This is a genomic window from Nocardia coubleae NBRC 108252 (genome assembly GCF_001612805.1).
GTDB lineage: Bacteria > Actinomycetota > Actinomycetes > Mycobacteriales > Mycobacteriaceae > Nocardia > Nocardia coubleae.
The window spans coordinates 57,315-113,305 of sequence record NZ_BDBD01000021.1 but is presented as its reverse complement, the minus strand read 5'-3'; the positions used below and the strand labels follow the sequence as shown (position 1 = coordinate 113,305).

Sequence of the window (55,991 nt, the reverse complement as noted above, 5' to 3'; positions counted from 1 at the left end):
GTCGGGTTACCCGGTTCCCGGGCTGCTTGTCTTCGAGGCGCGGTCGGACGGTGCCCTCGTCGGTGGCGCGACGGTGCATCCGGGTGCCACAGACCCGTCGTCGCGAACCCTCGGCTGGTGGATCGGACCACGACACCGGCGCGCGGGCTACGCGAGCGAAGCGGTCGCCGCGCTGGTCGAGGCGATCCACGACGCCGGTTTCGCAACCGTCGAGATCGGTACCTCCGAGTCGAATCTCGCGGTGCGTCGAATCTGCGACAAGATCGGCGCGACGGAAAAGGACCGGCGAGCACAACGGTTGCCGAACGGATCGCTCGTCCCGTCGATCTGGTACGAGCACCGACAGGTGGCAACGGACGAGCCGTCTGTGTCACCGGCCGGATGACACACCCTCGCCCGTGACGGGATCGACGCCGTCGATGGCCCGCGTCAGACGTTGCGCCGCCTCACCGGGATCGTGCACCGCCAACGCCTGGTTGACGATCAGCCAGTCCGCGATGTCCTCACCCGAGACGTACTTGCGGAAGCAGTTGTAGATGGCGTAGTAAGCGAACTCGACCGGATCGGGGAAGGCCAAATCGTCGGCTTGCAACGCGGCAATGGGCTCGAGGTAGCGACTGCCGATATTCGCGAGGTCCACACCGGCCCGAGCCGCCTTGAAGGCTTCGATCGGAAGTTCGACGTCTACGTGGTGGCGCATCCCGACCACCGAGTCGCGATAGCGAAGCGCGGCAGGGTTTCCCTGAACATAACCGGTCCACGTCGTGAGGACATCGGCACACAGCGACAGATGAACCTGTCGCCGGTGAGCAGCCCCTAGCCGGAGGAAGCGTTCATTCGGGGTCATGATTCAGCTCCGCGCCATCGCCAGCAGCTCTTGCCACCGTGTCATCAGCAGTTCGGTGTAATGATCCGCCGCGATCCGATAGGCCCCGAGGGCATAGCCGTCGTTGACTTCGACAAGTGCGGTGTCCCCGTTCGCGAGCACGCCGAAGTCGATGGCGTAGGCGCTGGGCGCAGTGCCGCTGCGGTGGTAGATGTCGACGGCCGCATGCACGACATTCATATCGAGCTGAGCGGAATCATCGCCTGCATAGTGGTCTGTCGCGACGACCTGGCCGCCGATGACATACACCCGGAATTCGCTGACCCAGGTGACGACCTCCGAGCACCGGACACGCTGATGCCTGCTCGCTCCACCCCACGCGCCGAAGTCGTGTTCCGAATAGCAGACCGTGCCCGTGAAGCTCTTGCGGCGGTCCGCAGGTTTGACGAAAACCGGTGCTGCGGAGGAGCTTTCCATCGTGCGTTCGACCTGACCCAATGTCGAAGTCCAGACCTTTCGACCGAGGAAACTCCCCAGCACCTCGGGATAGTCGTCGGGCAGCGGTATCGGGATGCCCAGCTGGCGCATCGCCCCGTGCATCGCGGGCATGTCACCGGCGACGAAGGTCTCGAGGCCGAGCGGCAGTTGTCTGCGGTGGATGCGTTTGATGCTGTAGTGGCGGATCGGGATTCCGAGTTTCCCCAGGCCTTCGGTGAGTAGTCGTTCTTCGTGGCGCATAGGTCCGGAACCGGCGTATGCGACGGTGAAATCCACCCTGCGCCTCCCGATCTCGAGGTCGAATGCTCATCCTACGTGCGCTCGCTGACCTCGTCCGCGGTTGACGGGTTTGGCCTAGGGTGTGGGGCATCGGGTGCGAGATGAGGGGCGTGCGATGGCTGCTGTGCTGGTGAAGGGGCAGAACCTGGGGCTGGCGGCGGGGGAGGTGGTGCTGTCGGTGCGCGGTGGTGTGGCGGCGGATCTTTCGGCGCTGCTGGTCACCGAGGTGGGCAAGGTTCGAACGGATGCCGATTTCGTGTTCTTCAATCAACCGGGGGCACAAGGGGTCCGTTTGGACGGGGCGGCGCTCCATGTCACGCCGGACCAGGTGCCGGGTGAGATCGCGCAGATCCGGGCGGTGATCACCGCCGACGGGCAGACCTTCGGGAGTGGACCGGCGCCGGTCGCGGTCGTGGCCGATGCCGCGGGAAACACCGTGTGCGAGTACCTGATCGAGGGCTTGGATCGAGAGACCGTGGTGATCGCGCTCGAACTGTATCGCCGGGGTGAGCAGTGGAAGGTGCGCGCGGTCGGGCAGGGGTATGCCGGCGGGTTCGCCGATCTGGTCACCGATCACGGGGTGAGTGTCGACGACGAACCGGAAGTCGTCGCGGCACCGAGGACGGTGCCCGGCGAGCACGCGCTGTCGTTCGAGAAGCGGCAGCAGCTGGATATGCGTAAGCAGGCAGTCGCCAAGATCCTCATCGACAAGAGCGCGTTCGGCACGCGGGCGCGGGTCGTGCTGGTGATCGACAAGACCGGCAGCATGCAGAAGATGTATCGCGCCGGTACCGTGCACCGGGTGGTGGAGCGCATGATCCCGGTCGCTACCCAGCTCGACGACGACGGCACCCTCGAGGCCTACCTCTACGCCCTGTCCTACGCGAAACTCCCGGACATCACCGTGGCCGACGCCGAGCGCTGGACGCAGACCTATCTGCACCTGAACGGCACCCACGACGGTATCGACTACGGCAGCCTCGGCGGACGCAACGACGAACTGCCGATCATGCGCGCGGTGATCGACACCCTGCACGGCAGCACCCGGCCCACGCTCGTCCTGTTCTTCACCGACGGCGGCTTCGCCAAGAAACGCGAAATCGCCGCGCTCATGCGCGAGGCCGCCCACCTGCCCGCGTTCTGGCAGTTCATCGGCCTCGGCCCCGCCAACTTCGGTGTGCTGCGCACCCTGGACGAACTCGACGGCCGGGTGGTCGACAACGCGGGCTTCTTCGCCGTCCCCGACATCGACCAGCTCGACGACGCCGAACTCTACCGACGCCTGCTCAGCGAGTTCCCCGACTGGCTGCGCGCCGCCCGGGCGGCCGGAATCGTCCGGTAGCGGGGCTATTCCGCGGCGACGGGAATGTCTTCCGAGGCTCGTGCGATGACGTCGTCGAGGACATCCCTGGAGCGGATCAGGTCGGCGATCGTGCGGTCGATCCTGGCTCGTTCGGTGCAGAGTTCATCGATGAGTTCGGGCGTGGCGTTCTCGTTGGCCCGGCCGTCGGCGTCGCGGATGCAGCACAGGATCTGGCCGATCTTCTTGCTGGACAGTCCGGCCGCGTACAGCTCCTGGATGTGGATCACCCGGTCCACGGCGAGATCGGGGTAGTCACGGTGGCCGCCGGGGGTACGGCCAGAGGCAAGCAAACCCTGCTCCTCGTAGTAGCGAAGTGACCGTTCGCTGACGCCGGTCCGCGCCGCGAGCTCCCCGATTCGCATGCGCCACCAGGCCTTTCACGCATCGACTTGAACTTCACACCAATGTCAAGTTTTACCGTATCCGCATGACGAAGAATGCGGTACCCAGCCTTTTCGATGCGGCCGTTGTCGGTGCTCTCCAACTCCCCAACCGGCTCGTGATGGCGCCGATGACGCGCAACCGGGCGGCCGAGGACGGTAGCCCGACCGAACTGATGGCGACCTACTACGCCCAGCGCGCCGACGCCGGTCTGATCATCGCCGAGGCGGCCAGCCCCAACCAGGTGGGCATCACATTCGCGGGCATCCCCGGCATCTACACCGATGCCCACATCGCCGGCTGGCGCGGGATCACCGAGGCGATCCACGCGGCGGGCGGGCGGACCTTCCTGCAGGTGCAGCACGGTGGTCGCGTCGGGCATCCGGACAACAGCGGTGCCGTCCCGGTCGCCCCTTCACCGGTTCGGCTCTCGACGCCGATCCGCACCGCGGCAGGCTCGAAGGACGCGGTGATTCCCCGGGAGCTGAGCGTCGACGACATCCACGGCACCGTTCAGGATTTCGCGCAGGCGGCCCGCAACGCGATCGCGGCCGGGTTCGACGGCGTGGAGGTGCACAGCGCCAACGGCATGCTGCTGCACCAGTTCCTGTCCGACAACACCAACCAGCGCACCGACGAATACGGCGGCACCGTCGATAACCGCATCCGGTTCACCGTGGAGGTGGTCGAGGCCGTGGCCGCGGCGATCGGACCGGAGCGGGTCGGGGTGCGCATCGCACCCGGCGTCGGCGCCAACGACATCGTCGAATCCGACACCGAGGAGCTGTACACCGCGCTGGTCGCCGCACTCGGCGGTCGCGGTCTTGCCTACCTGCACGTGGTGTTCGCCGACCCGGGAACCCCGGTGTTCGAGCGGATCCGGGCGGGCTGGGACGGCGTGCTGATCGCCAACCCGGTGCTCGGCTGGGGTTCGCCGTTGCCTGGCGACGGTGGCAGGTCCGCGGCCGAGGAACTACTCGCCGCGGGTGCCGACCTGGTCTCGCTCGGCCGGTCGTTCCTGGCCAATCCCGACCTCGTCGCCAGGTTGCGCGACGGCGCGCCGATCAACCAGTTCCGTGAGGACTACTTCTACGGTGGCGATGCGACCGGCTACACCGACTACCCGGTCCTCGAATCCGTGGCGTGACCGGCCGGATGCCCCGGCGGCCGGATCGCCGCCGGGGCATGGAGGCCGTGTGAGCTGGAGAAACTCGGTTGTCAGCGGGTGGGCAACTCGTTAGCGTGGCTACGTTTTGTGTTCGACTACCGAGAGGAATGCGATGGAACCCATCACCGAACGCGAGATCAGAGCGTCGTTCGTCAACTGTTCGAAAGGCGACGCCAAACGTCTCAATGTTCCCCGTGACCTGGCCGAACGTCCGTGGGAGAATCTCGACTTCCTCGGCTGGACCGACCCCTCCTACGCGGGGCGCTGCTACATCGCCGTGCCGCGTGACGGCAAGCTGGTGAGCATCGCGCTGCGCCACGAGACGGGTGGTTCGGGCAAGACGCAGATGTGTGCGCTGTGCCTCACCAGCCACACCGGCGGCGGGGTCTCGCTGATGACGGCGAACAAGGCCGGGGAATCGGGGCGGCGCGGAAACACGATCGGCAGCTACATGTGCACCGATCTCGCGTGCTCGCTGTACGCCCGTAACAAGAAGAAGCCCTCGATGGGCAGCCGATACCGCGAGGATCTGACCGTGGAGCAGAAGGCCGAGCGCGTGGTGGAGAACCTCTACGCGTTCATCGACAAGCTCTACACCTAGCGAACCCGCCCGGCTGACAGAAAGGAGGTTGCTGCCATGTGCCGACACAGTAGAGCCCAGCTGAAGCGACCCGGGTCCTGTTGAACCACAACAGAACCCGGGTCGGGAGTCCTTGCCGGTCGAGGCGGCCCGGTTCATCCGGACCGGCCCGAGCGGACAGGAATCAGATCATGGCGTTCATGATGGTGCCGCCGCTGGTGGCGACCACGCCGCCGATCATCGCGCCCGCGACCATCCGCGGCGACTGCATCGCACCGCCGGTCCACTTCTCCCAGGCGAACTTGCCACCCGCATAGGTGATGGCGATGATGCCCGACAGCAGCACGAACCACGTGAAGTAACGCACCATCTGCAAGAGCTTCTCCGACAGCGGCGGCGCTTCGGGTGTCGGATTGCCGATCTGGGCCAAGGTATCGGTGAAGACCAAGGTATCGGCGACAGCGGCCAGAATCATGTTTGCTCACTCGGTAACTCGGGGGAACGGCGATGAACTGCTGTGGCCGATGGTATCCCGTCCGGCGCGGCGTCGCAGCCACCCCCTCGACAGAACCGATCGGTTTTGTTGGTGCGCTGGGGGTTCGCGGCCGTATCCTGGAACTCGTCCGAATACGGCAGCGCTGGAACGTAGTTCGCTATACGCGGAAAAGGGGAGCAGGCTATGAGCATCATTCTGACGTCGATGGCCGACACCGTCACGACGTTTGCGCAGGTCGGCAACCCTACGCCGGAGGCGCCGCCGCTCTCGGACAAGATCATGCAGATGGTCCAGTACCTCACCTGGTTCATGATTCTGTCGGGCATTCTGGCCATCACCGTCGCGGGCGGAAAGTTTGCCTGGGAGAAGTGGAACGGCAGCTCCATGGAATCGCCCAAGATGATCGCGGGCGCCATGATCGGCGGTGTGGTCGCCACCAGCGGTGGCACCATCATGAACGCGGTTCTCGGCAGCTAGATCCGCGCGCCCTTGGCCCGGTTGCAGGCCCGGCACAGGATCTGCAGGTTCGACGCGCTCGTCGCGCCGCCCCGGCTGAGCGGGATGATGTGGTCGAACTCCAGGTAGTGCCGGTCGCCGCACTCCACGCACGCGCCACCGTCGCGCTGCCACACCAGGGCCTTCACGTCCTGGGGAATGCTGCGGCTGTCGCGCTGGCCGGGTGTGAGGACCAGGCGTTTGGCCACGCGCAGCGCGCCTTCGAGCGCCGCCGCCACATAGTCCGGGTCGGCCACACCGAAGGTCGCGCCGCCGCGTGCGGAGGTCGCGGCCACCACGACGGTGCCGTGTTCGGGATGCACCGAAACCACCCGGGACCAGGGCAGTTCCACACCGGTGCCGTCGCCGACGAAGCGCAGTTTCTTGGAGCTGCCGATCAGCCTGCCCTCGGAGTGGCGTGGACCGCGCGCCAGCATCCGGATGTGCACGGCGGGCAGGTCGAGGTGGACGCGTTCGTCCGGGTCCAGGTGCAGACCGCGGGTGTCGACGGCGGGCAGCTCGCCTGCGCGCAGCCGTGACAGGGTGCGGCCCCGGTGCATTCGCCTGCGCAGATCGTCGACGATGGGGCCGCCCAGGTCGAGTTCACCGACGACGTGCTCGAACGCGTCGAGTTCATCGGCGAACACCTCACCGTCGGCGAACGCGAACGCGACCATCCGCTCCACCTGGGTGAGGCCGTCCTCGCGCAGAAACGCTCTGCCCTGTTCCTCGTCGATGCGCTGGAACCGCAGTGACGCCCACACCTGCGTCCACTCCGGTGATCGGGTGCCGGGGCCGGTGAGGACCCGCACGGCTCGGTTGCGCCAATGGGTGAGGAACTCGTCGATCTCGGCCGCACACGCCTTGCACGGAGCGTGACCGCCGAACAGCTTGCGGCGCAAGGTATTACCGCAGCGTGCGCAGTGGCCTCGGGTCGGCGGGAGGAATGGGCGAACGCTCGATGTCCATTCGTCGCCGTCCCACCAGCGCAGGCGGTCGGGCGCGTCCGGGTCGGGATGCCAGTCGGCCAGGTCGGGGTCTGCCGGTGGTGGCGGCGGGGTATCGATGACACGGCGGGTCAGGGCGGGCGCGCCGGACGGCTCTGCACCGGTCCGGCCGGTGCGCGGTTCCTCGGCCCTGCCCACGGCGGCCGGTTCGTCGACCGTGACACCGAATTCGACGGCCAGCCCCCGCAGCCCGCCTGCCCAGCCCTGGCCGATCGCGCGGAAACGCCAGCCACCGTCGCGCCGGTAGAACTCGCCGAACATCATCGCCTGCACGTCCTCGATGCTGTCGACAGCGAAGCGGGCGATCGGACCGTCGGCGGCGTGGACGGTGAGGGTGAGGTCGTCGAGGCGGTCGAAGGTGGTGTCGTCCACTGATGCCGTGACGACGATGCGGGCGATATCGGCCTCGGTGCGGGGCAGGGAGATGCTCAGCCGAGCCGTACCCGGTTCGGGTTCCTGGTCGAGGGTGACCGCCTGCGAGGCGTGGCGAGGGGCGTTGAAGAAGACGAAATCGCGATCGGTGCGGACCAGCCCGGATTCGGTGACCAGGAGTGCGTGGGCGTCGACAGCCTGCGCCCCCCGCCATGAAACAACCACGGCGAGAAGCGATGTCGGTACCGGCGAATTCGCGCCCTTGCGTAGTTCCATGGTTCTCGCATGATGCCACGGAGGTCCGACACGGTTTGCCGGAGCGCCGCCCCGGCCATCCCGGTGGGTGTGAGCCATCTCGCAGGACCGGGCCTGGTTTTCGCCCTCCTCAGAGGTCTAGCGTTGGGGTCCGCTCGCTACCGAAATCCGTTGTGATATAGGGATATTCGGTGCAAAGCGGACATTTTTCGGGCCGCCGCGTTCGGTGCCGACGGCCGAGCTGACGAGGAGCTGGTCGGTATGTCGAATGGTCACCTACTCACCCGACGGGGAGCGCTGGCCGCGCTCGCTCTGCTCGCGGTCGCGGGGTGCGGTGGGTCGGGGCAGGCGGCGCACAGCGACGTGCACTGGGATTACGACGCGGAAGGGCCCGACCACTGGGCCGATCTGGACAGCCGGTTCGTGACCTGCCGCAGCGGGCACGCGCAGTCGCCGATCGATCTGCCCGCCCATACGGAACTGCATCCCGACGAGCACATCGAGATCGAGTACCGGCCGCTGTCCTCGGTGGAGGTGGTGAACAACGGGCACACGATCCAGGCGAACGTGGCGCCCGGCTCCGGTAACCGCATCGTCGTCGACGGGAGCGCGTTCGAGTTGACCCAGTTCCATTTCCATCTGCCGAGCGAGCACACCGTCGACGGGGCGGAAGCGGCGATGGAGCTGCACTTCGTGCACGCGGACCGGGCAGGCAGGCTCGCGGTACTGGCCGTGCTGTTGCGCGCGCAGCCGGACTCGGTGCCGCTGGGGGCGGTACTCGCGGCGGCACCGGATCGGGTGGGTGCCACCAGGACGGTGACGAGCATCGATCCGCGCGCGTATCTGCCGACCGGGTTCGCCCAGTTCCGATACGAGGGATCGCTCACCACGCCGCCCTGTACCGAAGGGGTGCGCTGGATCGTGCTGCGCGAACCCGCGCCGGTCGCGATCGCCGACGTGGAGCACTATCGCGCGCTGTTCCCGCACACCAACCGCCCGGTGCAGCCGCGATTCGGCCGACCGGTCGTGCTGGCCGGACAGAACTGACGGACACGGCGGCTCCTCCCTGCGCACGAGGCCGCCGTGGGGCACAGTGGAGGCATGACGAACCCGAAGAAGCGGGGGCGCACGCCGCAACCACCACCGGTGCCGCCGCAGGCGCGCAGGGTTCCGGGCGCCGAGCTGCTGTCGGCGGCGCAGGCGGCGGTCGGCGCGGCACAGTCGGCGGCGGGGCAGGCCATCGACGCGGCGCAGCAGACGGCGGGATACGCCTTCGACGCGGCGGTGCGGCTGCCACCGGCCTCTGCGCAACTCGCCGCGCAGCTGCCGGATCTGGTGGAGAACCTGTCGATCGCGGTCGACCGGCTCAACAGCACCATCGACCGCCTCGACCGCACGCTCGCCCTCGCCGACCCGGTGTTCGCCACCTACGACCGGTTGCTGCCCCGCCTCGAGGCGATGATCTCGCTGGGTGAGGACCTGTTCGGCGCCCTCGCGAAACTGCCGGGTGTGGGTCTGATCGGCCGGTTCACCGGGCGCGGCGGAGAGGAACCACCACCGGAACCGGAGAAGCGCCGACGTCGCTAGCGGGCACGGAAGGTCGCCGCGGCCTTGAGGACCATCTCGGCGTACTCGTCCTCGGCGTCGGAATCGAGCACGATCGCCCCGCCGGCGCCGATGGTCCACTCGTCGTCGTGGCGCACGGCGGTGCGGATGACGATATTGAGGTCGGCGGTCCCGCCGAGCCCGAGGAAGCCGATGGTGCCCGAATAGATCCCGCGCGCCCGGGTTTCCAGCTCGTCGAGGATTTCCATGGTGCGCAGTTTCGGCGCCCCGGTCATCGACCCACCCGGGAAACACGCGCGCACGCAGTCGACCACGCCCGCCCCCGGACGCAGGGTGCCGCGGACTGTCGACACCAATTGGTGCAGGGTGGAATAGGTTTCGGTGACCATGAGCGCGGGCACGTGCACCGAACCGACCTCGCACACGCGCCCGAGATCGTTGCGCAACAGGTCCACGATCATCAGGTTCTCGGCCCGCGTCTTCGGGTCGGCGGCCAGCGCGTCACGCAACCGCGCGTCCTCGGCGGGTGTCCGGCCACGCGGTGCGGTGCCCTTGATCGGCTTGCTCTCCACCACCCGGTCCCGGTCGACCTTGAGGAACCGTTCCGGCGACGAGCACGCCACCTCGAGCCCGTCGAACCGCAGGTAGGCGGCGTAGGGCGCGGGATTGCAGCGGCGCAGGCGGCGGTAGAAGGCCAGGCCGTCGTCCTCGCCCGCCGCGACGGCGACCGCATCGGTCAGGCAGATCTCGTAGGACTCACCCGCGTGTAAGCGCTCCTGGCATACCGCGATATCGGCCAGGTAGCGGTCGCGGCCACGCACGAGATGCGCCTGGACGGCGTCGGGATCGGCGCGCACGCGCAAGTCGACGGGGTTCTTCCAGGTCGGCAGGTCGGCGAGGGCGGATTCGGTGGCACCGAGCCAATCCGCACCCGCCGCGTCGCTACCCGGATCGGTGAGAGCGAGCAGATGGGTGCGACCCGCCACGTGGTCGACCACGACCAACCGATCGGCGAAAATCCACTGCGCGTCCGGGGTGGGGGAGCGATGCGCAGCCCGCGCCCCGCAGTCGGCCTTCACCTCGTAGCCGAGATAACCGACATAACCGCCCGCGAAATCGAAAGGCAGCGACGGTCTTTCGCAGTGCCTGGCACGCAGCTCGCGGTCCAGGTAGTCGAGTACGGTCCCCGCGACGGTCCGGGTGCCCGCGCCATCCGTCACCGTGACGGCGCCGTCGCCGACCCGGTACCCGACGATCTCGGCGTGCGGTCCCGCCGCGTCGCCGAGGAAGGAGAACCGGTCCAGACCCGGTTCGACGTGTTCGCTGTCGAGCCAGAACGCGGTCGCCGAGTCGCGGTAGCAGCGCAGGAAGATCGCCTCGGTATCGATCGCCCGTTCGATCACCTTGTGTCGCAGCACGAACCGTCTCGTCGGCGGATCCAACGGCACCTCGGGGCCACGCACGACGACCGGCGCGGCCACCGGGGTCCGAGCCTTGGTGAGATCGGCGAAATTGCGCAACAGCGCGGCCCCGAACTCGCTCGACACCGACTCCGGATGGAACTGCACACCCCATTGCGGGCGCTCGCGGTGCCGCACACCCATCACCACGCCGTCGCCCGTCGTCGCCGTCACCTCGAGCACGTCGGGCAGCGGCCGCAGCGCCGCCAGCGAGTGGTAGCGCACCACCGTGAAGTCCTGCGGCAACCCGGCGAACAGGTCCCGGTCGTCGTGGGCGACCCGATCGAGGTACCCGTGGCGTGCCTCGGGTGCGCGACCGACCTGTCCACCGGCCCCGATCACGATGCCCTGATGTCCGAGGCATACCCCGAGTAGCGGCAGCTCGGCCTGCTCGAGCACCGCCGTCGAAATCCCCATGTCCCTGGCCCGGTCGGGACGTCCCGGTCCCGGCGAGATCACGACATTGTCGAATCGGTCGAGGCCCAGTTCGCCCACGCTGCCCACCTCGTCGTTGCGCACGACGACGGGCTCGCTCCCGTTGACCTCACTGATGAGCTGGTAGAGGTTGTAGGTGAACGAGTCGTAGTTATCGATCAACAGCGTGCGCATCGTGGCCAAAACCCTACGCCGGGCGCGGTTCGGGGCAGAATGTGCGCCATGGCTGTTTCGCAACCGGATCTCGTGGCGCTCGGACGTTGGATGGACGAGCAGGGCTTACCCGGCGACACGATCGGGGAGGTCAGCCCGATCGGCGGCGGCACCCAGAACATCATGATCCGCTTCACCCGGGGCGGCCGCGAATACGTCCTGCGTCGTGGACCCGAACACCTGCGGGCCAAGAGCAACGAGGTGATTGCCCGCGAAGCCCGTCTGCTCACCGCGCTGGACGGCACCGAGATCCGCGCCCCGCGGGTGATCGCCGCGTGCATCGACCCCTCGGTCCTCGGCGCGGTCTTCTACCTGATGGAACCCATCCGCGGCTTCAATCCGCAGACCGAACTGCCCGACCTGCATGCGAACGACCCGGAGATCCGCAGGCGGATGGGGCTGTCGGCGATCGAGGCCATCGCACGCCTCGGCACGGTCGACTACCTGGCGCTCGGCCTGGCCGACTACGGCCGCCCCGAGGGCTTCCTCGAACGTCAGGTGCCGCGCTGGCTGCGCGAACTCGACACCTACGCCGCCAACGAGGGCTACCCGGGCCCGCAGATCCCCGACGTGGAGCGGATCGGTGACTGGCTCGACCGCAACCGTCCCGCCGACCCGTCGCCGGGCATCATGCACGGCGACTGCCACCTGGCCAACATGATGTTCGACTACGACGGCCCCGAGGTGGCGGCCATGGTCGACTGGGAGATGTCGACCATCGGCGACCCGCTGCTCGACCTCGGCTGGCAGCTGGCCACCCGCCCCGAACCTGGCACCGTCGGCGCCGGGCTGATGGGCACCTTGGGCACCGTCGGCGGCCTGCCGACACCCGAGGAGATGATCCGGCACTACGCCGAATTCTCCGACCGCGACCTGCGCGCCGTCACCTGGTACGAGGTGCTGGCCTGCTTCAAGCTCGGCATCGTGCTCGAAGGCACCCACGCCAGGGCCTTCGCAGGCAAAGCACCCAAGCAGGTGGGCGACTTCCTGCACGCGGTGACCCTGGAACTGTTCGAGAAGGCGCGCAAGCTCATCGATTGATGCCCGGATCTCGACGATCATTGGCTGAATATCAATGGACGTCAAGATTGCGACGCCATAGCCTTGGCGACATGATCGTGCCTGATACCAAGGACTGGACCTGGGTCCTCGAAAAGCCCTGCGCCGAATGCGGATACGACGCCGCATCGATCGCGTTCGAGCAGGTGCCCGACCGGGCGCGCGCGGCTGCCGCCCACATCGCCTCGGCGCTGGACCGCGACGACGCGCGCGTGCGGCCCGACGCGCAGACGTGGTCGGTCCTCGAATACGCCGCCCACGTGCGCGATGTCTGCCGGATCTTCGACACCCGGCTCGCGCTGATGCTCGACGGTGACGGCGCGACGGCGCCGCGATTCGCGAACTGGGATCAGGACGCCACCGCCGTCGCCGACCGCTACAACGAGCAGGACCCGGCGGCGGTCGCGCAAGAGCTGTCCGCCGCTGCCGAACAGGTGGCCGCCGCCTTCGCCGCCGCGCCCTCGGATCGGCTCGACTGGCGCGGTGCCCGCAGCGACGGATCGCTGTTCACCGTGGCCTCACTGGGCCGATACTTCCTGCACGACCTCGAGCACCACGTCCACGACGTGCGCGGATAGAGAAATCTTCACCAGATTTCTAGAACGTGTTCCAGAATCGGCCGAAAGTTCGTAGGGTGGGAGCAGTCACAACGAGGCACTGCTTGGCGAGAGGTCGATCGTAATGAAGACGAAGGGCGCGATCCTGTGGGGCGTCGACCAGGAATGGTCGGTCGAGGAGATCGAGGTCGGCGACCCCGTGTCGGGGGAGGTGCAGATCCGCATGGAAACGGCGGGCATGTGCCACTCCGATCACCACATCGTCACCGGTGCCACGCCGATGCCCGGCTACCCGGTGATGGGTGGCCACGAGGGCGCGGGTGTGATCACCAAGCTCGGGCCGAACTGCCCGAGCGATCTGGCCGTGGGCGACCACGTCATCCTTTCGTTCATCCCGGCCTGCGGACGTTGTCCGTCGTGTGTGGCCGGGAATATGGCGCTGTGTGACCTGGGTGCGGGATTGCTGATGGGACAGGCGATTTCGGATGGCACGTACCGCATCCAGGCGCGCGGCGAGAACGTCATCCCGATGTGCCTGCTCGGCACCTTCGCCCCCTACATGACGGTGCACCACACCTCGGTGGTCAAGATCGACCCGACCATCCCGTTCGAGGTGGCCTGCCTGGTCGGCTGCGGCGTGCCGACCGGCTTCGGCTCGTCGACCCATGTGGCGCAGGTGCAGCCGGGCGAGACCGTGGTGATCGCGGGCATCGGCGGCGTCGGGATGAGCGCGCTGCAGGGCGCGGTGCTCAGTGGTGCGTCGAAAGTCGTTGCCATCGATCCGAATCCGTGGAAGCGCGAGCAGGCGCAGAAGTTCGGCGCCACCCACACCTACGAGAGCATGGCCGCCGCGATCATGCCGCTGATGGATGCCACCGAGGGCCGGATGGCCGAGAAGGTCATCCTCACCATGGGTGAGATGCACGGCGACTACGTCGAGGAGGGTCTGATCCTCACCGGCAAGGCGGGCACGCTCGTCGTCACCGCCATGGGCCGCATGGACGCGGGCGAGGTGAAGATGAACAGCTTCCTGCTCTCGATGCTGCAGAAGACGGTGAAGGGCTGCATCTTCGGCGGCGGCAACGCCCGCCAGGACGCGCCGCGGCTGCTGTCGCTGTACAAGGCCGGTCAGCTCAATCTCGACGACATGGTCACCCGCAGCTACTCACTCGAGGAGATCAATCAGGGCTACCGGGACATGCTGGACGGCAAGAACATTCGCGGCATCATCCGCTACACCGAAGCCGACTGGTAACCGACGGTTCCCAGTACCTCGCCGGGTGAACCCCCGGCGAGGATCCTGCCGTCGCGCAACTGCAGGCAATGATCGGCACGTGCCGCCTCGGCCGGGTCGTGGGTTGCCTGCACCACGGTGACCCCACCGGCCGCGATCTCGGTGAGCGCACCCGAGATCTCGGCGCGCGCGGCGTCGTCCAGTCCGGTCGCCGGCTCGTCGAGCAGGACCAGATCGGACTCTTGCGCCAACGCCTGGGCCAGGAGTGTGCGCTGGCGCTGACCGCCCGAGAGCGTGTCCAGGCGCCGTGTCGCCAGGGCGGTGAGGTCCATCCGCTCCAGGCAGACCTGCGCGATCTCGCGGTCGGCCTTCGTGAGCCGCCGCCACAATCCCCGATGCGCCCAGCGCCCCATCGCCACCGCCTCGCGCACCGTCATCGGCAGCGCCGCGGGAATCGCGGTGTGCTGCACCACGAAGGCGGGTCGCCGGGTCGTCTCGCGGTGCACCGTGCCCGACCGGACGGGCACCGTGCCCGCCAGGACGCCGAGCAGCGTCGATTTCCCCGAACCGTTGGGTCCGACGATCGCGGTGACCTGTCCGCGCGGGATCGACGCCGTCACCTGTGACAGCACGGGCATGCGGCCGTAGCCGGCGCTGACGTCCTCGATGCGGATGGCCGGGTCTGCTGTGTGTTGCATCTCACCTCGTTTGAAACGATAATCGTTTTCAGTATATCGTCCGTTGCCATGGAGTGGCTGATCGCCCCGTTCGAGGTGGCATTCGTGCAGCGGGCGCTGTGGGGCGGGCTGCTGGTGTCCTGCGTGTGCGCCCTCGCCGGAACGTGGGTGGTGGTGCGCGGCATGGCTTTTCTCGGTGACGCGATGGCGCACGGCATGCTGCCCGGTGTCGCGGTGGCGGCGCTGCTCGGCGGCAATCTGATCGTGGGTGCCGCGATCAGTTGCACCGCAATGGCTTTCGGAGTGTCGGTGCTGTCGCGGAGCAAGCGGTTCGCGGCGGATACCGCGATCGGGTTGCTGTTCGTCGGGATGCTCGCGGCCGGTGTGATCATCGTGTCGCGTTCGCAGTCCTTCGCCGTCGACCTCACCGGATTCCTGTTCGGTGATGTGCTCGCGGTGCGCACTGTCGACCTGTGGTACCTCGTTGCCGCCGTCGGCCTCGCGCTGGTTGTCGCCGTGCTCGGGCACCGGGCTTTCGTCGCGCTGACCTTCGATTCGCGCAAGGCGCATACGCTCGGGTTGCACCCGAAGGCGGCGCACGTCGCGCTCGTCGGTCTGGTGACCCTGGCCATCGTCGCCTCCTTCCACGTGGTCGGCACGCTGCTGGTGTTCGGGCTGCTCATCGCGCCGCCCGCCGCCGCCGTGTACTGGTCGGACCGGATTCCGGTGGTGATGGCGCTCGCCGCCCTGATCGGTGGGTTCTCCACCGCTGCCGGGCTTGTCGTCTCGTGGCACGCGGGTACGGCGGCCGGGGCGACGATCGCCGCCGTCGCGGTCGGATCGTTCTTCGTGTCGGCGGTCGTCTCGGCGCTGCGGGAGCGGTTCGGGAAGGTCGGTGTGGCCGCGTTGGCCGCGGTGTCGGTGGCCGGGTGTGCTGCGACCGAACCGGTGATCGTCGAGGAGCCGCCGCACGGGTATGTCGCCGGAGCCGAGGAGATGAGCGAGGCGCAGACCCGGCTGGTCGTGAGCGATCCGGCCACCGGTGCCATCCGGGTGATCGATCTGCTGACCGAGAAGGTCACCACGCTCGAGGGACGCGAAAATACCGCTGCACCAGCGGCCTCGGCCCTGGTCGGCGACGGTCGGTTCGGATTCCTGAGCGCCGGTGGGTCGGTGCGGGTGGTCGACAGCGGAGGATGGACCGTCGACCACGCGGATCACCGCCACTACTACAGCGCCCCGGTGCGTGAAGTCGGCAGCATCGCGGCGCCGGGTGGAGTTGTCGCCGCATACGGTGATCCGGCGGTCTCGACGGTGGTGCTCGATTCCGGTGCCACGCTGGTGTTCGATCGGGTGGCGCTCGGTGACGGGCAAGTCCGTGAACCGCACCGGATCGACGGCATCGCGCTGCCGTACGGCGAGAAGCTGGTCGTCGCCGACGGCGCGGGACGAGTGGATGTGCGCGGGCGCGACGGTGCGGCTGGTGAGCCACTGGCCAGCTCGTGCCCGCAGCCGCGCGGTGAGGCCGTCACCCGGCGTGGAGTCGTATTCGGTTGCGCCGACGGAGCTTTGATCGTCGCCCAGCGTGACGGTGCGTTCGTCGCCGAGAAGGTCGCCTACCCCGAGCCGGGCACCGATCGAGCGACCGCGTTCACCCATCGACCCGGCAGCACGACGCTGACCGCGCTCGCCGGACGCACCGGTGTGTGGACCCTCGACGTCCGCAAGAAGACCTGGAAGCACACCCCGATCGCCGACGCGGTCGCGGTGAACACGGCCGGTGAGGGGTCCGCGGTGCTCGTCCTCACCCGTGACGGTGTGCTGCACGGTCTCGACCCCGAAACCGGTTCGGAGACCGCACGTGTCGCACTGATCGGCCCGGTCGAGGGCGAACCGGTGATCCAAGTCGATCCGAACCGTGCCTACATCAACGACCTCGGCGGCCGAGCTGTGCTCGAGGTCGCCTACAACGACAACCTCCGAATCGCGCGCACGTTCCCCTCGGATATCGCGCCCGGACTGATGGTGGAGACGGGCCTGTGAGTAAACAAGCACGAATCGGCAACCGCACCACCGGATTCCGGGGCGCTCCTCGCGTCGTGGGTCTGGCGCTCGTCGTGATCGCGCTGCTCGCGTCGATCACCGCGTGCGGCACCGGCGGCGACCGCAGCGGAATCATGGTGACCACCAACATCCTCGGTGATCTGACCAAGGCCGTCGTCGGCGACACCGCCGAGGTGACGGTGCTGATGCAAGCGGGGACCGACCCCCATTCGTTCGGCATCTCCGCACGTCAGGCCGCCGACATCGAACGATCCGCGCTGGTCGTGCACAACGGCCTCGGCCTCGAGGAAGGCGTGGCCCGGCATGTGCAGGCGGCCGCCTCGGCAGGTGTGCCGACGTTGGCGGTAGCCGAGCGGACCGACCCGATCACCTACACCTCCGACGAATCCGCCGGTCAGCCCGACCCGCATTTCTGGACCGATCCGGCGCGGGTGCGCAAAGCCGTCGAGGCGATCAGCGCCGAAGTCATCGCGCGGGTTGACGGCATCGACGCCGAGACCGTGCGCGCCAACACCGCCCGCTACGTGAGCGAACTCGACCAGCTGGACCGGTGGATGACCGACCGGTTCGCGGCGATCCCGCCCGAACGCAGGCAGTTGGTCACCGACCACCACGTCTTCGGTTATCTCGCACAGCGATTCGGGTTCACCGTGATCGGCGCCGTCATCCCCAGCGGCACCACCCTCGCGTCCCCGAGCGCCTCGGATCTCGACGACCTCGCCACCGCCATCCGCACCGCCGGGGTGCACACGATCTTCGCCGATTCGGCCGCGCCCGACCGCCTTTCGCGTGTCCTGGCCGAGCATGCGGGCCTGCAGGTGCAGGTCGCCGCCCTGCACACCGAATCGCTCACCGAACCAGGCGGCGGCGCCGCGACCTATCTCGAGATGGCGCGCGCCAACACCGAGGCCATCGCCCGCGGTTTATCCGGGCCGACAACGTAATTCAACAAGAGATGGAGCACGACATGCACAGTCGGTCACGGGCCACCACGATGGTGGCCATGTCCGGGGCGCTCGCCTCGGTGGTAGCGCTCAGCGGTTGCGGCAGCGACGACGCCGAATCCCACGACCACGCCCCGGGCGCCGAACCGATCGCCCTCACCTACGACGGCGGCATCTACGTCCTCGACGGCCTGACGCTCGCCCAGGAAGGCGAGGTGAAGCTCGACGGCTTCAACCGGCTCAACCCCGCGGGCGACGACGACCACCTGATGGTGACCGTCAAGGACAGCTTCCGGGTGTTCGACGCCAACAAGGCGGAATTCACCGGCACCGAGTACGCCGCGAGCAAGCCCGGCCACGTCGTGCGGCACGCGGGCAAGACCGTGCTGTTCGCCGACGGAAGCGGTGAGGTGACCGTCGTCGACACCGACAAGATCGACAGCGGCAAGCCCACCGAGGTGTACAAGGCGGCCGCCGCCCACCACGGTGTCGCCGTCGAACTGAGCAACGGGAACCTGCTGGTCACCCTCGGGACCGAGGATGCGCGGGTGGGCTTGGTCGCACTCGACAAGGACCGCAAGGAGATCGCCCGCAACGAGGACTGCCCCGGCGTCCACGGTGAGGCCACCGCCCAGAACGAGGCCGTGGTGGTCGGCTGCCAGACCGGTGCCGTGGTCTACCGCGACGGCAAGATCACCAAGGTGACCAGCCCGACCCCCTACGGCCGCATCGGCAACATGTCCGGCAGCGAGGCCTCCCCGATCGTGCTCGGTGACTACAAGCAGGACAAGGAGGCCGAACTCGAACGGCCGACCAAGATCTCGCTGGTGAACACCGCCGACGGCAGCCTGCGCCTGGTCGACATCGGCACCAGCTACTCCTTCCGTTCGCTCGGCCGCGGCCCGCAGGGTGAGGCGCTCGTGCTCGGTACCGACGGCAAGCTCCACGTCATCGACCCCGTCGCGGGCGCGGTCACCCGCACGATCCCGGTGACCGGTGCCTGGCAGGAACCGCTCGAATGGCAGGACGCGCGCCCGACGCTCTACGTTCGTGACGGCATCGCCTACGTCACCGAACCAGCGACCAAGCAGGTCCACCGCGTCGACCTCGGCGAGGGCAAGATCACCCAGTCGGTCACCCTCCCCGCCGCGCCCAACGAGATCAACGGGGTCTCCGCCCACTAGCGCGGCTCGCGATCAAGATCACCACGCTCTCGTGGCGTTCGGCTCTCGACCGATGCCGCCACCAGGGCGTGGTGATCGTCTGTCCAGGTTCAGCGTGTGGCGCAGTCGAGGACGGCGGTGCGGAGGTTGCGGCTGCGCACGTCGTCGAGGATGGCCATGCCGAGACGGTTCATGGTGTAGCCGAAGCCGAGACCTGTTGTGGGGTCGGCGAATCCGAAGGAGCCGCCGAGGCCGGTTGTGCCGTAGGCGCGTTTGTCGGAGCCGAAGCGGAAACTTCCGCGCGATTTGCGGAAACCCAGGTGGTAGCGGCTCTTGGTGTGCAGGACCAGGTCGGCGGCGGGGACGGAGTCGACGGTCGGGGCGGCGAGTAGGTCGAGGACATCGTCGCTGAGGGGGAGCGCGCCGGTGCGTCCGGCCGCCGCGCCGTAGACGCGGGCGAGCGCGCGGGCGTTGCCGACGCCGTTCATGCCCGGCCATTCGATGCCGAGGAATTCGCGACGAGTGGCGCGGGCGGGCGCGCCGGGGCGCGGATTGGTCAGCGCCGCATAGGCATGTCCACGTTTGGCGTACACCTCCGCGCCGATACGCAGCGGGATGTCGGCGAGTTCGTAGCGCAGGATGTCGAGGCCCTTGGTCGCCGACAGCTGGGCGACGCGGTCCAGGGACTCGTCTTCGGGCAGCCCGATGAACAGGTCGGCGCCCACCGGTGCCGCGATCTCCTCGGCGAAGAAACGACCGAGACTGCGCCCCGCCGGATCCACGCGGCGCAGCAATTCGCTCTGGTAGAGGCCGAGGGTGAGTGCGTGATAGCCGTGCCGGGTGCCCGGTTCCCACATCGGTTTCTGAGCGGCGAGCAGGGCGGCCAGGCTCTCGCGGTCACCGAGTTCGCTCAGCTTCACGACCCGGTCCAGGCCCGACAGACCGGCCTGGTGATCGATCAGCTGGCGCACGGTGATCCGGTCCTTGCCGTGCGCGGCGAACTCCGGCCAGTACTTCGCGACCGGGGCGTCGTAGTCCAGGAGTCCGCGCGAGACGGCGGTGGCGATGGTGAACGCCGACATGCCCTTCGACGACGAGAACACCGGGACGATCGTGTCGCGCTCCCAGGGAACCGCACGCGCGCGATCGCGATGACCCGCCCACAGGTCGACCAGCGGCTCGCCGCCCGCGTAGACCGCGACGGCGGCGCCGATCTCGCCGTGGGAGGTGAAATTGCGGCGGAAAGCATCGGCGACAGGGCCGAAACCGGCCGCCACGTCGCCGTGAACTGATGGTGCGGGACTCATGGTGTCGTCGATCGTAGCTACGCTGCCGGATATGCGTTCGTTGGAGCAGGTTCAGCAGTGGCCGGTGGCGCACGCCGCGGCTGCCGTGGTCACCGTCGACGGGGTCGACACCACCGGTGAACTCGACCGGGTGTTCCGGCTGGCTTCGGTCACCAAGCCCCTCGTCGCCTACGCGGCCCTGGTCGCCGTCGAGGAGGGCGCGATCGAACTGGATCAGCCCGCTGGCCCGCCCGGATCGACCGTGCGGCATCTGCTGGCCCATACCTCCGGTGTGGCCTTCGCCACACCGGAGGTTATCGCGAAACCGGGTTCCCGCCGCATCTACTCGAGTGCCGGATTCGAACTACTCGCCGATTTCCTCACCGAAAGCACGGGCATCCACTTTCCGGACTATCTGCACGAGGCGGTATTCGAACCACTCGGCATGCGCGACGCGGTTCTGGAAGGGTCGGCGGGGCATGCGGGACGCGCGAGCCTTCGTGACCTGACGCTATTCGCCACCGAGTTGCTGACACCCGAATTGATATCTCGGCAAACACTCGACGAGGCCACCTCCGTGCAATTCCCCGACCGCGACGGAGTGCTGCCCGGATACGGTTCCCAGCGGCCCAACGACTGGGGTCTCGGCTTCGAAATCCGCGACGGGAAAACCCCGCACTGGACCGGTCATTCCAATTCGCCGCGCACCTACGGGCACTTCGGTCAGTCCGGGACGTTCCTGTGGGTCGACCCCGAAATAGGGGTAGCCACGATCGGTTTGAGCGACGAGAATTTCGGCGACTGGGCAAGAACCGCGTGGCCGAAATTTAGTGATTCCGTGATCGCAGAGACACATAACACGCAGTGAGGTAACACCCGCAACATCGCTCACTTCGCCTACACTCGCACCACACCAGTCCGACGGACCGTTGGGGAAGACGCTCCTTGTCGAGGCTGGAGGTGTTGGTAGTGCGCGCATCGAGTCAGTTCGCTGACGCGACGGCAGGTGTGGTCTACATCCACTCCTCGCCCGCCGCGTTGTGCCCGCACATCGAATGGGCACTGTCCACCGCGCTGTCCACGCCGGCGAAACTGCGCTGGACCGCGCAGCCCGCCGACGGGCAGCTGCGCGCCAGCGGCGACTGGATCGGCCCCGTCGGAACCGCCGCCCGGATAGCCCAATCATTGCGTGCCTGGCCGGTCCTGCGGTTCGAAGTCACCGAGGACCCCAGCGAAGGTGTGGACGGCGAACGCTACAGTTTCGTCCCCGCCCTCGGCCTCTGGCACGGCTCCACCGGCGCCAACGGCGACGTGATGCTCGGCGAAATGCGATTACGCGCTCTCCTCCAAGCCGCCACCGAACTGAGCACCTTCGACCTCGGCGCCGAAATCGACCGCGCCCTCGGCACCGCCTGGGACGAAGACCTCGAAGCCTTCCGTCAGGGCACCGACTGCACCGGCGCCGAAGTCACCTGGCTGCGCCGCCACGTCGGCTGAGCCCGCATTCCGGCCTCTGTTCCGAGGCCGTCACACACCTTGTCCCGCAGCATCTTCGATCAGAACTCGCTGGGGCAGTAGATGCGACAGCGTGCGCCGGGACCGTGGGTGAGGCCGGGATAGTTGCTCACTCGGTGCCATGCGGCTGTGTCCGGGGTGTTCTCGATGAAGGCCTGATGCGCTTCCGGGGCGGTCCAGTCGGAGCAGTTGAGGACCGAATCGCCGTGTGTCGAGAGGTGCTGGGCGAGGAGGCCTTCGACGGGGTGGGATCGGAGTGCTTCGGCGAGGAGGTCGGTCCAGGTGGCGGCATCACGGTCGGTCGGGAAGGTGAAGGTGGTGACGACCGTGCAGTCGGGGGTGCCGTCGGGGTCGAAGATCAGGCTGCGGCGGGAGCGGAACACGGTGGCGGCGGTGGGTGGGATCGTCCAGAGTTCCTGGGTGAGTACGGCGGTGCCGCGCAGGTCGAGGAGAACGGTGACGGCGGCCAGCCCGGGTGGCAGGTCGCGCTCGGCGAGCCGTGCCGCCATGGATTGCTGGTGTTCGGGGTCGTCGACCTGGTGGCGGGTGAGGACGACACCGGCGAGATCGGGGTGGTTCATCGTTGCTCCATATCGGTGCGGTCGTCGCGCAGGAAGCAGGCGACGACGAAGGCGAGGGCAGCGCACAGACCCGCTGCCAGGAAGGCATCGGTGACGCCCGCGGTGACCGGGGCGCGCAGAGCGTCGCGGACCGGTTCGGGCAGAGTCGCGAGGTCGGTGTGCTCGAGGTCGGGCAGCCCGGTCAGGTGTCGTGCGTAGAGTGCGCCGAGCAGGGAAATGCCGAGGGAATTACCGAGATTGCGGGCAAGCATGGCGGTGGCGCCGGCCGCGCCGATGTCGTCGATGCCGACACTGTTCTGCGCGATGACAACGGTGAGCTGCATGAAACACCCCATGCCCGCACCCGTCGCCAGCATTCCGGCGACCACCGGCAACCATCCGCTGTCGACGTCCAGTGACGCCAGCACAGCCATGCCGAGGGTCATCGCCGCCGCGCCGACGACCGGATACACGCGGAACCGCCCGCTCCTCGATACCGCCGCGCCGACCACGGGCGCCACGACCAGCATCGCGCCGAGCAACGGCAGCATGAGCAGCCCGGATCCGGTGGCCGAACGGCCCTGCGCGATCTGCTGATAGAGCGGCAGGAACGTCACCGCGCCGAACATCACCAGGCCACTGAGGAACCCGAGCACCACGGCGATCGTGAAATTTCGGTGGCCGAACAGCTGCGGCGGAACGACAGGGTCGCTCGCCCGCCGCTCCCAGCGCAGGAAGAACACCGCACCGACAGTCGTGACCAGTAACAACAGCAGCACCGGAAGCGAGGCCCACGCCCACGTGCGGCCGCCTGCCGAGGCGAGCACGGTGATACCGACGATGCACACGCTGAGCGCCGCCATCCCGACCACGTCCACGCGCACGGAATCCCGGGTGCTCGGCGGCAACCGCAGCTGCGTCGCCAGCAGGATCAAGGCCACCGCGCCGAGCGGCACGTTCAGGTAGAACGCCCACCGCCACCCGATGCTGTCGGCGCACCACCCGCCGATCAGCGGCCCGCTCACGATCGCGAGCGGCATGATGATCGCCATCAGCCCCTGCACCTTCGCCCGCTGTCGCGGCGGGAACAGCACACCGACGATCGCTATCCCGCCGACGAGCAACCCACCCGCACCCAGACCCTGAAGCGCGCGAAACCCGATGAGCTGCGGCATGTTCCGGGCCGCCCCGCACAACGCGGATCCGATCAGGAAGATCGTGAACGCGGCGATGAAGACGTTCTTGCGGTCGTAGAGGTCGCCGAGTTTGCCCCATATTGGCGTGGTCACTGCCGTGGCGAGCGCGAACGAAGTGACGACCAGCGACAGATCCGCGAGCCCGCCCAGTTCACCCGCAATGGCGGGCAGCGCGGTGCCGACGATGGTGAAGTCGAGATTGGCGACGAGGAAGGCGATGACCAGCCCGCTCATCGCGGCGAATATCCGGGCGGGAGGCCCCTTCTCCACTGTGGTGGCGGGTTCGATCGACATGCCCAACTCCTGTGTACGTCGTAGACTGTGTGTACAACGTAGACTCCAGATTGCGGTGTACACAAGACTGTTAGGGTGAGCCGGACAGCGACCCCGAAGGAGTGAGCCTTGGCGAAAGCGGATGGGACGATCTGGGAGCGACTCGGTCGCTCGCCCACTGAGCAACGCGCTCCGCTGAGCCATGACCGCCTCGCGGCCGCCGCCATCGAAATGGCCGACCTGCACGGTCTCGACGCCCTGTCCATGCGCAAACTCGCCGAGCACCTAGGCGTCACCGCCATGGCGCCCTACCGCTACATCTCCGGCAAGGACGACCTCTTCGAACTGATGGTTGACACCGTCCACGCCGACATCGCCCTGCCCGTCACGGCGGGCAACTGGCGGGAAACGTTGGGGGCCTACGCCGAACAGATCCGCGAGATCACCTTGCGTCACCCCTGGCTCGTGCAGATCTTCGCGCGCCTGCCCGGCGTACTCACCCCGCGCATGGCCGATATCGCCGAGCAGGTCCTCGCCTCCATGGACACAGATGCCGATGTCGACGCGAAAATGGCGATGCTCGCGGGCGTCACCGCTTTCACCCACGGCGCGGCCGCCGCGGAGGTAGCCCAACGCCAGTCGATGGCGCGCCGCGGCTGGACCAGCGACGACGACGTCCGCAGCGCCTACCACCCCTACATGGCCGAACTCACCGCCACCGGCCGCCACCCCCACCTGGTCGACTACCTCGTCGGCGGGTCCAACCAGGACACCGCCGAGTGGCAGTTCCGTTTCGGGCTGGACTGCTTGCTCGACGGCATCGCCACGAAACTGCCCCGCTGAGAAGGCGTCGCAAGGCGCGGGCGCCCGTTACCGCTCGTCCGTCGATCCGAAGAACAACTCACCCAATGTGGTGGCCCACCAGCTTTCGATCTGATCGGGTGTCCACCCGCGTTCACCGCGCAACACATCGAAGGTATCGATAGAGCAGAGGGCCGCGGCGACGTCGAGGGCATGCGCCGCGGTCATATCCGGTCGCCAGACGCTCTGCGGCCAGGCCTCGTAGACCTCGCGGCGCACCTGGTCGCCACGGTCGCGACCCATGCGGTACGCGTCGGCCAATGCGGCGTGCTGGCGCGATCCCTCGATCATGATGCGCAACACATCGCCCGCGGACTCGAAGAGCCGGCGGTCGAAGCCGGCCAACGCGCGTAGTTGCGCACGTGGATCGTCTTTTCCGGCAATCAGTTCGGCGGTCGCGCGCTCGACATCGGCGCCCTCGTCGGCGCTGTCGATCAGCGACGTCGCCAGGCCGGCCTTGCTGCCGTAGATGGCGTAGATCGTGGCCTCCGAGACGCCCGCCGCCGCCGCGACCGCCCGCACGCTCGTTCCCGACCACCCGTGTTCCACGAACAATTCGCGCGCTGCCCGCGCGATGAGCATGCGGGTGAGTTCGGCTTGCTGGGATCGCAAGCTCGATCGATAGCTGCGCCCGGATCGTTCGGTCTCCACAGCCCGACTTTACAGCCCATCTGAGTGAGTCTATATTCGCTGAGTACATCTCTAGTGAATCGAGTGCATAATGAATCAACGTGTCGTTCCGCTGGGCTTTGTCGTTGCTGCCGTCCTATTCGGGGTGGGTGGTCAGCTGCATCCGATCGGTTCCGGCGGCAACGTCGACGATCACCTGCTCTCGATGTTCACCAGCGATCTCTGGAATGCGTCCCACCTGCTGCAGATGGTCGGGCTGCTCCTCGCCGCGACGATGTACGTACTCGCCCGGCGAGACGGCGTGTTCGGCGAAGCGGTCGCGAAATGGCTCACCCTGGCGGCAGTCGGCACGGCCTTCGCCGGGCTCGAATTGATTCCGCACGTGGCAGCGGCCTCCGAGGCCGACGACCTGCGCGACCACGCCCACACCCCGATCCTCGACTTCCACATGGCGATGCAAGTGCTCGCGTCCCCGGCCCTCGGTCTCACCACCGCCGCGCTCGCGATCGCCGTCGCCCGCGAGGTGCGAACCACCGCCGCCTGGATCCTCGGCGCGATCGCGCTGGTCTCCGGCGTGGTCAGTTCCTTCGCGGGGCCGCTGGTGGTCCTCACCCGCGACATCGACTACTCCATCCTGTTCCCGTTCCAGATGGGTGTGGCGATCTGGTTGTTGGGCACGGGAATCCGTCTGGCTCGGACTGATCAATCCCGCTCCGCTCGTCCACGGAAAGCCGCAACTGTCCGCGCATAGGACGCGGAGGGTGGTGTTCACGCCGACAGCGTGAGGCGGGGCCAGTCGGTCAAGTCGGAGAGCATTCGGCGGTCGTGGGTGGCTACGACGACGGTGGCGGGGGTTGTGGACAGGGCGGTGGTGAGGTCGTCTACCAGGGTGGTCGAGAGGTGGTTGGTCGGTTCGTCGCAGAGCAGGACCGTCGGTCGGGCGGCCAGTTCGATGGCGAGGTGGAGGCGGCGTTGCTGGCCTTGGGAGAGGCGGCCGACCGGGGTGCGGGAGGTTTGTTTCTCCAGGAGGCCGGTGGCGTTGAGCGGGAGTGGGTTGTCGAGGTGTCGGGTGTGCTGTTCGTAGATGTCGTGGGCGGTGGCGGTGAGGTCCCAGTCGGGGACTTCCTGGCCGAGCAGCGCGATGCGGGCGGAACTGTGCTGGTGGACGGTTCCCGTCGCCGGGGTGAGTGCGCCGACCAGCACGGTGAGCAGGGTGGATTTGCCCGCGCCGTTGGGGCCGGTGATCAGGAGGCGGTTGCCTGCTTCGAGAGTGAGGTCGATCGGTGTGTTCAGGCGGCCGGGGACGGTGATGCCTTCGCACCGCAGCGCCGGTGTTCCTCGGCGGACCGGGAGTTCTGGAAAGCGCAGGCGCAGTGGGGGTTCCGGGACCGTGATGGTGTGGGCGTCGAGGTCCGACTGACGGCGTTTCAGCATCTGGACCAGACCGGGAGCTCGCGACTGGCGCTGATGCTTGCCGTGGCCCTTGTCCGGACGCCACCCGGTGCTGAGCCGGTCGCGGGCACCATCCACCGCCTCCCGCAGTCGTGCGCGCTCGGCGAGTTGTTCTTCGTAGTCGCTTTCCCAGCGGTCTCGGGCACGGCGTCTGCCCTCCTGCCAACCGGCATAGCCACCGGCGAAAAGCTGGGGGCGGCCGTCGGGGCTCGGGTCGAGATCGAGGAACTCCTCGGCGACCGCGCGCAACAGGGCGCGGTCGTGGCTGACGACGGCCAGGCCGCCGGGGTGGGCACGCAGGCGGTCGGTGAGGAAGTCGAGGCCCGCGCGGTCGAGGTGGTTCGTCGGTTCGTCCAGGAGCAGGATGTCGTCGGACGCGCCGAGCAAGCAGGCCAAGCGGACTCGATAGCGTTGTCCCACAGACAATGTCGACAGCGGGTGGGATCGGTCGGTGCAGGCGTTCAAGGCGGCCAGGGCGATGTCGACGCGCCGTTCGGCGTCCCAGGCGTCGAGTCTGGTCGCGGCATCCAGGGCCGCGGCGTAGGCGTCGTCGGCGCCCGGTGCGTCCTCGGTGAGCAGCAGGGTGGCGGCGTCCAGATCGCGCAGGGCACGCTTGGCCGGTTCGATGGTTTCGGCGACCAGATCGCCGACCGTCTCGCCCGCGCGAACGGTGATGTTCTGCTCGGCGATGCCGACGGTGCCGACCCGGCTCACCGAACCGCTGTCAGGGTCCAGCAGACCGGCGAGAACATGCAGCAAGGTGGTCTTGCCACGCCCGTTCTCGCCGACGATCGCCAGGCGCGAACGTGCGGAGACGGTGACGGAGACGTCGGTCAGCACCGGGCGTGAACCGAGCGTGACGTGGACGGATGCGGCCCGGATATGGGCATGCGCACCAGCGGGCAGGGAAGGAGAAGTAGGCACAGAGAACTCCGCGGCTCGAGAAAGGAGCCGGGCAGCGCAAGGAAACCGCCCGGCGGATGACCCGGGACGGCGGCGTCAGAAGAGGGATGGAATGCCGGTCGCCGCCGTCAGCGGAGCGACCAGGGCTTCATCATCGCGGTGCCTGTATACACGTCAGCGACGATACCGATCCGTGCCCACGCTGCCAACGAGATTTCCGGCACGGCCAGACCCCAGTTGTGGTGGCACCGGTTTCCTTGTGCCGAAAACTATTGTGCGGCACCATCAAACGTGTGATGAACAGACGAATTTCCGCAGCTTTCGTACTGGCCGCCTCGGCCACCGTGGCCTTCGGGTCCATTGCACCCGCCGGTGCGGCGACGCCGTTCGTCGCCCCACAGGTGACCTTCACCGGCACCGCCGCGGGCACCGTCACCGCCACCCTGCACAACCCGAACGACCGGGGACAGTGCTGGGCCGAGGCCGGGATCGGACCCGAGAACAACCACGCGTTCTTCGGTAACGGTTCGCCGGAGTCGTTGGCCGATGCAGGCGAAACGGTCACCACCTCGCTCGAGGGGCTCGAACCCGGTTCCACGATCACCGCGCGCGGTGGGTGCGTCAACGGTGCCGAGTTCGCGTTCTCCGAACTGGTCACCGTGAACGTGCCGAGCTCGATGCCTTCGACCGGCAGCTTCTAGCCGGGCAGCCTTCCGGATCCGCCGTTCATAAGGCGCGGCGGGCCGGAAGGGGGACGCGATCGAGGTCGTGGGCGAGGACGGCGCCGGGGAAGTCGGCCTGCTCCAGGAACGTTCGATCGTCGGCCGCGGTGTAGCGCTCCGAGAAGTGGGTGAGCACAAGTGTTCTCACCCCACACGCACGGGCGACCTCACCCGCCTGACGTGCGGTGAGATGCCCGCGTTCGTGTGCCTGCTCGGTTTCCGAATCCAGGAAGGTGGATTCGATGATGAGCATGTCCACGTCGGCCGCCAGCTCGAAGACGTTGTCGCACAGGCGGGTATCCATCACGAAGGCGACCTTCTGGCCCGGTCTCGGCGCCGAACACTCCTCGAGCAACGGGCCCGACAGCTCCCGCACGGCGGCACCGGAGATCCCGTGTTCGCGCAATTTCTCGGGTAGGAATGTGCGACCGTCCGGTTCGGCCAGGCGGTATCCGTAGGTGGGGATGCTGTGCGACAGCGGCAGGGCGGTCAGGCTGAAACCATTGCCCTGCAACGTTTCTCCCGCACCGCTCATCGGGTGTTCGACGAGGCTGGGCGAGCCGTAGTAGCTCGTCGCGAACTTCAGTCGCTCCCAGTACTCGATGCCCTCGGCCGGGAACACGGCGTGCACATCGTGCGGAACGCCGTCGCGCCCCAGCCGCTGCACGATCCCCGGCACGCCGAGCGAATGATCCCCATGGAAATGGGTCACACACAACCAGTGCAATTCGGTAGCCGAAGCCCCCGCATGCGCCATCTGCCGCTGCGTCCCCTCACCCGGGTCGAACAGCACACCCCGCCCATCCCACCGCAACAGATACCCGTTGTGATTGCGGCGACGAGTCGGCACCGCCCCCGCCGTCCCGAGGACGATCAACTCCCGTGTCGACATCGCCCCATCCTCGCCGCTCCCGCCACCACTGTCACGTCGATTCGTGGGCAGTGCGGGCGGTTGACGGCGAAATCGCTGGTGATGGTCGCAGGGTTCGGACGCGGGTGGTGTGATGGTGCCGGACGCACACTCGGTGGAGGTCGGGATGGAACTGTTCGATTACGACGCTGAGTTGCGGTTGCACAATGTGTATCTGCGGGCGGCGGCGGGGGTGGGGGTGCGGGATCGGGTGCTCGATATCGGGTGTGGTGCCGGCGGTACGACGCGGGAGGCGGCGCGGGACGCTGTGGAGGGGGAGGTGCTCGGGGTCGACGTGTCGGCGGTGATGGTCGAACAGGCTCGGCGGATCAGTGTGGAGGAGGGGTTGGGCAATGTCGGGTTCGAGGTTGCCGATGCTCAGGGTCATCTCTTCGCTGCCGGGGCGTTCGATCTGTGTATCAGCCGGTTCGGGGTGATGTTCTTCGCCGATCCGGTGGCGGCGTTCCGCAATATCGGGCGGGCATTGCGGCCGGGTGGGCGGTTGGTGGTGATGGTGTGGCAAGGGAGTGAGCACAACGAGTGGGTGACGGTGTTCCGCAGCGATCTCGTCGCGTCGATGGCGAAGCCAGGGCCGGGCCCGTTCTCGCTGGCCGACCCCGGGGTCGCCGAATCCGTCCTGACCGCAGCGGGTTTCGTCGACATCGCCTTCGCCGACGTGCACGAACCGGTGTATCTGGGCGCCGACAGCGACGCCGCCTACAGCAACCTGCGCCTGCTCGACGGATTCCGGACCTCTCTCGACAACCTCGAACCCGCCGAGGGGGAGCGAGCCCGCGTACGGCTGCGGGAGGTGCTCGCCGCGCACGAGACCGACCAGGGCGTGCTGTTCGATTCGCGAGCGTGGATTGTCACCGCGAAACGGCCGTGAATCCTTTTTCGTGTCTCGCACCTCTTATAGGTGTCCGCGCACCGTGCGGGGACGAAACGGAGGTTGTTGTGATCATCGGAACCGGAATCGTCGTCGGCCTGGTGTTGATGTGCACGTGCGTGTACGCCCTGCGCCGCAAACGGGCCGGGCGTGACTGACTCGCGCTGGCCTGCCGAGGAACTGATCGTCTCCGCCCGCGACGGGGACGTGGATTCGATCGCCGCGCTGGTGTCGGGTTCCTACCCGAACATCCAGCGCTTCGCCCGAACCCTCTGTGCCACACCGGAAGACGCGGAGGATGCGGCTCAGGAAGCCCTCATCATCCTGTATCGCAAGATCGGGATGTTGCGGGCGTCGGGGGCGCTGGCGTCGTGGATGTTCCGGATCGTGCGCAACGAGTGCCTGCGGCGGGCGCGGATCAGGCCGCAGCACCCACCGGCGGAAGTCACTGTGACGGCCTCCGCCGAGGACGAAGTGCTGCGTCGCCTGGAAGCGGCGAGGGTGGCGGCCGCCGTCGCCACCCTGCCCGACGACCAGCGCCAGGTCCTGATCATGCGCGATATCCAGGGCCTCAGCGGTCGCATCGTCGCGGACGCGCTAGGCCTCAGCACCACTGCGATGAAATCGCGCCTGCACCGTGCCCGCGCGTCGGTGCGCCAAGCACTCCAGCCTGATCCACCTCCCGGAGGGAAGAATGTCTGACCAACCCGACTTCGCCAGCGCGTCACTGCCCCGCCACCTGACGCGTGGGGTCGTAGGTTTCGGCGCACTGATCGGCTCGATCGCATTGCTGCCCCTCATCGGCGTGATCAGCCTGCTGTTGCTACCCGTCGGCCTCGTCGCGCTGCGTGGATGCCCGATGTGCTGGGCCATCGGCCTTGCCCAAACCCTCTCCCGGGGGCGACTCCGCCGCTCCTGCGACAACGGGCAGTGCAGGCTCACGGTCGCGAAGACGGCTGTGTAGTACCCGCCGACCATGCGAAGGGCTGCGCCGAAATCAGACGAGCATCTCGGCGAGCCGGTCGGTGACCTGTACGACCCAATCCGGCTCACCGTGCTGTCGTCCCCACAGCGCGGCTCGCACCGCTCGCACCTGCGCCCACCGGCGTGCCCGTTCACGATCGATCCGGGCTGCCTCGCAATACATGTCGAGGCCGCGACGGAGGCCACGCGCCGGGTCGGCGCTGAACAGCAGGGGAGCGAAACGGTAGCTGCGGATCACGGTGATCGTGTCGTAGGCACGGTCACCGACGTAGCCTTTGGGGTCGATCGCCAGCCAGGGCTCGCGGTCGCCGCGCAGGACATTGGCGTCGTGGAGATCGCCGTGGACGAGCGTTTCGGGTTGGTTCGGGCCGAGCTCTCGCAGAGTGGCATGAGCGGCACCCATGACGCGACCAGGCAGCGGATTGCCCACTTCTGCTGCGGCAGCCGCTATTTCGTCCGGCCATTCGGCGACCAAGCGGCTCAGGCGCGGCAGAGCAGGCGGGGCTTCGACGGCCAGCCGCCACGACAGTTCACCCAGGGCGGTCACGGCTTCGTCGAAGTCGGTTACCTCGGACAGCGCTCCGCCCGGGGCGCGCTCCAGCAACATCGCATAGTGCGCGGTGTCGCGTTCGAACAGCCGCACCGCACCCGCGCCCTTCCACGTGTCGAAGGCGTCGGCCTCGAAGTCGTTGCCGGGGTGGGGAAAGGACACCTTGATGACCGCGGGTGGGTGGTCTGTGTGGGCCACAGGCAGCACGACCCCGACATTTCCGTGCATCAGTGGGCCGTCCGGTCTGCAGGACCAGCGTTGCAGCAGATCATCGAGCAGTTGGGGGAGCGAGGTGATCCAGGCGCGGCCCGGCGCACCTTCGCGTCCGATGGTCTCGTGCGCGAAAGCCTCAGGGATTTCGATCATCTCGGTGCCTCCACGGGTTCACCGTAGGCCGGTACGGTCGGATGTGGGGCTTCGGTACGCCCCTGTCGCTGAGTGCGCTGCTGTGGGGGTTTCAGATGGGCCAGGTCGATGACGTCCCAGTGAGGACCTCGAATATCGCCGATTCCGAGGTGCGGCGAGCAATGTGGGCTGCGGGTGCGGCCGGGTGTGCGCTCGGAGCGGTGCTGCTGGCCTGTTCGTCGCGGGTGATCGTGTCCGGTCTCGACTCGCCGTATCTGCTGATGATCTGCGTGGTGGGTGCCGTTCCCGGGCTGGCCGGCCTCGGTCTGCTGTTCGCCTCCCAGCAGGTTCTGCGTGGGAAGACCGCAGGAATCGGCAGGGCAGCTGTGATGCTGTTCGCTGTCGGCGTCCTTGTGACGTTCGGCTGCGTGGCGGCAATCAGTTATGGGCCTTGGATCGCGAGAATCGTCATGGCCGGACTGGCGGGCGCGACAATCGCGGCAACCGTCCTCCTCCGTGCCGCCCACCGTGCCCTGCCGACCGGTCGATAGCGGATTCGGCCTGGTCGGACGCGCCGAGGATCTGCCGCGTGAGCGGAGCCCGGACAGCGGCGGGAATAGGCTGATCATGTGGGGTTCACGGTCCCGGCACCGATGCTGGCCAAACCCGGACGGCCACCGCAGCCGCCAGGCGGCTGGTGCGCGGAAATGAAATGGGACGGCGTGCGCGCGATCGCCCACTGCGCCCCGGCGGGGATCAGTTTGTGGAGCCGGAACCTGCGCGACATCACCGGCTCCTACCCCGAGGTCGTGACCGCGCTCACCGAGATCACCGATGGACGCACCCTGCTTCTCGACGGCGAACTCGTCGCTCCGGACGAGCGCGGCGCACCTTCGTTCTCCCGGTTGCAACAGCGCATGCACGTCCAGCGGCCGACGCCCGCGCTGATCGAGCAGGTCCGCGTCGACTATCTCGTCTTCGATGTGCTCGGTGTCGACGAGGATGTGCTGTTCGAGGACTCCTACCGCACCCGCCGCGCCGAACTGGCCGACCTCACCCTCGACGACGGTGCGCGCGTGCGGGTTCCACCGATGTGGTCGCTGACCGACACCAGCGCGGAGGAGTTGTTGCGCGTGGCGACGGACTCCGGGTTGGAAGGAATCGTCTGCAAGCACGGCGATTCGATCTACGAACCGGGCCGCCGCTCCTCGGCCTGGACGAAAGTCGTCCTCCGACTCACAACCGAAGCCGTGATCGTCGGCGCGGTCCCCGGCAACGGCGCCAATGCCGCGACCTTCGGCGGCCTTGTCCTTGCCGGCCACACTCCGGAGGGCCGTCTGCGCTGCATCGGCGGAGTCGGCACGGGCTTCACCGCGGCGTCCCGCCGCAGCATCCGCGCCGCCCTGGACCAGGTGCGCCGCGACACGACACCGCTCGACGATCCACCACCGGCACCGGTCGCCCGGACGGCCTGGTGGGTCGAACCGGTTTTCGTCGCCGATATCGAATACCGCGAGATCAGCGGCGACGGACTGCTCCGGCATCCGAGCTTCCGCGGGATCCGCACCGACAAGACACCCGAGGAGATCGGCCTACCGACCTGACGGTGACGTGCGAACCGAACGTGTGCGACAAGATGTGGGCGCAGAGGGGATCGAACCCCCGACCGCTGGTGTGTAAAACCAGTGCTCTACCGCTGAGCTATACGCCCCTGCATCGCCGGTGGGACCGGCGGTGTCGGGTTATGAATCTAGCGCGGCCAGCGCTTTCTCCCAAGCCGCCTGGTCACGGGCCTCTCCGGGCCCGTTCATCTCCGCGAAAGTGATGTATCCGGACTTGTCGATCACGAAGGTGCCGCGGTTCGGGTAGCCGGATTTCTCGTTGAAGACGTCGTAGGCCTGGGCGACGGCGCCGTGCGGCCAGAAGTCGGACAGCAGGGGGAACAGGTAGCCCTGTTCGGCCGCCCAGATCTTGTGGGTGGGTGGTGGGCCGACGGAGATCGCGAGGATCTCGGCGTCGTCGTTCTGGAATTTGGGCAGCTCGTCACGCACCTTGCACAGCTCACCCTGGCAGATGCCGGTGAAGGCGAGCGGATAGAACACCAGCAGGACATTCTTCTTGCCCCGGTAGTCCGACAGGGTGACGGGCTGGTTGTTCTGGTCCTTGAGCGTGAAATCCGGCGCGAGAGTGCCAACCTCTAGCGGCATAGGGGAGTTCCTGTCGTCGTGTCGGGTCTCAGCCGAGCGTTCTCGTCCGGCTGAGACCTTAGCGAACGGCGGTTTCAGCGCTGTTTGGACGGTGCCTTCGGCTGAACCAGGCGCGAGCCCGTCCAGCTGCCGAGGCTGATGGTTGATGTCTGGGTCAGGCCGGCCGTGGGTGCGGCTTCGGCGATCTCGCTCGGATCGACATGGCCCGGTTGACCGGTTTTGGGGGTGAGGACCCAGATGAACCCTTCGTCTGCCAGCGGGCTGATGGCATCCATCAGCTCGTCGGCCAGATCGCCGTCACCTTCTCGCCACCACAGCAGGACGGCGTCGACGACCTCGTCGGAGTCTTCGTCGACCATCTCGCCGCCCGTGATCTCCTCGATCTCGGCGCGCAATGCGTCGTCGGTGTCCTCGTCCCAGCCCAATTCCTGAACAACCAAGCCGTGAGAAATGCCAAGCTTCTGAGCGTAGTTCTGCGCGTCCGCCGCGGCGACCACGGTGGTGTCCTCCCTAAACTGCCGACAGTAAGATACGTGCAAGCGAACATGGTTATCGGCCGCAGCGCAAGCCGATCGGATGAATCGGTACCGTACGCCGCGTGTCGGCGACGTGAATTCAGCGCCGTGGGCAGGCCTGTTGTACCTCGGTACGCGCCTGATTGATTTTGCGGCTCGCATCGTTGAGACCGCCGACCGCGGAGCTGTAGGTCATCTTCCGGGTCTCGGCGGACAGCTCGCGCGCGGCGACGACATAGGCGGTGAACTTGTCGGCCAGCTCGGTCGGCAGGGCGCCCGCGGCGGCGGCGACACCGGACTCGACGGCCGTCGCGGCGGTATCGAGCGCGACGGCCGCGGCCTCGCGCTTGGCGGCGTAGTCGGGGGCGTTCTCGTCGTGGGCCTTCACGAAGTCGTTGTAGGCGGTGACGCCCGCACCGGTGGTGGTGGGGAACTGCCCGCAATTGTCCTCGATGGCCTTGGTCCGGGCGGCCGCCGCACGGGAGGACGCGGCCGCCGAGGACGACGCGGCCGCCTCGGTCTTGTAGGCGGCGACTTCGGCGGGGTCTGTGGTCGGGTTTCCGGTGACCTGCTGGGCGCACCCGGCGATCACCGAACCGGCGATCACCGCGACCGATGCACAGATCAGCCCGAGTCTGCGCGCGTGCGGCACCCTCATCGTCGAACCGTTCCCTCTCACTTCACTGACCGGTAGGTCCATCGCGAATCTAGTGGATTTCCTGCTGAGATGATGACCTGGGCGACCCTTTCGGCAAGGATGGGGGTCGCCCGAACCTTTCGAGACGGGTGCTCCGCACACCAAGCGGGCAAGCCCGGGGACCGCGACGCCGACAAGCAGTTCAGCCCCCAGTACGAGGAGCAGATTTGACCGACCTGATCCACTCTGCAGCTTCTTCCGATTCGCCGACCGACCCCGCGGCGCCCGGTGCCAAACCCACCGGGGAACGCGTGCGGGTGATCCGCGAAGGCGTGGCATCGTATCTACCCGATATCGATCCGGAGGAAACCAGCGAATGGCTGGAGTCCTTCGACGAGATGCTCGACCGGGAAGGCCCGGGCCGCGCGCGCTACCTGATGTTGCGGTTGCTCGAACGCGCCGGTGAGCGTCGCGTGTCGATTCCCGCGCTCACCTCCACCGATTACGTCAACACGATCCCCACCGAGAACGAGCCGTGGTTCCCCGGCGACGAGGAGGTGGAGCGCCGCTACCGCGCCTGGATCCGCTGGAACGCCGCGATCATGGTGCATCGCGCGCAGCGTCCCGGAATCGGTGTGGGCGGGCATATTTCGACGTACGCCTCGTCGGCGGCGCTCTACGAGGTGGGTTTCAACCACTTCTTCCGTGGCAAGGACCATCCCGGCGGCGGCGACCACATCTACATCCAGGGCCACGCCTCGCCCGGCATCTACGCGCGCGCATTCCTCGAGGGTCGCCTGAGCACCGACCGGCTCGACGGGTTCCGGCAGGAATACAGCCACGGCGGCCTCGGCAAGGGCCTGCCGTCCTACCCGCATCCGCGCCTGATGACCGACTTCTGGGAGTTCCCGACGGTCTCGATGGGCTTGGGCCCGATGAACGCGATCTACCAGGCCAGGTTCAACCACTACCTGCACGATCGCGGCATCAAGGACACCTCCGACCAGCACGTGTGGGCGTTCCTCGGCGACGGCGAGATGGACGAACCCGAATCGCGCGGCCTGATCCAGGTGGCCGCCAACGAGGCGCTCGACAACCTGACGTTCGTCATCAACTGCAACCTGCAGCGCCTCGACGGACCGGTGCGCGGTAACGGCAAGATCATCCAGGAACTCGAGTCGTTCTTCCGCGGCGCGGGCTGGAACGTCATCAAGGTGGTCTGGGGCCGGGAGTGGGACGCGCTGCTCGGCGCCGACCGCGACGGTGCCCTGGTGAACCTGATGAACACCACCCCCGACGGCGATTTCCAGACCTACAAGGCCAACGACGGCGCCTATGTGCGCGATCACTTCTTCGGCCGCGACCCGCGCACCAAGGCGCTGGTGCAGAACATGTCCGACAACGAGATCTGGAACCTCAAGCGCGGCGGCCACGACTACCGCAAGGTCTACGCGGCGTACGCGGCGGCGATGACGCACAAGGGCCAGCCGACGGTGATCCTGGCCAAGACCATCAAGGGCTACACCCTCGGCAAGCACTTCGAGGGCCGCAACGCCACCCACCAGATGAAGAAGCTGACGCTGCAGGACCTCAAGGACTTCCGCGATCTGCAGCGCATCCCGATCTCGGACGCGGAACTGGAGAAGGACCCGTACCTGCCCCCGTACTACCACCCCGGCCAGGACGCGCCGGAGATCCAGTACATGCAGGCCAGGCGCAAGGCGCTCGGTGGGTACCTGCCCGAACGGCGAAGTGCAGCAAAGCCGTTGACGCTGCCGGGCGACGAGGCCTACCGCTCGGTGCGCAAGGGCTCGGGCAAGCAGAACGTGGCGACCACGATGGCGCTGGTCCGGTTGATGAAGGAACTGTTGCGCGACAAGGAGATCGGCAAGCGCATCGTGCCGATCATCCCGGACGAGGCACGCACCTTCGGCATGGACTCCTGGTTCCCGTCGCTGAAGATCTACAACCGCAACGGCCAGCTCTACACCTCCGTCGACGCGGAACTGATGCTCGCCTACAAGGAGAGCAACGTCGGCCAGATCCTGCACGAGGGGATCAACGAGGCCGGGTCGACGGCGTCGTTCACGGCGGCGGGCACCGCGTACGCCACGCACGGCGAGCCGATGATCCCGCTCTACATCTTCTATTCGATGTTCGGTTTCCAGCGCACCGGCGACGGCCTGTGGGCCGCGGCCGACCAGCTGGCCCGCGGCTTCGTCCTCGGGGCGACGGCCGGGCGGACCACACTCACCGGTGAGGGCCTGCAGCACAACGACGGGCATTCGCTGCTGCTCGCCTCGACCAACCCGGCCGTGGTCACCTACGACCCGGCGTTCTCGTTCGAGATCGCCCACATCGTGCGCGACGGTCTGCGCCGCATGTACGGCGGCGGCAACCCGGATCCGGGCACGCTGCCGGGTACCCACCCGCAGGAGACCGGAACCTTCGGCGGGGAGAACATTTTCTACTACATCACGCTCTACAACGAGCCCTACCAGCAACCGGCCGAGCCCGACGACCTCGACGTGGCCGGCTTGCTCAAGGGCCTGTACCTGTACCAGCGCGGTGGTGAGGGCGAGGTGCGCGCCCAGATCCTGGTCTCCGGCGTGACCGTGCCCGCCGGTCTGCGCGCCCAGCAGATCCTGGCGCAGGAGTGGGATGTGGCCGCCGACGTGTGGTCGGTGACCTCGTTCGGCGAGTTGCGCAAGGAAGCCGTCGAGAAGGAGATCCACGCGCTCAAGCACCCCGATGCCGACCCCGGCGTCGCCTACGTCACCGAGGCGCTCGCCTCGGCACGTGGACCGGTGGTGGCCGCCACCGACTGGATGCGCGCGGTTCCCGATCAGATCCGGCAGTGGGTGCCCGGCGACTACATCACCCTCGGCACCGACGGGTTCGGCTTCTCCGACACCCGTCCCGCCGCCCGCCGGGTATTCAACGTCGACGCGGAGTCCATCGTCGTCGCGGTGCTCGAAGGCCTGGTGAAAGACGGCACCTTCGACAAGGCCAAGGCGGTGGAAGCGGCCGCGAAATACCGCATCGACGATGTGTCCGCCGCGCCGAAGCCGAGTGCGGACGCACCGGAGGAACTGGCGTAGCGGACTATTGGACTGTGGAGCGCAAACCGCCGCGGCCCCGTCGGATCACCGAGGGCACAAGCACGCACGAGGTCTACCTGCCGACCGGGGCACTGTCCCCGAACCGGCAGACCCGTGACCCGCTGCCCGACACGCTGCTGCGACGGGTCAAGCAGTTCTCGGGTCGGCTGTCGACCGAGGCGGTCGGCGCGATGCAGGACCGGTTGCCGTTCTTCGCCGATCTGGACGCTGCCCAGCGGGCAGGCGTCCAGATGCTGGTGCAGACCGCGGTGGTGAACTTCCTGGAGTGGTTGCAGGATCCCGAATCCGACATTCGCTTCAGCCTGGACGCCTTCCAGGTGATTCCCCAGGATCTGGCGCGGCGGCTCACGCTGCGCCAGACCGTGGACATGGTCCGGGTGGCCATGGACTTCTTCGAACAATGGCTGCCCGCCCTGGCCCGCAACGACCGGCAGCTGGTCGCGCTCACCGAGGCGGTGCTGCGATACGGGCGTGAGCTCGGTTTCGCGGCCGCCTCGGTGTACGCGAGCGCCGCCGAATCGCGGGGCGCCTGGGACACCCGCCTCGAGGCGCTGGTGGTCGACGCGGTGGTGCGCGGGGACACGGGCCCGGACATGCTCTCCCGGGCGGCCACGTTGAACTGGGACGCCACCGCACCGGCAACGGTGCTCGTCGGCACCCCGCCGCAGGACCAGGGTGTGTCGACGGTCGGGGCGGTGCACACCATCGCGACCAGGCACGGTCGCGCCGCGCTCGCGGTCGTGCAGGGCGCGCGGCTGGTGATGGTGGTCAGCGGGCACCTGGGCGACGCGGGGATCGGTTCGCCGTTCCTGTCGGATCTGCTCGCCGAGGTGTTCTCCGACGGTCCGGTGGTGATCGGCCCGACCATGCGCACCCTCGGCGCCGCGCACGCCTCCGCCATCGAGGCCTTGGCCGGAATGGAGGCCGTTGTCGGGTGGCGAGGCGCGCCAAGGCCCGTTCACGCCTCGGAGTTGTTACCGGAACGGGCCCTGCTGGGCGATAGAGCTGCGATAGAGGCGCTGAACGAGTATGTTGTCCTCCCGTTGGCGTCGGCCGGATCTTCGTTGTCCGACACATTGGACGCCTACCTGGATTGTGGCGGAGCAGTAGAAACGTGCGCGCGTCAGCTGTACGTCCATCCAAATACTGTCCGGTATCGCCTCAAGCGAATCGGCGAGGTGACCGGACGTGATCCGCTCAATCCCCGCGACGCTTATGTGCTCCGGATCGCGGCCACAGTGGGCCGTTTGACACGAACGCATAACGAATCATCCACTTCTGTCACGGAAACCCCGCCAACCCCAATGGCTCACGACCCCCTGTAACGGGATTCGTGAATCGGTCGATCCGGACGCCCCACCTCGGATTTTGTGGGACCCCTACAAAACGCGTTCCAAACCTTCATTCGCGCCGACATCTCGTGCGGCGGGGGTCACAGTGTTTTCTTAGGGGGTGATCGCGTTGTTCACCCCTGGACAGGGGTCCCAGACACCCGGCATGCTCACGCCCTGGCTCGCACTCCCCGGTGCGGCTGATCGCCTCGAGCTGTGGTCGAAGGCCGCCGGCCTCGACCTGGTCCGTCTCGGCACCACCGCGACGGCGGAGGAGATCGTCGACACCTCGGTGACGCAGCCGCTCGTGGTCGCGGCCGCACTGCTGGCCTTCGCCGAAATCGCCCCCGAAACCCTTCCTGCGGATACGATCGTCGCCGGGCATTCGGTCGGCGAATTCGCCGCGGCCGCTGTCGCGGGCGTCATCACCCCGGACGAGGCCGTCAGCCTGGCCGCCATCCGCGGCCGGGAGATGGCCAAGGCGTGTGCGCAGGAACCGACCGGCATGTCCGCGGTGCTCGGTGGCGACGAAGCCACCGTGCTCGCACGGCTCGCCGAACTCGATCTCGTCCCGGCCAACCGCAACGCGGTAGGCCAGATCGTCGCGGCGGGCCGCCTGGAAGCTCTGGCGGAGCTCGCCGCGAACCCGCCGGAGAAGGCACGGGTCCGCGCATTGCCCGTCGCCGGTGCGTTCCACACCGTTTTCATGGCCCCGGCACAGGCAGCTGTCGCCGATGCCATCGCCCAGATCTCGCCGAGCGACCCGATCCGGACGCTGCTGTCGAACTTCGACGGACAACCGGTCACCTCGGGCGCCGACGCGATCGACAAGCTCGCCGCGCAGGTCACCCGTCCCGTGCGCTGGGACCTGTGCACCGAGACCGTCCGCGCCGCGGGCGTCTCGGCGGTGGCAGAACTGCCACCGGCGGGCACCCTGGTCGGCATCGCCAAACGGGAACTGAAGGGCACCCCCAACCTCGCCCTCAAGACTCCCGAAGACCTCCCCGCGTTGGCCGGACTCACCTCCGCGGGCTAGCTTTCCCCCCGGCGGTCGCGCACGACGAAGTGCGTCGGCTGTTCAAGACCCTACAAATGAGAAACAAGAAGGGAGCCACCAAAGTGGCCGCTCTGACCCAGGAACAGATCGTCGAAGAACTCGGCAAGATCATCGAAGAGGTTACGGGTATCGAACCCTCCGAGGTGACCATCGAGAAGTCCTTCGTCGACGACCTGGACATCGACTCGCTGTCCATGGTCGAGATCGCTGTGCAGACCGAGGACAAGTACGGCGTCAAGATCCCCGACGAGGATCTCGCCAGCCTGAAGACCGTGGGTGACGCTGTCTCCTACATCCAGAAGCTCGAGGCGGAGAACTCCGACGCCGCCGCGGAGCTCAAGGCCAAGTTCGACGCCGAGTAGAGGCTGAACCAGTGACCACTCCTTCCACCTTGAACGGGAATTTCCCCAACGTCGTCGTCACCAGCATGGCGGCGACCACGTCGATCGCGGGTGATGTCGATGCGACGTGGAAGGGACTCCTCAACGGTGAGAGCGGAATCGACGTTCTCGAGGATTCCTTCATCGAGGAATACGACCTGCCGGTGCGTATCGGCGGTCACCTGAAAGTCAGCCCCGACACCCTCCTGAGCCGGGTCGAGATCCGCCGTATGGCGTATGTCGAGCGCCTGGCGACCGTGCTCGGTCGCGAGGTGTGGAAGAACGCGGGCAGCCCGGAGGTCGACCACGACCGCCTGGGTGTCGCGATCGGTACCGGTCTCGGTGGCGGCGACGCGCTGATCGACTCGGTCGACAAGCTGAAGAACGGCGGCTATCGCAAGATCTCGCCGCTGGCTGTTCAGATGGTCATGCCGAACGGTCCGTCGGCGGTCGTCGGTCTAGAGCTGAAGGCCAGGGCGGGAGTGGTCACTCCGGTCTCGGCGTGCTCGTCGGGTTCGGAGGCCATCGCCAACGCGTGGCGGATGATCGTGATGGGTGACGCCGACATGGTCGTCACCGGTGGCGTCGAGGGCTTCATCGACTCGGTGCCGATCGCGGCGTTCTCCATGATGCGGGCGATGAGCACGCGCAACGACGACCCCAAGGGTGCTTCGCGTCCGTTCGACAAGGATCGTGACGGCTTCGTCTTCGGCGAAGCGGGCGCGCTCATGACGATCGAGACCGAGGAGCACGCGAAGGCTCGCGGTGCGACCATCCACGCGCGTCTGCTGGGTGCGGGCATCACCTCCGACGGTTTCCACCTGGTCGCCCCCGATCCCGAGGGCACCGGTGCGGCCAGGGCGATGACTCGTGCGATGCAGACCGCCGGTCTGACCAAGCGCGACATCACCCACATCAACGCCCACGCGACCGCGACTCCCATCGGCGACACCGCCGAGGCGAACGCGATCAACTTGGCGGTGGGTAACCACGCTTCGGTGTACGCGCCGAAGTCGGCACTCGGTCACTCGATCGGTGCCGTCGGCGCCCTCGAGTCGGTGCTCACTGTGCTCGCGATTCGGGACGGCATCGTTCCGCCGACGCTGAACCTGGACAACCAGGATCCGGAGATCGATCTCGATGTGGTGCACGGGGAAGCCCGTCGCCAGGAAATCGAGTACGCGATCAACAACTCCTTCGGCTTCGGTGGGCACAACGTCGCGCTCGCCTTCGGTCGGGCCTGACGCACGGATTTCCCGGTGGGGGGTCGGCCAACTGAATGGTTCGACCCTCCGCCGTGATCCGGCGGAGGCCGAGAGATTTTCGACAACGAAGGTAGGAGTGGACGCGATGACCATCATTGCTCCCGCGTTTCAGGATTCGGTCACCGACCCGCGTGACCCGCTCGGCCGGCTCCAGCGCTTCTTCGACCCCGGCACGATCCTGCCGCTGCATCCCCGCGACCGCTCCGGTGTGCTCGCCGCGATCGGCGAGGTCGACGGTGTCCGCACCGTCGCGTACTGCTCCGACGCCACCGTGATGGGTGGCGCGATGGGCGTCGAGGGTTGCAAGCACATCGTCGACGCGATCGACACCGCTATCGAATCCGGCATCCCCGTGGTCGGCCTGTGGCACTCCGGCGGCGCACGCCTGGCCGAGGGTGTCGAGGCGCTGCACGCGGTCGGGCTGGTCTTCGAGGCCATGGTCCGCGCGTCCGGGCTCGTTCCCCAGATTTCGGTGGTGCTCGGCTTCGCCGCCGGCGGCGCCGCCTACGGTCCCGCGCTGACCGATGTGGTCATCATGGCGCCCGAGGGCCGCGTGTTCGTCACCGGTCCCGACGTGGTGCGCTCGGTGACGGGCGAGAACGTCGACATGGAGACCCTCGGTGGTCCCACCACACACTTCAAGAAGTCCGGCGTCTGCCATATCGCCGCCGACGACGAGGCCGACGCGCTGCACCGGGCCCGCAGGCTGGTGTCGATGTTCGCCGAGCAGGGCGAGTTCGACCTGGTCGCGGCCGCGCACGGTGATGTCGACCTCAAGGCGATGATGCCGGAGTCGGCCAAGCGCGCCTACGACGTGAAGCCGATCATCCACGAGCTGCTCGACAATGTGGAGTCGCCCGACGGCGCGACCGAGTCGTCGTTCGAGGAGCTGCAGGGCGGTTACGCGCGCAGCATGGTGACCGGTCTCGGCCGCCTCGGTGGGCGCACGGTCGGTGTGCTCGCCAACAACCCGCTGCGTCTGGGTGGCTGCCTGAACTCCGAAAGTGCCGAGAAGGCCGCGCGTTTCGTGCGGTTGTGCGATGCGTTCGGCATTCCGCTGATCGTGGTCACCGACGTTCCCGGCTACCTGCCGGGTGTCGGTCAGGAACTCGAGGGTGTGGTGCGTCGCGGCGCCAAGCTGCTGCACGCCTTCGCCGAGGCTCGCGTTCCGCGCGTCACCCTGGTGACCCGCAAGATCTACGGCGGCGCCTACATCGCCATGAACGCGCGCGCCCTCGGTGCCACGGCCGTATTCGCCTGGCCCGGTTCGGAAGTCGCCGTGATGGGTGCCAAGGCCGCGGTCGGCATCCTGCACAAGAAGGCGCTGGCCGCCGCACCGGAAGAGGAGCGTGAGGCGCTGCACGAGCGGCTCACCGCCGAGCACGAGCGGATCGCGGGCGGAGTGGAACGCGCCGTCGCGATCGGCGTGGTCGACGAGGTGATCGACCCGGCCAAGACCCGCAGCACTCTCGCCGCGGCGTTGGCCTCGGCGCCTGCCCGCAAGAGTCACCACAAGAACATCCCGCTGTGAGCTGACCGGGAAACGGCCGCCTCGTCGTCGAGGCGGCCGTTTTCCTGTCCGCACAGCACCGCGGCGCATAATGGCAGGGTGCGTTATGAGGAGCTTGCCGATGCCCCGTGTTCCATCACGCGGCCCCTGGTGATCCTCGGTGACCGCTGGACGCTGCTGATCCTGAAGTACTGCTTCGCGGGCGTCCGCCGGTTCAATGCCTTCCAGAGCGCGCTCGGCATCTCCCGCAGCCGCCTGCACGACCGACTCGATCGCCTCATCGAGCACGACATCCTCGTCAAACGCCCCGTCGACGACGGCGCCTACGAGGAATACCGCCTCACCGAAAAAGGCCACGCCATCTACCCGATCCTGATGGCCATCCGCGACTGGGGCGACACCTACATGGCCCCCGAGGGCCCACCGGTCGAATACCGCCACCACGACTGCACCGGCGAAGCCCACGTCCACCTCACCTGCGACGCGTGCCACGCCGAGGTCACCGCCCGTGACATCGAACCGCAGGCTGGCCCCGGCATCACCGGCGTCGCCTGACTGGTCAATCGATCACCGCGCTCTGGTGGCGGCCGCTTCTCGGGCGCTTCCGCCACCAGAGCGTGATTCAGGAAGTGTGCCAGGTGACCTGGTCGTCGAGGGGGGCTCGGGCGGTGCGGAAGCTATTGATCGGGTGGTCGAGGTCGGGGTAGCCGAAGGAGACGCCGAAGACGACCTTGCGGGTGTCGGGGATGCCGAAGTACTCGTGGATGAAGGGGGAGTAGGAGGCCAGCGCCGCCTGGGGTGCGGCGCCGAGGCCGAGAGCCTGGGCGCCGAGCAGGAAGTTCTCCAGCCACAGCCCGCAGTCGATGGCGCCGTACACCCCGAGGTCGGCCTCGGAGGTGACGATCGCGACGTGCGGTGCGTCGAAGAGTTCGAAATTGCGCACCATCTGGCGCATGGTCTTCTCGTGGTCGCCCTTGACGATGCCGACGCTGTCGTAGAGCTGGAATCCGCAGGCGCGCCGCCGTTCCCGGTAGACGCCTTCGTAGGCGACCGGGAATTCGAAATCCGGTGTGTTGGCAGCGGTTTGGATGTGGGCCAGCAGTTCCTTGCGGAACCGGTCGGTGCCGTCGCCCGCGGTCACGACGATCTGCCAGGGCTGGGTGTTGCACCAGGACGGGGTGCGCTGCCCGAGGGCGAGGAGTTGTTCGATCGTGGCGCGCTCGACCTGATCGGGCTTGAACTGGCGGCAGGTCCAGCGTTCGTCGGCCAGGCGCCGTAGGGCGGCGAAATCGGGGTGATCGGTCGGCGCCATCGCGCGGCTCCCTCGGTCGGTCGTGAGAACTAGTCTCATTTTGAGACCAACTTAGCAGTCGGGGCGGAAACGCGGAACCCGCCCGCGCCACGAAGATTCGGACGGGGCGGGTTCTGCTCGGCGAGTCCGTCGGCCGACGGTCATGGCCGCCGACTGGCACGGTAGGGGCGCGAGAAGGGATCCGGGAGGGATCAGGCTCGGCGGCGCACGACCACGACCACGGCGACGCCGATACCGACGAGCAACACAATGCCCGCGCCGACCAGCGCGTACAGGGTCCACGGGCGGGTGGTGGCCGTTGATCCGTCCACTGTCACCAGCTGGTCCCGGCTCTGCTCGCCGAGCACGTCGCCCCCGCCGCGATAGGCCGGGCCGGGTTCGGCCGTGCCCGAGACGCTGATGTCGAGCTGCACCGGCGTCGGCGGCATCGCATCCGCGCCCGACGGCTGGCCGACCTTCACCGCGAGATAGTGCCAGCCCGCGATCGCTTGCTGTTTCACCCCGGAGTCGGACTGCTCGCGATTGGTGTAGCGGACCGGAACCGACTCCACCGACAGCTCGGCACTGGATCGGCCGGTGTAGGCGTTGGTGTCGGTGGCGATCTCACGGCCGAGCGGCGAGTACAGCACGGTCTCCACGTTCGCCGCCGAGGTGTTGTTCGCGCCGCCGGTCTCGGCGAACTGCACGCGATAGGCCAGCCCCTGACCCCAGTCCAGGCGGACCCGGTAGAAGACGAACTCACCCGATTGCAGTGTGTCACTGAGCTTTCCGCTGCCGGGGAGCGTGGCGGCGACGGTGAAGGAGCCACCGCCGGTCACCGGCTGGACCGGCCCGCCCGGGTCGGTGAAGGTGACGGGCGTCGGGGTTGCCGCAGGCCCGGGATCGGTGACGCCCGGTTCGATGCCGATCAGGATCTCCATCGGCAGGCGAGCGGGCGCACCCGCCGAGGCGAGGTCCCAGTTCACCTCGAAGTAGTAGCGGCCGCCACCACTGCAGGTGCCGCTCGACTCGGCGGCGCCGTCGAACGTGGTGGCGACGGTGAGGGCGACACCGTCGCTGGAGCGGGTTTCGAGTTCGCGTTCGCGCTTCCCGCAGTCGGTGCCCGCGCGGTCGCGGACGCGCAGTTCGAGGGCGTTCATGTCCTCGGTGGTCGAGACGTCCTTCGCGCGGGGGAACGACACGATGCCGGTGAAATGGGCGGTGGCGCCCTCGGGCACATCGACGGCGTAATACCGCTTCTCGTGCTGACCGATCGTGTCGAGGTACTGGCCCGCCTTCGCCGCCGGCGCCGAACCGTACTCGGCGGCGCCGGTGATGGGTGTTCCGGTGGCCTGGTAGTTGCGCAGGGCGGTGGAACTCACGCGGGGCAGGACACGCTCGAGGGCGGCGCCGTCGGCGGCATCGGTGTAGGTGCCGCCCGTCGCCTGAGCCATGCAGGTGAGCTGGGCACGGGCCTTGTCGTCGACGGCGAAACCGATCGCGTGCACGACGAGATCGACGCCCGCCCGCTTCAGTTCGGCGGCGACTTCGCACGGATCCGGCGGTGCGCACGTGTCGTCACCGTCGGAGACCAGCACGATGGACCGCGGCCCCGAATCGGGCAGCGCGTCGGCGGCCTGCCGCAGCGCGGTACCCATCGGCGTCCAACCCCGCGCCTGGATGCCGTCGACGGCGGTGGTGAGCGCGGCCTTGTCCAAGGTGTTCGGCTGGTGCAGCACCTGCACGTCGCGGCAGCCCTGAGTTTTCTCCGCCTCGGTGTTACCGGTACCCGTGCCGTAGGTGGTGAGGCCGACCGAGGCTTGTGCCGGCGCCGAATCGACGAAGGTACGGACAGCCTGTTTGGCTGCGTCCATCATGGTCCCGCCGCGATCCGGGCGTTCCATCGAACCCGAGGCGTCGAGGATGATCATGGTCGGCGCGTATTCGGCGGGATCCGCCTGCGCCGGTACGGGCAACAACAACGGGAGAGCCGCCGCAGCGATCGCGGCGGTGCGGAATTTCAACATAGCGAGCCGACCCTACCGCGCGTCGCCGCCCCGATCCTGACCCGATTCCCACGGGCGCGTCCGGGTCACACCACGCACGGGTCGGGGGCGGCCGACTGTGGCCGGGGGCGATGGCAGCCCGCGCCTGACGCGCAATCGGGGCGTGGCGGGGCACAATCGGACCCATGGCGTTGCAGTCCCGCGATGCGCAGGAGCGCAAACGGCACGGCAGGCACTACACCCCGCCGGAGCTGGCGCGGTTTCTGGCGCGTCGGGCACTGCTGTACGCCCCGTGTGGCGCCGAGTTGCGGGTGCTCGACCCGGCCTGTGGGGACGGGGAGCTGCTGCTCGCGGTGCATCGCGAGATGGTGTCGTGCGCACCGGGTGTCGCGGTCCGGCTCACCGGGTACGACCTGGACCGTGCCGCCGTCGGTGAAACGGTGGCGCGGGCCGCGGCCGCAGGGGTCGAGATCCGCTGCCGGGCGGGGGATTTCCTGGCGAAGGCGCCGCGTCTGGCGAAGGGCTCCTTCGATCTGATCATCAGCAACCCGCCGTATGTGCGCACGCAGCAGCTCGGCGGGGCCACCGCGCAACTGCTCAGCCGAAAATTCGGGCTCCGTGGGCGCATCGATCTCACCCACCCCTTCGTTGCCTTGGCGCCGCGTCTCCTCGCGCCGGGTGGAGTGCTCGGATTGCTCTGCGCCAACAGGTTTCTCACCACCCGCGCGGGTGCCAACCTGCGCCGCATCCTCACCGCCGACCTGACCCCGGTCGAGCTCTACGACCTCGGCGACACCAAGCTCTTCTCCGCTGCCGTCCTCCCCGCGATCACCATTGCCACCAGATCAGCCGCGAGCGTCGCGCATGCCCGCGTGCTTCCCGGCGAAGACACGATCCCGGCCGGTGACGGTGCGAGCGGTGTAGGCGCCGACAACGCGCATCAGAACCGCAGAACGCGCGCATATGCCGCAGCTTCCACCTCGGCGTCCGGCACTGCGACGGGGGGCACTGCGGCGGGCGGTGCTGCGGCGTCCGGCACTGCGGCGTCCGGCACTGCGGCGGGCGGTGCTGCGGCGGGCGGTACTGCGGCGTCCGACACTGCGGCGGGCAGTGCTGCGGCGCCCGCGATCGTGCCCACCGATTCCCTGTCCGCCGGCGGATTCTCGAAGCGAAGCGATCCGGCGAACGTTGCCGAGAGCTCGATCGGTTGCCGGTATGTCTCCGTCTATGAGCGAACTGGTGACGAAACAGGCTGCGGTACAGACCTGTTCGATGCGCTGGCCGGGGACGCCGACTGCCTGGTCGGGGCTGGGGGACGTGTGTTCGCGGTTGAAGTGGGGACGTTGGCATCGCAGGGGCGGGAAGCGGCGAACGGGCCGTCGGCCGGCCGGGTGATCACCGGGCACGAACCTCCGCACGGCGAGACGGTCTGGCGGATGTCGCGGCCGGCCGTCGACCGTTGGCTCGACAAGATCGCCGACCGAACCTGGCACACCTTCGGCGAGACCGCGCGAATCCGGGTGGGTATCAAGACGACCGCCGATCGGGTGTTCATCTCCGACCACTGGGACGACCTCGACCCCACGCCCGAGCGAGAACTGTTGCAGCCCTTGATCACTCACCACGACCTCGAGCGGTGGCAGATCAAGAAGGATCGTGGCACCAGAGTGCTCTACCCCTACGACCTGCGGCAAACACGGCGCACCCCGGTCGATCTGGCCGAATTCCCCTGCGCAGCAGAGTATCTGCGCACCCATGAGAAGGCTCTGTCCGGCCGACGCTATGTTCTCGACGGCGGCCGCAAGTGGTACGAGATCTGGGTGCCGCAACGACCGCACCTGTGGGGTGCGCCCAAACTCGTCTTTCCCGACATCAGCGAACGGCCCCGCTTCGCCCTCGACCGTTCCGGTGCCGTGGTGAACGGCGACTGCTACTGGATCTCGCTCACCGACCTCGACGCAGGCAAGTCCGCGACCGACCTGGCGTATCTCCTGATGGGCGTGGCGAATTCGGCGCTGGGCCTGCGCTTCTACGACGCGGTCTGCGGCAACCGCCTGTATTCGGGCAGGCGGCGCTGGATCACCCAGTACGTCGCCCGGCTGCCCCTGCCTGATCCATGCAGTCCGGCGGCCGTCGAGATCGTGCGCCGCGTGCGCGAGCTCATGGAGGACGGTGTGCCGGTATCCGATGCCGCCGTCGACGACGCAGTCGCCGAGGCGTTCGGGGTGTCCGCTCAGTAGGAGGGCCGCACGCCGACCATCGGCAGCAGCGTGCGGCGCGCGAATTCCCGCCCGGCCTCGGCGTCGTCGAGCGGGATCAGCCCGTCGGGTGTCAGCGCCAGCGACAAGGCGAGCCGGGCCATGATCTCGGCGACCAGGTCCGGGTCGAAGTCAGGGGAGCCCGCCTGCACCTCACGCAGCTTGTCGGCGAGATATTCGCGTCCCACCGCCAGAATGGGCCCGGCGTCGGTGGTGAGTTTGGGCAGGATCATCTCCGGCTCGGTGCCGAGCAACCGCCGCAGCAGTTCGTTGCCCGCGATGGTCGTGACGAAGGCGACGAAGATCTCGACCAGCCGGTCCCCGGGTTCGGTGACCGCGCGGACCCGCTCGTCGATCTCGCCGACATAGCGCTGCGCCTCACGCACGCCCACCGCTTCGACCAGGTCGTTCTTGGATTCGAAGCGTCGGTACAGGGTGGCCGGGCTGATACCGGCGCGGCGCGCGATCTCGCCCATACTTGTCCGTTTGATCCCGAAATCCAGAAACGCCGACAGCGCGCTGTCGAGCAGTTTCTCCCCGTCGGTGACGGGTTTTTCCAGGATCCGCGCGAGGATGGTCGAGACAGTGGGCATCAGCCCATTATCCCCGTGGTGGGAGATCCAGCGCGACCATCTCTTGCTCTATCGCGTTTGCCGCGAAATGCACACCCCGGGAACGTAATTCGTGAACACGGCACTGGAGTGCCTCGATACCGCCTGGTTGTGCCGCGATATCGGCCACGCTGAGCCTGCCCCCGGATCGGTGCACACCTACCTGCGCGTATGCCACCGTGATACCTCCTGCCCCGCGTACCGGTGCCGGCCCTGAAGACTCGGTGGACCGGTCGCGATACGCAGGGCAAATGTTATCAGGTTTCCCTACTGGTCATTTGCTCAGTGTGATGCGTCACAACACTTCGGCGTCCCGGTGGTTGGCGAGATTGTGTAGGTACACAGCGGCGTTGAGCTTGATGCCGTCCTGCTGTGCCTCGGTGAGCTCGCGACGCACCTTTCCCGGCACCCCGGCAACCAGCGAGCCGGGCGGAATCTGGGCGCCCTCGGGGATGAGCGCGTTGGCCGCGATCAGGGTGCCCGCCCCGATCACCGCGCCGTTGAGCACGGTGGCGCCCATGCCGACGAGCACGTCGTCGCCGATGGTGCACCCGTGCAGAATCGCGTTGTGCCCCACCGACACACCGGAACCGACGGTGAGCGGGAAGCCGGGGTCGGCGTGCAGCACGCACCCGTCCTGGATGTTGGTGCGGGCGCCGACGGTGATCTGTTCGAGGTCCCCGCGCAGTACCGCCGAGTACCAGACGCCGACCTCGGCGCCCAGGCGCACCCGTCCGATCACGGTCGCATTCGGCGCGATCCATGCTGACTCGTCGATCTCGGGCGCGAACCCGCTCACCTTGATGATCATGCGGCGATTATCGCGCTGGGCTCCGGCGCCAGGCGCGGTGGGCCGCCGCCCGGCGGTCGCAGCGCCTGCGAGGTAGGGATCCGGACACGCGACGGATTCGACTGCGGCCCGCCGAAACAGGATCTAGTCTGGGTGAATGACGGCAACGGGCGTAACTTCCGGTGTTCCGGCCGAGGTAAAACCGCAAGAATTCCGGGTCGCGCTGACTCCGGCCGGTGCCGCGGAGCTCGCCGCCCACGGGCACGAGGTGCTCGTGCAGGCGGGTGCGGGTGTCGGCTCGGGCTTCGCCGACGACGACTACCGGGCCGCCGGTGCGCGGATCGCGGTCGACGCCGACCAGGTGTGGGCCGAATCCGACCTGGTGTTGAAGGTGAAAGAACCCATCGCGCAGGAGTATTCGCTGATGCGGCGCGAGCAGGTGCTGTTCACGTATCTGCATCTGGCCGCGTCGAAGGACTGTACCGACGCGATCCTGTCGTCGGGGATCACCGCCATCGCCTACGAGACGGTCCGGGCGGCCGACGGTTCGTTGCCGTTGCTCGCGCCGATGAGCGAGGTGGCGGGCAAGCTCAGCGCCCAGGTCGGTGCCTATCACCTGATGGCGCCGATGGGCGGGGAGGGCGTGCTGCTCGGCGGTGTGCCCGGGGTTCGGCCCGCCGACGTGGTGGTGCTCGGCGGTGGCGTGGCGGGCACCAACGCGGCGAGCGTCGCGGTGGGGATGGGTGCGCGGGTGAGCGTGCTCGATACGAATCTGGCCCGGTTGCGGGAACTCGACGCCCGGTTCGCCGGGCGGGTCGGCACCCTGGCCTCGCACGCCCTCGAGATCGAAAAGGCCGTGCTCGCCGCCGATCTGGTGATCGGGTCGGTGCTCGTGCCCGGGGCGAAGGCGCCGAAGCTGGTGTCCGACGAGCTGGTCGCGCGGATGCGGCCGGGGTCGGTACTCGTCGACATCGCCGTCGACCAGGGTGGTTGCTTCGAGTCGACCCGGCCGACGACGCACGCGAATCCCACCTTTCCCGTAGGGAATTCGCTGTTCTACTGTGTCGCGAACATGCCGGGCGCGGTCCCGCACACCTCCACCGTGGCGCTCACGAACGCCACCCTGCCGTATGCGCTGGCCATCGCCGACAACGGCTGGCGTGGGGCGTGCACCGCTGATCCGGGGTTGTCGGCGGGGCTCACGGCGGTCGACGGGAAGCTGCTGTCGGCGGAAGTGGCCGCAGCGCACGGGTATTCGCTCGGGGTCTAGGGCTCCGCGAAGATTCCCTCGGCGATGACCGAGTCCGCCAGGAGCGGGCGGGTGATCGACCAGCGCTCCGTGAAATGACTGCGCGACATCTTCCAGCGGCCGTCCTCGATCACGTAGTCGTCGTCGTAGTCGCCGGTCGAGACGAACTCGGTGTTGTCGATCAGATTGACCTGGCGGAATCGCAGGGTCCACCGGCCTGTCGCGGTGCGTTCCCCGGTGAGCGTGATGTCGGGGTGGATGCCGTGATGCATGTCGAGGACGACGTGTTTGCCGTCGACCTTGTGCAACGCGATGCGGGTGAAGATGTCGACCAGCGGCCCTGCGTCGTCGAAGGTGCCGATTCGGCCGTAGTCCAGGTCGGCGCCGGACCGGATGAAGCAGTCCCGCATCGTCTTCGGGTCCTTGTTGTCACAGGCTCGCCAGTACCGGTGTTTGAGTTGTTTGATCGCTTCGATCTGTTCGAGGGTGTCGATGCGTTGTGCGAGATCCATCGTTTCCTGCCCGGGTGTGGAGTGATGAGCGAATGGTCGGGTTTGCGAGGTCAGTCGACGACCGCGTCGGAGAACACCGGAGGGTTACCGAGGAATGGCCGGTGCGAAGGTGGCTGCTGCCCTCGGGTGTCCTCGACGCCGAGTTCCCGCGCGATCTCGGCGCCGATGAGCACCTGGCCGGTACGGTCCATCAACTCGGGATCGCGCGCGAGGGCATCGATGACACGACCGGTGAATTCCGGCGATTCGGCGGTCGCGGCAAGTCCGTCGTAGGCGCCCGGATTCGCGGCGAACGCGGCCAGCGTGCGCTCGGTCGCGAGCAGACCCATCCAGATCGAGACGACCGCCACGTTCCACGGACGGAAGTCGACGGCCATGTCGTGCGCCATTTTGTCCACCGCCGCCTTGCCCGCACCGTATGCGGGCCCGTGCATATAGCAGGTGCCGCCGAACGACGACGTGTTCACGACCAACCCCGCGCCATTGGCCACCAGCAGCGGTGCGGCGTAGTAGGTGGCGACGTAGCTCGAGCGCATACCCACATCCAGCAGGTCGAGCAAGGTGAGCGGCTTTTCCCAGAACGGCCCCTTTTCGGTGAGGCCGTCGGGTACCGCGAGAGCGTTGTTGACCAGGATGTCGAGCCGTCCGTGCTCGTCGCGAAGACGTGCGAAGAACGACTCGACCTGGGCATCGTCGCGATGGTCGAGCACGACGGGCACGCCGTGGCCGCCGCGGCGGGTGATCTCCTCGGCGGTCGCGAACACCGTGCCCGGCAGTGGGGAATCGCCTTCGTTCCGCGTTCGCCCGGTGACGTAGACCGTCGCCCCGGTTTCCCCCAGCGCGAGCGCGATGCCTTTGCCCGCACCGCGACTCGCGCCGGTCACCACCACGATTCGTTCCGAACCCACCATCGACTCCCTACCCTGTCCGACGGGTCACACCGTGCGACACGTTCCATTACTGAACCGGACCGGCCGGAGGGGGCACAGAGACCTTCCCGATAGCCGGGAAGGTAAAGGCTCGACATGTCACATGTACGGCTAGTCCTCGGCGCGGCCCATGTACCAGTCGGGTGCGCCCTCGGTCGGCAGGTCGCGCAGCTTGTCGGGGTTGCGGACCACGTTGATGGCGACGATGCGGCCGTCGTCGACGACGAACGAGAAGACGCCGATGTGGGTGCCGTCGAACACCACCAGCCCCGGTGCACCGTTGACCAGCACCGCACGGCCCCAGGCATCGGTCGCCGACGGTGCGTGGTACCAGCCGAGCAGCATCTTGGCGATGAGTTCGGCACCGCGCACCGGCTGGCGGATCGCGGGCACCTTGCCGCCACCGTCGGCGGTGAGCACCACCTTCTCGTCCAGCACGCCGAGCAGCGAACTCAGGTCACCCGAGCGCCAGGCCAGGGCGAACGCCGAAACCACCTTCTCCTGTTCGGCGGGCGACGCCGGGAATCGCGGCGTGCCGCTCTCCACGTGCTTACGGGCACGCGAGGCCAGCTGACGCACCGCGGCCGGGGTCCGCCCGACCACCTCGGCGACCTCAGGACCCGACATCCCGAACACGTCCTGGAGCACGAAGGCCGTGCGTTCGGCGGGGGAGAGGGATTCGAGCACGACCAGCAGTGCGGTGGTGACCCGTTCGTCCTGGGTGATGCGGTCGGCTGGATCGTCCATGGTGCTGACCTCCGGTTCCGGCAACCACTCGCCGACGTACTGTTCGCGCCGGGCCCGCGCGGACCCGAGCTGGTCGAGGGCGAGCCTGCCCGTCACGGTGGTGAGCCAGGCGCGCAGATTGTCGATCTCGTCCGCCTTGCCTGCCTCGTGCTGCCGCTGCAGCCGCAGCCACGCCTCCTGCACCACGTCCTCGGCGTCGGCCAAGCTGCCGAGGGTGCTGTAGGCGAGCCTGCGCAGGTAGGCGCGGTGTTCCTCGAAGCGTCGCGCCAGTTCCGCGCGGTCGAGGTTCGCGGTGTCGGTCATCGTGCCAGCCGTTCGGTCGAGAGTGGGCGGGTCGCCCAGGATGCTGTCATGGAGACGACGAAGCAGACGCATCCGGTGTGACATCGCTGCCCCACCGGTTAACCTCGCCCCGTGCACAAGGGGATTTCGACCGCCGCGGGACTGCTGTTCGGTTTCGCACTCGACCGGGTATTCGCCGACCCACGCCGCTGGCATCCGGTGGCCGGATTCGGCACGGCGGCAGCGGCATTGGAACAGCAAACTTACGCCGACGCCCACCGCGCCGGAATCCTGCACGAGACCGTGGCGGTCGGCTCGGTCCTCGCGTTCGCTGCCGTAGCCGCGCGCGGTGGCCTCCTCGCGACAACCCTCGCCACCTGGACCGTTCTGGGCGGCCGCAGCCTGGCCCGGGCCGGCCGCGACATGGCCGACCGGCTCGACGCAGGCGATATCGACGCCGCCCGCGAACTGCTGCCCTCACTGTGCGGACGCGACCCCTCGGTCCTCGACGCCGACGGATTGGCCCGCGCCGCACTGGAATCCATCGCCGAGAACACCTCCGACGCCACCGTCGCACCGCTGCTGTGGGGTGCTGTGGCCGGAGTACCCGGGTTGCTCGGATATCGAGCGGTGAACACGCTCGACGCGATGATCGGCTACCGCAACGAGCGCTACCTGCGTTTCGGCTGGGCAGCCGCCCGCACCGACGATGTGGCGAATCTCGTCCCCGCGCGGGTGACCGGACTGCTCACGGTGGTGCTGGCGCCGCTCGTCGGCGGAACCCCCGGCCAGGCCTGGCAAGCCTGGCGCCAGGACGCGCGCAAGCACCCGAGCCCCAACGCCGGTGTTGTCGAGGCATCGATGGCAGGCGCACTCGGCGTCCGACTCGGAGGCCGCACCCAGTACCGCTACGGAGCGGAACTACGCCCGACACTGGGGACCGGGCGCGCCCCCGAAACCGAAGATCTCCGCAGAGCCGTCCGCATGTCGGAAGCAGTACAGATCGGAGCCGTAGCAGTCAGCGCCGCGCTGGCATTGCTGCGTAGGTGAGCGTCAGCGAGTGCGGCCGTACCGATCAGCGAGACGTGCTTCCGTTGTGGTCTCCTCGGAAGTCGAAGCAGGCT

The 55,991-nt window shown here is 67.8% G+C and carries 58 protein-coding genes and 1 tRNA gene (2 of these 59 cut by a window edge); 33 read left to right on the top strand and 26 right to left on the bottom strand.

The features are described 5' to 3' along the window. Positions 1-385 carry the 3' portion of a GNAT family N-acetyltransferase gene (locus NCO8_RS23330; RefSeq protein ID WP_067642253.1) on the top strand. The gene continues 314 nt to the left of window position 1, outside the view, so the window shows 385 of its 699 coding nt (coding positions 315-699); the start codon falls outside the window, past its left edge; its stop codon occupies positions 383-385. On the opposite strand, the gene NCO8_RS23325 is transcribed toward NCO8_RS23330, so the two are convergent. Continuing rightward, positions 371-700, bottom strand: coding sequence for a hypothetical protein (locus tag NCO8_RS23325; protein ID WP_067642252.1), 330 nt, complete (start codon positions 698-700; stop codon positions 371-373). The two genes, NCO8_RS23330 and NCO8_RS23325, sit on opposite strands and share 15 nt — an antisense overlap. Before the next feature lie 150 nt (positions 701-850). After that, positions 851-1,600, bottom strand: a complete 750-nt coding sequence (locus tag NCO8_RS23320; RefSeq protein WP_067642251.1) for an ATP-grasp domain-containing protein — start codon at positions 1,598-1,600, stop codon at positions 851-853. 118 nt (positions 1,601-1,718) lie between these two features. Here NCO8_RS23320 and NCO8_RS23315 point away from each other — a divergent pair, with 118 nt between their 5' ends. Further along, complete coding sequence (locus tag NCO8_RS23315) at positions 1,719-2,945, top strand: vWA domain-containing protein (RefSeq protein WP_067642250.1); 1,227 nt, start codon at positions 1,719-1,721, stop codon at positions 2,943-2,945. 5 nt (positions 2,946-2,950) lie between these two features. Here NCO8_RS23315 and NCO8_RS23310 read toward each other — a convergent pair whose 3' ends face one another. Beyond that, complete coding sequence (locus NCO8_RS23310; protein WP_067642249.1) at positions 2,951-3,328, bottom strand: MerR family transcriptional regulator; 378 nt, start codon at positions 3,326-3,328, stop codon at positions 2,951-2,953. A 65-nt stretch (positions 3,329-3,393) separates the two neighbouring features. Here NCO8_RS23310 and NCO8_RS23305 point away from each other — a divergent pair, with 65 nt between their 5' ends. Together NCO8_RS23305 and NCO8_RS23300 are read left to right on the top strand one after the other, a co-directional pair. Then, a complete protein-coding gene (locus NCO8_RS23305) occupies positions 3,394-4,494 on the top strand; it encodes an alkene reductase (RefSeq protein WP_067642248.1) in 1,101 nt (366 codons plus the stop codon). Positions 4,495-4,627: 133 nt separating this feature from the next. Continuing rightward, entirely contained in the window at positions 4,628-5,116 is a 489-nt protein-coding gene (locus NCO8_RS23300) for an FBP domain-containing protein (protein WP_067642247.1), read from the top strand. 163 nt (positions 5,117-5,279) lie between these two features. On the opposite strand, the gene NCO8_RS23295 is transcribed toward NCO8_RS23300, so the two are convergent. Continuing rightward, complete coding sequence (locus NCO8_RS23295; RefSeq protein ID WP_067487175.1) at positions 5,280-5,570, bottom strand: hypothetical protein; 291 nt, start codon at positions 5,568-5,570, stop codon at positions 5,280-5,282. 204 nt (positions 5,571-5,774) lie between these two features. Here NCO8_RS23295 and NCO8_RS23290 point away from each other — a divergent pair, with 204 nt between their 5' ends. After that, on the top strand, positions 5,775-6,068 hold the full coding sequence (locus NCO8_RS23290) for a hypothetical protein (protein ID WP_067487178.1): 294 nt from the start codon (positions 5,775-5,777) through the stop codon (positions 6,066-6,068). On the opposite strand, the gene NCO8_RS23285 is transcribed toward NCO8_RS23290, so the two are convergent. Next, the gene (locus NCO8_RS23285) at positions 6,065-7,741 is read right to left on the bottom strand and encodes a TerD family protein (RefSeq protein WP_067642246.1); all 1,677 of its coding nucleotides are present in this window, start codon (positions 7,739-7,741) and stop codon (positions 6,065-6,067) included. The genes NCO8_RS23290 and NCO8_RS23285 overlap by 4 nt on opposite strands. A gap of 240 nt (positions 7,742-7,981) precedes the next feature. Here NCO8_RS23285 and NCO8_RS23280 point away from each other — a divergent pair, with 240 nt between their 5' ends. Next, positions 7,982-8,767, top strand: a complete 786-nt coding sequence (locus NCO8_RS23280; RefSeq protein WP_067642245.1) for a carbonic anhydrase — start codon at positions 7,982-7,984, stop codon at positions 8,765-8,767. Between the two features lie 54 nt (positions 8,768-8,821). Beyond that, entirely contained in the window at positions 8,822-9,307 is a 486-nt protein-coding gene (locus NCO8_RS23275) for a hypothetical protein (protein WP_174550357.1), read from the top strand. Here NCO8_RS23275 and pabB read toward each other — a convergent pair. Next, a complete protein-coding gene (gene pabB / locus NCO8_RS23270) occupies positions 9,304-11,355 on the bottom strand; it encodes an aminodeoxychorismate synthase component I (protein ID WP_067642244.1) in 2,052 nt (683 codons plus the stop codon). The genes NCO8_RS23275 and pabB overlap by 4 nt on opposite strands. Before the next feature lie 39 nt (positions 11,356-11,394). On the opposite strand from pabB, the gene NCO8_RS23265 reads away from it, so the two are divergent. The 3 genes from NCO8_RS23265 (at position 11,395) to NCO8_RS23255 (ending at position 14,265) form a co-directional block, all read left to right on the top strand. Continuing rightward, positions 11,395-12,435, top strand: coding sequence for a phosphotransferase family protein (locus tag NCO8_RS23265; RefSeq protein WP_067642243.1), 1,041 nt, complete (start codon positions 11,395-11,397; stop codon positions 12,433-12,435). Positions 12,436-12,506: 71 nt separating this feature from the next. Further along, the gene (locus tag NCO8_RS23260) at positions 12,507-13,031 is read left to right on the top strand and encodes a DinB family protein (protein ID WP_067642242.1); all 525 of its coding nucleotides are present in this window, start codon (positions 12,507-12,509) and stop codon (positions 13,029-13,031) included. A 103-nt stretch (positions 13,032-13,134) separates the two neighbouring features. Then, the gene (locus NCO8_RS23255; RefSeq protein WP_067642241.1) at positions 13,135-14,265 is read left to right on the top strand and encodes an NDMA-dependent alcohol dehydrogenase; all 1,131 of its coding nucleotides are present in this window, start codon (positions 13,135-13,137) and stop codon (positions 14,263-14,265) included. Here the strand turns inward: NCO8_RS23255 and aztA are convergent. Further along, entirely contained in the window at positions 14,244-14,942 is a 699-nt protein-coding gene (aztA, locus tag NCO8_RS23250; protein WP_067642240.1) for a zinc ABC transporter ATP-binding protein AztA, read from the bottom strand. The two genes, NCO8_RS23255 and aztA, sit on opposite strands and share 22 nt — an antisense overlap. A 48-nt stretch (positions 14,943-14,990) precedes the next feature. Here aztA and aztB point away from each other — a divergent pair, with 48 nt between their 5' ends. The 3 genes from aztB to aztD are packed head-to-tail and all read left to right on the top strand — an operon-like array spanning position 14,991 to position 19,113. After that, positions 14,991-16,964 (top strand): zinc ABC transporter permease AztB, encoded by a 1,974-nt coding sequence (aztB, locus tag NCO8_RS23245; protein WP_067642239.1) that lies wholly within the window; start codon positions 14,991-14,993, stop codon positions 16,962-16,964. Then, entirely contained in the window at positions 16,961-17,929 is a 969-nt protein-coding gene (aztC, locus tag NCO8_RS23240; RefSeq protein ID WP_245655471.1) for a zinc ABC transporter substrate-binding protein AztC, read from the top strand. Before aztB ends, aztC begins: the two co-directional genes overlap by 4 nt. A 23-nt stretch (positions 17,930-17,952) precedes the next feature. Then, positions 17,953-19,113, top strand: a complete 1,161-nt coding sequence (gene aztD, locus NCO8_RS23235) for a zinc metallochaperone AztD (protein ID WP_067642378.1) — start codon at positions 17,953-17,955, stop codon at positions 19,111-19,113. A gap of 89 nt (positions 19,114-19,202) precedes the next feature. On the opposite strand, the gene NCO8_RS23230 is transcribed toward aztD, so the two are convergent. Next, positions 19,203-20,399: a serine hydrolase domain-containing protein gene (locus NCO8_RS23230; protein ID WP_067642237.1), complete on the bottom strand. Its 1,197-nt coding sequence runs from the start codon at positions 20,397-20,399 to the stop codon at positions 19,203-19,205. A gap of 31 nt (positions 20,400-20,430) precedes the next feature. Between NCO8_RS23230 and NCO8_RS23225 the strand changes: the two genes are divergently transcribed. Together NCO8_RS23225 and NCO8_RS23220 are read left to right on the top strand one after the other, a co-directional pair. Further along, positions 20,431-21,246, top strand: coding sequence for a serine hydrolase domain-containing protein (locus NCO8_RS23225; protein ID WP_067642236.1), 816 nt, complete (start codon positions 20,431-20,433; stop codon positions 21,244-21,246). Between the two features lie 101 nt (positions 21,247-21,347). Then, entirely contained in the window at positions 21,348-21,875 is a 528-nt protein-coding gene (locus tag NCO8_RS23220; protein ID WP_067487208.1) for a DUF3145 domain-containing protein, read from the top strand. A 59-nt stretch (positions 21,876-21,934) separates the two neighbouring features. On the opposite strand, the gene NCO8_RS23215 is transcribed toward NCO8_RS23220, so the two are convergent. Together NCO8_RS23215 and NCO8_RS23210 are read right to left on the bottom strand one after the other, a co-directional pair. Continuing rightward, positions 21,935-22,474, bottom strand: a complete 540-nt coding sequence (locus tag NCO8_RS23215) for an antibiotic biosynthesis monooxygenase (protein WP_067642235.1) — start codon at positions 22,472-22,474, stop codon at positions 21,935-21,937. Continuing rightward, complete coding sequence (locus NCO8_RS23210) at positions 22,471-23,943, bottom strand: DHA2 family efflux MFS transporter permease subunit (RefSeq protein ID WP_067642234.1); 1,473 nt, start codon at positions 23,941-23,943, stop codon at positions 22,471-22,473. Before NCO8_RS23210 ends, NCO8_RS23215 begins: the two co-directional genes overlap by 4 nt. A 108-nt stretch (positions 23,944-24,051) precedes the next feature. Here NCO8_RS23210 and NCO8_RS23205 point away from each other — a divergent pair, with 108 nt between their 5' ends. Then, positions 24,052-24,765 (top strand): TetR/AcrR family transcriptional regulator, encoded by a 714-nt coding sequence (locus NCO8_RS23205; protein ID WP_157105053.1) that lies wholly within the window; start codon positions 24,052-24,054, stop codon positions 24,763-24,765. A 27-nt stretch (positions 24,766-24,792) separates the two neighbouring features. Here the strand turns inward: NCO8_RS23205 and NCO8_RS23200 are convergent, their stop codons facing one another. Then, on the bottom strand, positions 24,793-25,434 hold the full coding sequence (locus NCO8_RS23200; RefSeq protein WP_067642232.1) for a TetR/AcrR family transcriptional regulator: 642 nt from the start codon (positions 25,432-25,434) through the stop codon (positions 24,793-24,795). A 70-nt stretch (positions 25,435-25,504) separates the two neighbouring features. Between NCO8_RS23200 and NCO8_RS23195 the strand changes: the two genes are divergently transcribed. Next, positions 25,505-26,164, top strand: a complete 660-nt coding sequence (locus NCO8_RS23195) for a hypothetical protein (RefSeq protein ID WP_157105052.1) — start codon at positions 25,505-25,507, stop codon at positions 26,162-26,164. Between the two features lie 17 nt (positions 26,165-26,181). Here the strand turns inward: NCO8_RS23195 and NCO8_RS23190 are convergent, their stop codons facing one another. Next, positions 26,182-27,789 (bottom strand): ABC-F family ATP-binding cassette domain-containing protein, encoded by a 1,608-nt coding sequence (locus NCO8_RS23190; RefSeq protein ID WP_218022673.1) that lies wholly within the window; start codon positions 27,787-27,789, stop codon positions 26,182-26,184. Positions 27,790-28,064: 275 nt separating this feature from the next. On the opposite strand from NCO8_RS23190, the gene NCO8_RS23185 reads away from it, so the two are divergent. Then, complete coding sequence (locus NCO8_RS23185; protein ID WP_157105051.1) at positions 28,065-28,469, top strand: hypothetical protein; 405 nt, start codon at positions 28,065-28,067, stop codon at positions 28,467-28,469. A 25-nt stretch (positions 28,470-28,494) separates the two neighbouring features. On the opposite strand, the gene NCO8_RS23180 is transcribed toward NCO8_RS23185, so the two are convergent. After that, positions 28,495-29,382 (bottom strand): ribonuclease Z, encoded by an 888-nt coding sequence (locus NCO8_RS23180; protein ID WP_067642228.1) that lies wholly within the window; start codon positions 29,380-29,382, stop codon positions 28,495-28,497. 145 nt (positions 29,383-29,527) lie between these two features. Between NCO8_RS23180 and NCO8_RS23175 the strand changes: the two genes are divergently transcribed. From NCO8_RS23175 to NCO8_RS23165, 3 genes are all read left to right on the top strand, one after another. Beyond that, positions 29,528-30,289 carry a class I SAM-dependent methyltransferase gene (locus NCO8_RS23175; RefSeq protein ID WP_067642377.1) on the top strand — a complete coding sequence of 254 codons (762 nt, stop codon included), beginning with the start codon at positions 29,528-29,530 and terminating at the stop codon, positions 30,287-30,289. Between the two features lie 150 nt (positions 30,290-30,439). Further along, positions 30,440-30,991 (top strand): RNA polymerase sigma factor, encoded by a 552-nt coding sequence (locus NCO8_RS23170; RefSeq protein ID WP_067642227.1) that lies wholly within the window; start codon positions 30,440-30,442, stop codon positions 30,989-30,991. Then, positions 30,984-31,253, top strand: a complete 270-nt coding sequence (locus NCO8_RS23165; protein WP_067642226.1) for a hypothetical protein — start codon at positions 30,984-30,986, stop codon at positions 31,251-31,253. The genes NCO8_RS23170 and NCO8_RS23165 overlap by 8 nt, the downstream gene beginning before the upstream one ends. 33 nt (positions 31,254-31,286) lie before the next feature. Here the strand turns inward: NCO8_RS23165 and NCO8_RS23160 are convergent, their stop codons facing one another. After that, complete coding sequence (locus tag NCO8_RS23160) at positions 31,287-32,189, bottom strand: aminoglycoside phosphotransferase family protein (protein ID WP_067642225.1); 903 nt, start codon at positions 32,187-32,189, stop codon at positions 31,287-31,289. A 119-nt stretch (positions 32,190-32,308) separates the two neighbouring features. Here NCO8_RS23160 and NCO8_RS23155 point away from each other — a divergent pair, with 119 nt between their 5' ends. Continuing rightward, positions 32,309-32,719 (top strand): hypothetical protein, encoded by a 411-nt coding sequence (locus NCO8_RS23155; protein ID WP_157105050.1) that lies wholly within the window; start codon positions 32,309-32,311, stop codon positions 32,717-32,719. A gap of 78 nt (positions 32,720-32,797) precedes the next feature. Next, positions 32,798-33,772, top strand: a complete 975-nt coding sequence (gene ligD / locus NCO8_RS23150; RefSeq protein ID WP_084457406.1) for a non-homologous end-joining DNA ligase — start codon at positions 32,798-32,800, stop codon at positions 33,770-33,772. A 35-nt stretch (positions 33,773-33,807) separates the two neighbouring features. Here ligD and NCO8_RS23145 read toward each other — a convergent pair. The 4 genes from NCO8_RS23145 to NCO8_RS23130 all read right to left on the bottom strand — a co-directional run bounded on the left by NCO8_RS23145 (position 33,808) and on the right by NCO8_RS23130 (position 35,548). Beyond that, a tRNA-Val gene (locus tag NCO8_RS23145) sits at positions 33,808-33,879 on the bottom strand. A 31-nt stretch (positions 33,880-33,910) separates the two neighbouring features. Then, on the bottom strand, positions 33,911-34,375 hold the full coding sequence (locus NCO8_RS23140) for a peroxiredoxin (protein ID WP_067487241.1): 465 nt from the start codon (positions 34,373-34,375) through the stop codon (positions 33,911-33,913). A gap of 74 nt (positions 34,376-34,449) precedes the next feature. Then, a complete protein-coding gene (locus tag NCO8_RS23135) occupies positions 34,450-34,872 on the bottom strand; it encodes a DUF3052 domain-containing protein (RefSeq protein WP_067487242.1) in 423 nt (140 codons plus the stop codon). Positions 34,873-34,990: 118 nt separating this feature from the next. Continuing rightward, positions 34,991-35,548 carry an Rv2240c family protein gene (locus NCO8_RS23130; protein ID WP_067642223.1) on the bottom strand — a complete coding sequence of 186 codons (558 nt, stop codon included), beginning with the start codon at positions 35,546-35,548 and terminating at the stop codon, positions 34,991-34,993. 206 nt (positions 35,549-35,754) lie between these two features. Between NCO8_RS23130 and aceE the strand changes: the two genes are divergently transcribed. From aceE to NCO8_RS23095, 7 genes are all read left to right on the top strand, one after another. Next, positions 35,755-38,628: a pyruvate dehydrogenase (acetyl-transferring), homodimeric type gene (gene aceE / locus NCO8_RS23125; protein WP_067487244.1), complete on the top strand. Its 2,874-nt coding sequence runs from the start codon at positions 35,755-35,757 to the stop codon at positions 38,626-38,628. Between the two features lie 44 nt (positions 38,629-38,672). Beyond that, entirely contained in the window at positions 38,673-39,974 is a 1,302-nt protein-coding gene (locus NCO8_RS23120) for a PucR family transcriptional regulator (protein WP_174550359.1), read from the top strand. Between the two features lie 127 nt (positions 39,975-40,101). Further along, entirely contained in the window at positions 40,102-41,016 is a 915-nt protein-coding gene (locus NCO8_RS23115) for an ACP S-malonyltransferase (protein ID WP_067642221.1), read from the top strand. Positions 41,017-41,099: 83 nt separating this feature from the next. Beyond that, a complete protein-coding gene (acpM, locus tag NCO8_RS23110) occupies positions 41,100-41,399 on the top strand; it encodes a meromycolate extension acyl carrier protein AcpM (protein ID WP_019046010.1) in 300 nt (99 codons plus the stop codon). Positions 41,400-41,410: 11 nt separating this feature from the next. Then, positions 41,411-42,661: a KasA/KasB family beta-ketoacyl-ACP synthase gene (locus NCO8_RS23105; protein WP_067487248.1), complete on the top strand. Its 1,251-nt coding sequence runs from the start codon at positions 41,411-41,413 to the stop codon at positions 42,659-42,661. Between the two features lie 106 nt (positions 42,662-42,767). Continuing rightward, positions 42,768-44,213 (top strand): acyl-CoA carboxylase subunit beta, encoded by a 1,446-nt coding sequence (locus NCO8_RS23100; RefSeq protein ID WP_067487425.1) that lies wholly within the window; start codon positions 42,768-42,770, stop codon positions 44,211-44,213. 78 nt (positions 44,214-44,291) lie between these two features. Continuing rightward, positions 44,292-44,747, top strand: a complete 456-nt coding sequence (locus NCO8_RS23095) for a winged helix-turn-helix transcriptional regulator (RefSeq protein ID WP_067642220.1) — start codon at positions 44,292-44,294, stop codon at positions 44,745-44,747. 67 nt (positions 44,748-44,814) lie between these two features. On the opposite strand, the gene NCO8_RS23090 is transcribed toward NCO8_RS23095, so the two are convergent. Together NCO8_RS23090 and NCO8_RS23085 are read right to left on the bottom strand one after the other, a co-directional pair. After that, a complete protein-coding gene (locus NCO8_RS23090) occupies positions 44,815-45,504 on the bottom strand; it encodes a nitroreductase (RefSeq protein ID WP_067642219.1) in 690 nt (229 codons plus the stop codon). 191 nt (positions 45,505-45,695) lie between these two features. Next, complete coding sequence (locus tag NCO8_RS23085) at positions 45,696-47,510, bottom strand: vWA domain-containing protein (RefSeq protein ID WP_067642218.1); 1,815 nt, start codon at positions 47,508-47,510, stop codon at positions 45,696-45,698. Between the two features lie 164 nt (positions 47,511-47,674). On the opposite strand from NCO8_RS23085, the gene NCO8_RS30810 reads away from it, so the two are divergent. After that, positions 47,675-49,729: an N-6 DNA methylase family protein gene (locus tag NCO8_RS30810; RefSeq protein ID WP_245655470.1), complete on the top strand. Its 2,055-nt coding sequence runs from the start codon at positions 47,675-47,677 to the stop codon at positions 49,727-49,729. On the opposite strand, the gene NCO8_RS23075 is transcribed toward NCO8_RS30810, so the two are convergent. Both NCO8_RS23075 and NCO8_RS23070 read right to left on the bottom strand, forming a co-directional pair. Next, a complete protein-coding gene (locus tag NCO8_RS23075) occupies positions 49,723-50,340 on the bottom strand; it encodes a TetR/AcrR family transcriptional regulator (protein ID WP_067642217.1) in 618 nt (205 codons plus the stop codon). The genes NCO8_RS30810 and NCO8_RS23075 overlap by 7 nt on opposite strands. 313 nt (positions 50,341-50,653) lie before the next feature. After that, positions 50,654-51,169, bottom strand: coding sequence for a gamma carbonic anhydrase family protein (locus NCO8_RS23070; RefSeq protein ID WP_067642216.1), 516 nt, complete (start codon positions 51,167-51,169; stop codon positions 50,654-50,656). Positions 51,170-51,305: 136 nt separating this feature from the next. On the opposite strand from NCO8_RS23070, the gene ald reads away from it, so the two are divergent. Then, the gene (ald, locus tag NCO8_RS23065; RefSeq protein WP_067642215.1) at positions 51,306-52,418 is read left to right on the top strand and encodes an alanine dehydrogenase; all 1,113 of its coding nucleotides are present in this window, start codon (positions 51,306-51,308) and stop codon (positions 52,416-52,418) included. On the opposite strand, the gene NCO8_RS23060 is transcribed toward ald, so the two are convergent. The 3 genes from NCO8_RS23060 to sigJ all read right to left on the bottom strand — a co-directional run bounded on the left by NCO8_RS23060 (position 52,415) and on the right by sigJ (position 54,888). Beyond that, on the bottom strand, positions 52,415-52,909 hold the full coding sequence (locus NCO8_RS23060) for a nuclear transport factor 2 family protein (RefSeq protein WP_067642214.1): 495 nt from the start codon (positions 52,907-52,909) through the stop codon (positions 52,415-52,417). The two genes, ald and NCO8_RS23060, sit on opposite strands and share 4 nt — an antisense overlap. Before the next feature lie 50 nt (positions 52,910-52,959). Next, on the bottom strand, positions 52,960-53,820 hold the full coding sequence (locus NCO8_RS23055) for an SDR family NAD(P)-dependent oxidoreductase (RefSeq protein WP_067642213.1): 861 nt from the start codon (positions 53,818-53,820) through the stop codon (positions 52,960-52,962). Between the two features lie 129 nt (positions 53,821-53,949). Further along, the gene (gene sigJ / locus NCO8_RS23050; protein WP_067487275.1) at positions 53,950-54,888 is read right to left on the bottom strand and encodes an RNA polymerase sigma factor SigJ; all 939 of its coding nucleotides are present in this window, start codon (positions 54,886-54,888) and stop codon (positions 53,950-53,952) included. 111 nt (positions 54,889-54,999) lie between these two features. On the opposite strand from sigJ, the gene NCO8_RS23045 reads away from it, so the two are divergent. After that, positions 55,000-55,917, top strand: a complete 918-nt coding sequence (locus NCO8_RS23045; protein WP_067642212.1) for a cobalamin biosynthesis protein — start codon at positions 55,000-55,002, stop codon at positions 55,915-55,917. Positions 55,918-55,920: 3 nt separating this feature from the next. Here NCO8_RS23045 and NCO8_RS23040 read toward each other — a convergent pair whose 3' ends face one another. Continuing rightward, positions 55,921-55,991: the final stretch of an SURF1 family cytochrome oxidase biogenesis protein gene (locus tag NCO8_RS23040; protein WP_067642211.1), read on the bottom strand. The gene runs 787 nt beyond the window's last position; 71 of the gene's 858 nt are visible here — the last part of the coding sequence; its start codon lies off the right edge, out of view — the gene reads right to left on this strand; it ends in the stop codon at positions 55,921-55,923.

Coding starts and splice junctions, on each gene's coding strand:
- pabB (WP_067642244.1), bottom strand. CDS start 11,355: ATGCGCACGCTGTTGATCGATAACTACGACTCGTTCACCTACAACCTC.
- NCO8_RS23295 (WP_067487175.1), bottom strand. CDS start 5,570: ATGATTCTGGCCGCTGTCGCCGATACCTTGGTCTTCACCGATACCTTG.
- NCO8_RS23280 (WP_067642245.1), top strand. CDS start 7,982: ATGTCGAATGGTCACCTACTCACCCGACGGGGAGCGCTGGCCGCGCTC.
- NCO8_RS23060 (WP_067642214.1), bottom strand. CDS start 52,909: ATGGATCTCGCACAACGCATCGACACCCTCGAACAGATCGAAGCGATC.
- NCO8_RS30810 (WP_245655470.1), top strand. CDS start 47,675: ATGGCGTTGCAGTCCCGCGATGCGCAGGAGCGCAAACGGCACGGCAGG.
- NCO8_RS23215 (WP_067642235.1), bottom strand. CDS start 22,474: ATGAACCACCCCGATCTCGCCGGTGTCGTCCTCACCCGCCACCAGGTC.
- aztD (WP_067642378.1), top strand. CDS start 17,953: ATGCACAGTCGGTCACGGGCCACCACGATGGTGGCCATGTCCGGGGCG.
- NCO8_RS23085 (WP_067642218.1), bottom strand. CDS start 47,510: ATGTTGAAATTCCGCACCGCCGCGATCGCTGCGGCGGCTCTCCCGTTG.
- NCO8_RS23230 (WP_067642237.1), bottom strand. CDS start 20,399: ATGAGTCCCGCACCATCAGTTCACGGCGACGTGGCGGCCGGTTTCGGC.
- NCO8_RS23140 (WP_067487241.1), bottom strand. CDS start 34,375: ATGCCGCTAGAGGTTGGCACTCTCGCGCCGGATTTCACGCTCAAGGAC.
- aztA (WP_067642240.1), bottom strand. CDS start 14,942: ATGCAACACACAGCAGACCCGGCCATCCGCATCGAGGACGTCAGCGCC.
- NCO8_RS23070 (WP_067642216.1), bottom strand. CDS start 51,169: ATGATCATCAAGGTGAGCGGGTTCGCGCCCGAGATCGACGAGTCAGCA.
- NCO8_RS23225 (WP_067642236.1), top strand. CDS start 20,431: ATGCGTTCGTTGGAGCAGGTTCAGCAGTGGCCGGTGGCGCACGCCGCG.
- NCO8_RS23075 (WP_067642217.1), bottom strand. CDS start 50,340: ATGCCCACTGTCTCGACCATCCTCGCGCGGATCCTGGAAAAACCCGTC.
- NCO8_RS23185 (WP_157105051.1), top strand. CDS start 28,065: ATGAACAGACGAATTTCCGCAGCTTTCGTACTGGCCGCCTCGGCCACC.
- NCO8_RS23195 (WP_157105052.1), top strand. CDS start 25,505: ATGAATCAACGTGTCGTTCCGCTGGGCTTTGTCGTTGCTGCCGTCCTA.
- aztB (WP_067642239.1), top strand. CDS start 14,991: ATGGAGTGGCTGATCGCCCCGTTCGAGGTGGCATTCGTGCAGCGGGCG.
- NCO8_RS23300 (WP_067642247.1), top strand. CDS start 4,628: ATGGAACCCATCACCGAACGCGAGATCAGAGCGTCGTTCGTCAACTGT.
- NCO8_RS23305 (WP_067642248.1), top strand. CDS start 3,394: ATGACGAAGAATGCGGTACCCAGCCTTTTCGATGCGGCCGTTGTCGGT.
- NCO8_RS23315 (WP_067642250.1), top strand. CDS start 1,719: ATGGCTGCTGTGCTGGTGAAGGGGCAGAACCTGGGGCTGGCGGCGGGG.
- sigJ (WP_067487275.1), bottom strand. CDS start 54,888: ATGACCGACACCGCGAACCTCGACCGCGCGGAACTGGCGCGACGCTTC.
- NCO8_RS23265 (WP_067642243.1), top strand. CDS start 11,395: ATGTGCGCCATGGCTGTTTCGCAACCGGATCTCGTGGCGCTCGGACGT.
- ald (WP_067642215.1), top strand. CDS start 51,306: ATGACGGCAACGGGCGTAACTTCCGGTGTTCCGGCCGAGGTAAAACCG.
- NCO8_RS23160 (WP_067642225.1), bottom strand. CDS start 32,189: ATGATCGAAATCCCTGAGGCTTTCGCGCACGAGACCATCGGACGCGAA.
- NCO8_RS23175 (WP_067642377.1), top strand. CDS start 29,528: ATGGAACTGTTCGATTACGACGCTGAGTTGCGGTTGCACAATGTGTAT.
- NCO8_RS23260 (WP_067642242.1), top strand. CDS start 12,507: ATGATCGTGCCTGATACCAAGGACTGGACCTGGGTCCTCGAAAAGCCC.
- NCO8_RS23090 (WP_067642219.1), bottom strand. CDS start 45,504: ATGGCGCCGACCGATCACCCCGATTTCGCCGCCCTACGGCGCCTGGCC.
- NCO8_RS23055 (WP_067642213.1), bottom strand. CDS start 53,820: ATGGTGGGTTCGGAACGAATCGTGGTGGTGACCGGCGCGAGTCGCGGT.
- NCO8_RS23180 (WP_067642228.1), bottom strand. CDS start 29,382: ATGTCGACACGGGAGTTGATCGTCCTCGGGACGGCGGGGGCGGTGCCG.
- NCO8_RS23130 (WP_067642223.1), bottom strand. CDS start 35,548: ATGAGGGTGCCGCACGCGCGCAGACTCGGGCTGATCTGTGCATCGGTC.
- NCO8_RS23290 (WP_067487178.1), top strand. CDS start 5,775: ATGAGCATCATTCTGACGTCGATGGCCGACACCGTCACGACGTTTGCG.
- NCO8_RS23325 (WP_067642252.1), bottom strand. CDS start 700: ATGCGCCACCACGTAGACGTCGAACTTCCGATCGAAGCCTTCAAGGCG.
- NCO8_RS23255 (WP_067642241.1), top strand. CDS start 13,135: ATGAAGACGAAGGGCGCGATCCTGTGGGGCGTCGACCAGGAATGGTCG.
- NCO8_RS23100 (WP_067487425.1), top strand. CDS start 42,768: ATGACCATCATTGCTCCCGCGTTTCAGGATTCGGTCACCGACCCGCGT.
- NCO8_RS23285 (WP_067642246.1), bottom strand. CDS start 7,741: ATGGAACTACGCAAGGGCGCGAATTCGCCGGTACCGACATCGCTTCTC.
- NCO8_RS23165 (WP_067642226.1), top strand. CDS start 30,984: ATGTCTGACCAACCCGACTTCGCCAGCGCGTCACTGCCCCGCCACCTG.
- NCO8_RS23275 (WP_174550357.1), top strand. CDS start 8,822: ATGACGAACCCGAAGAAGCGGGGGCGCACGCCGCAACCACCACCGGTG.
- NCO8_RS23210 (WP_067642234.1), bottom strand. CDS start 23,943: ATGTCGATCGAACCCGCCACCACAGTGGAGAAGGGGCCTCCCGCCCGG.
- NCO8_RS23310 (WP_067642249.1), bottom strand. CDS start 3,328: ATGCGAATCGGGGAGCTCGCGGCGCGGACCGGCGTCAGCGAACGGTCA.